We start from the raw sequence: 57,671 nt of genomic DNA on the forward strand, positions 1-57,671 counted from the left end.
AGCGTTTGCCGCTCGCCTCCATCGACAGCACGATGTTCTCTTCGACCGTGAGCGCGGGCAGCAGGTTGAAGCTTTGGAAGATCACGCCGATGTCGTGACTGCGGAAACGGTATCGGTCGGACTTCGCCAAATCGGCGCCGTTGTGCAGGATGCGTCCGCCGGTGGGGGAGGTGAGTCCGGACAGCAGGGAGAGCACGGTGGTTTTGCCCGCGCCCGAAGGGCCGGTGATGGCGGTCACCTCGCCGGCATGGAAGGCGTGGGTGAGGTCGTTCACCACTTTCTTGCCGCCTTTGGTATAGGAGTAGGAAACCTTCTCCATGGCGAGGATTGGCGGCTTGGTGGTGGTTGCGACGGCAGTCTCGCCGGCGGTGGCGGTCACGGTGGTCGCGGCGGTTGTGCCGGTTGTGTCGGTCGTATTGGCGACCGGGGTGTTCGGGGTGGTGGTGTCGGTCATGATGTTGTCTTTCCTTGTATTGGGCCGTCTGTTGATGGTGCGGGTGTCGCCGGTCAGGACCGGTCGGCCAGGATCTGCAACGGTTCGTAACGGATGATGGACACCACCGCGGCCAGCGCGGAGATGATGGTGAGCGCCAGACCGATCAGCACCAGCTGTCCGATGACTTTGAGGTTCACCGTGGCATCGATGTCGCTGACGTAGTCGACGGCCTGCGAGAACCCGCCGAATCCGCCGCCGGGGGCGCTGGGCTGTTCGGAGGTGCCGCTGTCGGAATCGCCGGAGGCTGAATCGCTGGAGGTCGAATCGCTGTCCGTCGTATCCGATTCGGAGGATTCTCCGGAGGGCCCTTGCCCGCCTGGAGCGCCGGGCATGTCGGCGTCGCGGCCGAACTGTGCCTGCTGGCTGGTCGCCTCGGACTCCTGCGCGGAGACCTGCTGGGCGAGCAGCTGGTTCGCCACCGGCACCGACGCCACCGCGCCGCCCGCTACGCCGAGCGCGATGCCGATCATGGTGACGATCAGCAGCTCAAGCACGAACTGGGCCGCGACCTTGGACTTCCGGATGCCGATGGCCGTCAGCACACCCACCTCATACTTGCGTTCGCGCACGTTGAACAGGTTGAGCACGATCAGCACCACCGCGCCCACGGCGAGCACGATCAGCAATAGGGTGAGCGCGAAGCTGGCCAGATTGTCCAACGGCACGAGGCTGGACTCGTATTCCTCCACGTCCGCCGAAGACACGGCGTATTCGTCGGACAGTCCGGCCGCTTTCACATCCGAGGTGAAGGTCTCGTAGTCGTCTTTGCTGGACAGCACGTAGGTGTACGTCAGCTGGGTGGAAGCGGCGGAACCGGTCGATTCGGTCGAGCTCGTGTCGGAGGAGTCCTCATCGGTGGAGGAGTCGCTCGATTCGGTGGACAGTCCCAGTGATTCCAAGGTGGAGACGGAGGTGTAGATCGCATTGTCCGGATCCTGGCTGGTGCCGCCCATCGGACCGTTCGCCCCGGTGTTGGATGTGGTCGAGTTCTTGTAGATGCCCACGATGGTCAGCTCGTAGGTGGTGCCGTCGTCCGAAGTGTCGGCCACGGTGATCGTGTCGCCCACCTCAAGACCGTTGAAATCGGCCAGCGCCTTGGGGATGATCACATCGCCGTCGCTGCTTTCGTCGTAGCCGAACACTTCGCCGTCGGACATGGTGAAGCTGCCGTTGGAGGCGTTCGCCACCGCGGTGTCCGAGGAGAAGCCGGTCAGGGAGAAATCGCCGCTGGACATGCTGCCCATCATGCCGCCCATGTCGCTGCCGGGCATGCTGGGCATGGAGCCGTCGGACGAATCGGAGGACGAATCGGTGGACGAATCATCGGAGGAATCGGAGGAATCGGAGGAGTCCGACGAGTCGGAATCGGCGGAACTGGACGATTCGACCGGCTGGAACGCGTCGGTGCCGTTCACCGACGTGGATTCGGTGTAGTACGTGCTCACCGGCACGCTGGACGCCTCGGCATAGGTGTTGTATTCGTCGAGTGTGAGCGCGTCCTGATTAAGCGCCGAACGTAAGGAGTCGAAGTCGGGCTGGCCTCCCTCCTCCATTTCGCTGGGGTCGAAGTCCTCGGCGGCTTGGCTGATCACCTGCTCGCGGTCCATGCCGATCGTGGCGGTGACGGTGGTGGAGCTCAGGCCATCCTCACGGGCCGTCTCGGCCGCATTGCGGATCGCCAGGCCGATGGTCGCCGCGGCGGCGATGATCGCGACGATGATGACGATAAGCACGTTGCGCCCCTTGTTGCGGGTCACCGATCGCCATGCGTTCTTCAAGATAAACATGGGTGTTCCTTTGCGGGAAGTCAGGGTTTACCTCTCTAGATTGGAACGCGGCGGTTGGCGGGCGCTCCATGCAAGCTGACTATGAAAGGACGAAACGGTGAACGTCCCCGCCAAACTTCCTGAACACTTGCTGGATGTGTATATTGCGGTCACCATCGGACCCTAGCGATGAAAGAACCCCCAGGTTTGAGCACTGCGAGTAGGCTTAGGGGGCTGCTGTTGCCGTTCATTATTGCATCACCTAAGGAATTTGCAATTGCCTGCGGACCCTGATGGTCTGTCTGACGAAGAGATTCTGGCGCAGGAACGGATGAAACGGTTCTTGTGATTCCTGCTGGGAGTCCGTCTATCCCACCAATCGGACGCGGATGGGCGTTTCGGGGTGTGCGGTTACATCGTGGCGCTACCATGGGGAGCTATGAGCGAGAACATCATGCGAATCATCGACCTTCGTGGTAAGAACCTGACCCGTGCCGAACTGCTGGACGCGATGCCCCGCGCCGAGATGGGCACTTCCGAGGCCACCGATCTGGTGCGCCCGATCCTCGACGACGTCAAGGCCCGCGGTGCCGCCGCGCTGCGCGACTTCGGCGAGAAGTTCGACGGCGTGCGCGTCGAGAACCTGCGCGTGCCGGTAGAGGCGATGCGTCAGACCCTCGAAGAGCTCGACCCCGAAGTGCGCTCCGCCATCGAGGAATCGGTGAAGCGCTCCCGCGCCGTGGCCGCCAGCCAGGTGCCGCATGACTTCCACACCGATCTGGCCCCCGGCGCACGCGTCGCCGAACGTTGGATCCCGGTGCAGCGCGTCGGCCTGTACGTGCCCGGCGGCAAGGCCGTGTACCCCTCGTCCGTGATCATGAACGCCGTGCCCGCCCAGGCCGCCGGCGTCGAATCCCTCGCCATCGCCACCCCGCCGTCCAAGGACGATCCGCAGGGCCTGCCCAACAAGACCATCCTCGCCACCTGCGCCATCCTCGGCGTGGATGAGGTGTACGCGGTCGGCGGCGCCCAGGCCATCGCCATGTTCGCCTACGGTGCCAAGGGCTCCGAACCGCAGGACGGCGACGTGCTGTGCGATCCGGTCGACAAGATCACCGGCCCCGGCAACATCTTCGTGGCCACCGCCAAGTCGCTCGTCTCCGCCTTCGTGGGCATCGACGCGGTCGCCGGCCCCACCGAAATCGGCATCATCGCCGACGCCCAGGCCAACCCTAAGTTCCTCGCCGCCGATCTGATCGGCCAGGCCGAGCACGACGAACTCGCCGGCTCCGTGCTGTTCACCGACTCAACCGACGTCGCCGACGCCGTGCAGGCCGAACTGCTCGAGCGCGTGCCGCGCACCAAGCACGCCGAGCGCGTGCGCACGTCGTTGTCCGGCCGCCAGTCCGCCATCGTGCTCACCGACGGACTCGACCAGTCCATCGACGCGGCCAACGCCTACGCCGCCGAACACCTGGAGATCCAGACCGCCGACGCGGACGCCGTCGTCAAGCGCGTCAAGAACGCCGGCGCCATCTTCCGCGGCCCCTATTCGCCGGTGCCGCTGGGCGACTACATGTCCGGCTCCAACCACGTGCTGCCCACCGGCGGCACCGCCCGCTTCGCCGCCGGCCTCGGCGTGCACACCTTCATGAAGCCGGTCGAGGTCATCGAATACGACGAGCAGGGCCTGAAGGAGCTCGCCGCCCGCGTCAACGCCTTCGCCGTCTCCGAGGATCTGCCGGGGCACGGGGAATGCGTGCTCACCCGCTTCGTCGACGACCCGTACGACAAGGCCACGCTGAACGATCAGGAAACCAAGGCGGGTCTCAAGTGAGCGACACCACCAGCAACGCCATCCCGGCGAATCTGCCGCTGCGCAACGATCTGATCGGGGAGGAGCCGTACGGCGCGCCCCAGCTCGACGTGCCGGTGTGCCTGAACGTCAACGAGAACCCGTATGCGCCCGATCCGGCCGTGTGCGAAACCATCGCCGAGCGCGTCAAGGCCATCGCCCCCACGCTCAACCGTTACCCGGACCGCGAGCACATCGAACTGCGTCAGGCGTTCTCCGACTACCTCGCCAGGGAGTCGGGCGCGCGTCTCGACGTGGACGAACTGTGGGGCGCGAACGGCTCCAACGAGATCATGCTCCAGCTGTTCCAAGCCTTCGGAGGCCCGGGACGCACCGTGATCGGCGCCGACCCCACGTATTCCATGTATCCCGAATACGCGCGCGACACGTTCACCGGCTGGCAGTACGCGCACCGCAACGCCGACTTCACGTTGAACGTGGACCGTCTCATCGAACAGATCGAGGCCGTCAAGCCGTCCATGGTGCTGCTCACCAGCCCGAACAATCCCACCGGCACTCCGTTGCCGCATGAGGATATCGAGCGTGTGCTCGCCGTATGCGAGACGGCCGAGGTCGCGGGTGCGCGCGAAGACGTGCATCCGATCGTCGTCATCGACGAGGCTTATATCGAATTCCGCGATCCGGGCGTGCCCAGCGCCGTCGAACTCATCAAGGCGCACTCGAACCTCGCCGTCAGCCGTACCATGAGCAAGGCCTTCGCCTTCGCCGGTGCGCGCGTCGGCTATCTCGCCGCCAGCAAGGGCATCATCGACTGCGTGCGCATCGTGCGCATGCCCTACCATCTGAGCGCCGTCACCCAGGCCGCCGCCCTCGCCGCGTTCGAACATACCGACGAACAGTTGAGCCGCGTGAACCATCTGCGCGAGACCCGCAATGCCACAGCCGCATGGCTCAAGCAGCAGACCTACAAGGGCCAGCCGCTTGAAGTGGCCGATTCGCAGTCGAACTTCCTGCTCTTCGGCGGGCATTTCGACAACCGCGAGGCGATTTTCGAAGGACTGCTCCAGCGAGGCGTGCTCATCCGCGTCGTCGGCCCTGAAGGCTGGCTGCGCGTATGCATGGGTACCGACGAGGAGATGGCGACGTTCCGCACCGCATTGGCGGAGGTCCTTAAGGAAATGGACAAGGAGTAGCAATGGCACGCACCGCGCATATCGTTCGCGAGACCAGCGAATCACGCATCGAACTGACGCTGGATCTCGACGGCACCGGCAAAACCGACATTGACACGTCCGTGCCGTTCTACAACCATATGATGACGGCCCTCGGCAAGCATTCGCTGATCGACCTGACCATCAAGGCGCACGGCGACACCGACATCGACGTGCATCACACCGTGGAGGACACCGCCATCGTGTTCGGCGAGGCGTTGAAGCAGGCGTTGGGTGACAAGCGCGGCATCCGCCGTTTCGCCGATGCCACCGTGCCGCTGGACGAGGCGTTGGCCAAAGCCGTGGTCGACATCTCCGGCCGCCCCTACGTGGTGTGCACCGGTGAGCCCGAGGGTTATGAATACTGCATGATGGGCGGGCACTTCACCGGCTCCCTCGTGCGCCACGTGATGGAATCCATCGCACTGCACGCCGGCATCTGCCTGCATCTGCAGGTGCTCGCCGGGCGTGACCCGCACCATATCGCGGAAGCCGAGTTCAAGGCGTTCGCGCGTGCGCTGCGCTTCGCCGTCGAACCCGACCCGCGCGTGGACGGCATCCCCAGCACGAAAGGCGCGCTGTGATGGCCGACGATCAGGAACCGCATTTCTCCGACGAGGAACTCGAGGCAGCACTAGCCGGATTCGAGCGCGAGTTCGCACAGGAATCCAAGGACGAACAGTCCAAGGACAATGCCGCGAACACGCAGGATTCCGCAGCTGCGAAGCAGAACTCGGGTGAATCTCAGCAGAACGACGCTGCGGCAGCTCACGCATCCGATGCAGCCGAATCCGAATTGGACCCCGCCTCCATCGACATCCCCGACGATGCCGCGGAACTCGACCCCTCCGTGGGATTCGACGCGGAACTCGAAGGGTTGCTCGGCAACCGCGCGAAAACCGCCGTGGTGATCACCCGCATCGCCGACGCCGATCTGCTCGCCTCGTTCTGCCAGCTCACCGACATCTCCGCCGACTGCATCGGATCCAATCAGGGTGCCGTGGCCGTGCTGCGCAACCTGGACGGCGATTCGCCCGAAGCGGCCGCGCGCGATCTGACCACCGTGGTGGCCGGCATGACCGTGGTGCTCGCCGTCAACCGCGCCGACAAGCTCGAAGTCACGCTGTATGTGCAGGGTAAGGCCGCGCAGACCTTCGCGCCGCCTATGCTGTTCGCATCCACCTCGCGCTTCGTGGAGGATCTGCTGCTCGGCATCACCACCGTCAGCACCTTGGAATCGCAAGGATTCGAAGTGCAGCATTCCGCCGACTTCGACCATCAGCGCGCCATGGCCGTGATCGCCAAGCACACCAAATTCGGCCGTGGAGGCTCCACCAAGGGTTCCAGCATCAAATAACGCCGAATTCGGTGTACGTACGTCCGCAACATCCGCAACACAAGCAGAGGAACAGCAACGATGAGTACAGCAGTCGTCTTCGACTATGGCTTCGGCAACGTGCGCTCCATGGTGCGCGCGCTCGCCAATCTGGGGGTCGACACCACACTCACCTCCGATTATCGTCAGGCGCTTGAGGCCGACGGCCTCGTCGTGCCCGGCGTCGGCGCGTTCGCCGCCTGCATGGACGGATTGAAACATGTCGATGGTGATCGTGTGATCACCGACCGCATCCGCGCCGGCCGACCGGTGCTTGGCGTGTGCGTCGGCGAACAGATCATGTTCGAGCACGGTCTCGAACACGGCATCCGCACCGAAGGCATCGGCCTGATCGGCGGCACCGTGGATCTTCTCGACGCGGACGTGGTGCCGCATATGGGATGGGATACCGTCGAGGCTGCTGAAGGATCGCGGCTTCTGCATGGCGTGGAAGGGGAACGGTTCTACTTCGTGCACTCCTACGCCGCCGCATCCGCCGTCGATGCCGACACCTCGCGATACGACATTGACTTCGGCGATGCCCCATCGCAGATGACTTGGTGCGAATACGGCCGCAGCCGTTTCGTCGCCGCCTACGAGCGTGGTCCGCTCGCCGTCACCCAGTTCCATCCCGAGAAGTCCGGAGATGCCGGCGCCCAGCTTCTGAAGAACTGGATCGCGACCTTCTGAACTGTTTATCCCAAGGAAAGGAACCCTCATGTCCCTCACGTTGCTGCCCGCAGTCGATGTCCGCGACGGCAAGGCCGTGCGTCTGCGCCAAGGTGAATCCGGATCGGAAACCGACTACGGCTCGCCGCTCGAGGCCGCCCGCACCTGGGTGGATGCCGGTGCGGAATGGATCCACCTGGTCGACCTCGACGCCGCCTTCGGCACCGGTGACAATCGTGCCCAGCTGCGTGAGATCGTGCACGAGCTCGGCGACAAAGTCAACATCGAGATGAGCGGCGGCGTACGCGACGACGCTTCGCTCGAAGCGGCTCTCGAAGCCGGAGCCGCGCGCGTGAACATCGGCACCGCCGCATTGGAGAACCCCGAATGGACCAAGCAGGTCATCGCCAAGTACGGCGACAAGGTCGCGGTCGGACTCGACGTGCGCGGCCATACGCTGGCGGCCCGCGGCTGGACCCGCGAAGGCGGCGACCTGTTCGAAACGATGGCGATGCTCGACGATGCCGGCTGCACACGCTACGTCGTCACCGACGTGGCCAAGGACGGCATGATGAGCGGTCCGAACATCACCCTGCTCAAAGAGGTCGCCGAACGCACCAACGCCAAGGTGACCGCATCGGGCGGCATCGCCAAGCTCGACGATCTCAAAGCGATCAAAGAGTTGGCCGAAATCGGCGTGGACTCCGCCATCCTCGGCAAATCCCTGTATGCGCGCGCCTTCACCCTCGAAGAAGCTCTGGAAATCGCCCGCTAAGCGTGAGTGACCTCACAATCGCTCAGTATTGCGACAACAAAGAAATCCCGCCTGATCACCGGTGCCGTTTATGGCCGATATGATCAGGCGGGATTTCGCCATATTGTGGCGGACTCAGGCGCAGGGAAGCTCGCCGGATTTGATGAGCTTCTTGAACACGGCGTAATCCTCGTCGTTCTGCTCGGCATAGGAGACCGCGAACGAGGCGATCGCCTGATCGAACTCGTCCGAACCGCCCAGATAATTCGCGATGGCGATCGAATCGCCGGTGCGCGCGTGCGCGTGCGCCAAACACCATGCGCACATGCGGCTCAGATCGCTCAAGCCAAGATCGTTGAGATGGTCGATGTCGATCGAGCCCTTGCCGTTCCACAACTGCCGCACATAATAATCGCGCGGGCGGCCGTCCTCCGCACGGAAGCTCGACCAGCCGAGCAGCACGTCGGCCGTGGACTGGATCAGCTTCTGCCCCTGCACCACACGCTCGCCGTGCGTGGCGTACGGGGAGGCTCCGCAGTAATGCTCCAGCACCGAATAGGTGGCCTCCTTCATCTGCAGCATCAGTGGGTCGTCGATGTCGCGCCCCACCAGAATCGAGGCCCAGGCGCGCTGACCCACCGAACCGACACCCACCACCTTGCGGGCCGAATCATGGTACTGATAATGGTCGAGCACATGACGGCGATCCTCGTACAACGAATGACGGTATTGGTTGAACAGGGTGTCGATGCGGGCCTGCAGCGCGTCGAGATCCGCATAATCCTGTAGCTCATTGATCGGCACCAATTCCGGCGGATCGGAACGGAACCGCAGCTTGCCGCCCTCGAAATACGTGAGCTTGGCCGCCGCCGCGTCGGAGTCCTTCACCGCCGCCTTCATCGCGGCTTCGCGCAGCGTGCGATTGCGTTTGCCAGCCTGCGTGCTTTCGAAACGGTCGAGCGTTTCGGTCACGTCCAGATGGTCATACCATGCGTCGAGATAATCCATTTCGGAGAACTGCTTGATGCGCTCGCGATACGTGTGCACGCAGCGCATCACCGCCGCGCGCCGCGCCTTCTCCTTGATGCCGTTCGCACGTCCGCAGACCTCCACCGACACGGCCAGACGTTTGAGATCCCACTCCCATGGACCCACCGCGGTCTCGTCGAAATCGTTGATGTCGAACACCAGACGCGCCGAGGGGGAGCGGAACATGCCGAAATTGCCGATATGCGCGTCGCCCACGCACTGCACCGGAATGCCCGTCACCGGTGTGGTCGCCAGATCGTTGGTCATGATCAGCACGGTGCCGCGGTAGAACGTGAACGGACTGGCGCTCATACGCTTGTACCGCAAAGGAATCAGATCGGGTACGCGAATGGCGGACTGCTCCTCAAGTAGGGATATCGCCTCGCGTCGTCCCTCACGCACCTGCCAGATCGCATGGCTGTTCAACGGCGTCGCGGATCGTGCTGCGATGCCGGCGCGTGCGCGCTCGCGTGGGGTGGCGGCCTGTTGCCAGCGTGTCATATCGATGGGCGGATTCGCGGATGGTGTCAGATGGTCTTCTTCGCTCATACGCACCACAATAGTGGCCAACATCGCATGGGTAGGTTGTATGGGCCGGCGTGTGGCCCAGCGTGTGACGTGGACGTGCGCATGGCATGCTCTTCCCGCGCCATTGGCGAGACAAAATCGGAAGACAATCGCGCTTGCGATCCGTCGTACGATACGCGAGCGGTGGGAATCGCGCGTGTTAACGAGGGTCGTAACACGGGTGTGGAACGATAGGCGACTATGGATAAACAGCAGGAGTTTGCACTGCGCACGGTCGAGGAACGCGACGTGCGTTTTATTCGCTTGTGGTTCACGGATGTGTTGGGGACCTTGAAGTCCGTGGCCATCGCGCCGGCCGAGTTGGAGGCCGCGTTCGAGGAGGGGCTTGGCTTCGACGGTTCCGCGATCGAAGGCATGACTCGTATTTCGGAGGACGATATGATCGTCCAGCCCGATCCCTCCACCTTCCAGATCCTGCCGTGGCGTGGCGGCCCTCAGGGTACGGCCCGCATGTTCTGCGACGTGCTCACCCCCGAAGGCGAGCCCAGTCTGGGCGACCCGCGTCACGTGCTTAAGCGCGCGTTGGCCAAGGCCAAGGAGAAGGGCTTCACCTTCTACGTGCATCCGGAGATCGAGTTCTATCTGTTCGAAAGCCAGGACGACTGGTCCAAGGCTCCCACCCCGATCGACGAGGGAGGCTACTTCGACCACGTGCCGCGCAGCCCCGGCATGGACTTCCGCCGCGCCACCGTGAACATGCTCGAACAGATGGGCATCTCGGTGGAGTACTCGCACCACGAGGCGGGCCCCGGTCAGAACGAGATCGACCTGCGGTACGCGGATGCCCTCACCACGGCCGACAACATCATGACCTTCCGCACCGTGGTCAAGGAGATCTCCCTCGAACGCGGCATCCATGCGAGTTTCATGCCCAAACCGATCGCCGATGCGCCCGGCTCCGGCATGCACACGCATCTGAGCCTGTTCGAAGGCGACTCCAATGCGTTCTATGAGGCCGGTCAGGAGTTCAACATGTCCCTGACCGCCCGCCAGTTCGCCGCCGGCATTCTGGCCCACGCGGCGGAGATCTGCGCCGTCACCGACCAGTACGTCAACTCGTATAAGCGCCTGTGGGGCGGCAACGAGGCTCCGAGCTATATCTGCTGGGGCCACAACAACCGTTCCGCGCTGCTGCGCATCCCGCAGTACAAGCCCGGCAAGGGCAATTCCGCGCGCATGGAGTTCCGTGGTCTCGACCCGGTGGCCAACCCGTATCTCGCTTACTCTGTGCTGCTGGCCGCAGGCCTCGACGGCATCGAGAAACAGATGACGCTGGGCGAGCCGACCAGCGACGACGTGTGGGAGCTCACCGATGCCGAACGTCAGGCGATGGGCATCGAACCGCTGCCCACCTCGTTGGGTGCCGCGTTGCGCGTGATGGAGAAGTCCGATTTCGTGGCCGATGTGCTCGGCGAGCATGTGTTCGAGTATTTCCTGCGCAACAAGCGTCACGAGTGGGAGGAATACAACCGTCAGGTCACTCCGTTCGAGTTGAAAAAGTACCTGCCCAAGCTGTAAGCGAGCAATTACGCTGTGAACAACAACGCAACGCAATCCGATCGGGCGACATCCTCGCCCGATCGTTTTTTCACGCTGCCGGTGACGATGCTGATCGCCGCGAGCTTCATGCTTGGCATGAGCGAATTCGTCGTCGTGGGTATCCTGCCGGACATCGCACGCGGACTGGGCGTCACCGAGGTGACCGTCGGCAATCTGGTGTCGGTGTTCGCGTTCTTCTACGCGCCCTGCACGCCGCTCGGTTCCGCCATCACCGCGCGGTTCCCGCGATTCGTCACACATATGACGTTGATGACGGTGTTCCTCGCCGGCAATGTCTTATGTGCGTTCGCGCCGAACTATCCGGTGCTGCTGGTCGCCCGACTGCTGATTGCCGCCGTCTCCGGCACGTTGGTCGCGATGGCCATGACCTACGCGCCCGACGTGACGCAGGAGCGGTTCCGCACGCAGTTCATCGCATGGGTGTTCTCCGGCTTCTCCATCGCCTCCGTAGTGGGTGTGCCGGTGGGCACCTGGATCGCCGATTCGTTCGGCTGGCGATGGACCTTCCATCTGATCTCCGTGCTCACCGCCGCGTTGATGGCGGCGATGGTGATGGTGCTGCCGCGTAACTCGCATCCGGTGAAGATCGGGTTCCTGAGGCAATTCCGTCTGTTCTTCGATCGCCGCATCCAGTTGGGCGTGCTGGACGTGATGTTTGGTGCCGCGGCCAGCTACGTGTTCTATACGTATCTGACGCCGATTATGCGCGACGAAATCGGCGTGCCGACTCGATACCTGAGTCTCGGGTTGGTGATTTACGGCGTGGCCTGCCTATGGAGCAACCTGTATGGCGGCAAACTCGCCGACCGAGGTAGGGGAGTGGAGCCGCTCACCCATATCCGACCGATCTACTGCGTGCAGGCCGTATGTCTATGCCTGCTGGCGTTCGCCTCGTGGATGCCCGGTGCGGGCGCGCTGCTGCTCGTGGCGCTCGGCATGCTCATGTATCTGCAGAACGCCGCCTCGCAGGTGTTGTATATGGACGTGGCCGCGCAGTCGCATCCCGGATCGCTGAACCTCGCCGCGTCGCTCAACTCCATGAGCTTCAACATCGGCATCGCCCTCGGTTCGGCAGTGGGCGGTGTGGTCAACGATACGGTCGGTCTTGCATGGCTCGGCCCGGCCGGTGCCGTCTTCGCACTGCTCGCCGCCGGCACAGCCACGATGCTACGCCCGTTCATCGAGCGTCGATAGAAGCGAGAAACACAGGGAGGTCGACCATGACGCCGGATTACCGTCCCGGGCATTACAGACCCCGCGACACACGTTGCACGGCAATCCTTCATACTGGATGTAAGACCCACGTTGTGTCACTTAACCCGGAATCGCAATCTCATACGAGACTCGATTCATCAATGCGACCCGTATGAGATTGCGTATTCCAATGTGCTGGATCAGCTACCGGTGCATCAGCACGTCTTCGCCCACCGACCATTCATAAGTGCCATGACCCACCGTCGGAACGTTGCCATCGCGAATGGCATCAGCACCCGCATCGGCACCATTCGCGTCGACGCTGCTTAAGAATGGGACCTCGGCGGTTACGCCAACCGGAATTGCCGCGCGAACGGTGATAGTCCCGTTGTCCGCACGTGTCCACTCAACTGCGATACGCCCGTATGGACTGTTATGGGTGAACGAAGCGTGCGTGAGGTCTCCCAGAGGTTTCGGTGCGATACGAATAAGACGGTAAGCCGGTTCAAGCGCGGTTAACCCAGCAATCGTGCGATGCATCCAATCGGCCACCGCTCCGAGCGAATAATGGTTGAAGGATGTCATCTCTCCGGGGTTGATGCTGCCATCGGGCAGCATGGAATCCCACCGTTCCCAAATCGTCGTCGCTCCCATGCTCACGGGATACAACCATGACGGGCATGTGGTCTCGGTGAGCATGCGCATGGCCACATCGACGTGTCCGGTATCGGTAAGGGCATCGCAAATCAGCGGTGTTCCGACGAAACCGGTGGCGACATGGTATCCATTGGAACGGGCCAGCGCGGCAAGACGTTCGCCCGCATACCGACGTTGCGCGTCATTATCGAGCAGATCCCATTCCACCGCCATGGCATATGCGGTTTGCGAATCGCAATCGATATGTCCTTCTGCTGTGACGTATGCCCGACGGAAGTCGGCGCGTACACGCCTGGCGATGTTATGGTAATGCCTTGCTGCGTCGGCCTCGCCAATCGTATCAGCGGCTTGTGCGACTATTGACGTACAGTGGGCATGGCATGCCGTGGCGACGAGTGCCGCCGGGGTGCGTGCGGCCGCCGGGTTGTCCGGCGGTGCCGCGGGATCGAGCCAGTCGCCGAATTGGAATCCGGTGTCCCATAGGCCGTTCGGACTGAGCAGGGATTCCACTTTATCCACCCACGCCCGCATGCTCGGGAACTGCACGGCGAGCACGTCTTGGTCGCCGGTCGCCCAATGGATGTTCCACGGCACGGTGACGGCGGCATCGCCCCAAGCGGCCGCCGGCGGATTGTCCTCATATGAGGTTTTGAGCGTCGGAACCACATGCGGGACTCCGCCGTCGGGGAATTGCTCCGCTGCGAGATCACGCAGCCAGGATCGTAGCAGACCGGATACGTCGAACAATGAGAGCGCGGTGGGGGAGAATATGTTGATATCTCCGGTCCAGCCGAGGCGTTCGTCTCGTTGGGGGCAATCGGTGGGCAGATCGACGAAATTCCCGCGTTCGCTCCATACGACGTTGTCGTGCAAACGATTGAGCCGTGCATCCGAACAGTCGAACCAGCCGGTGCGCGTGAGTTCGCTGCCCACGATGACCATGGTAATGTCTTGAGGATCCGGTTGCGGCATACCTTCGACTTGGATGTAACGGAAGCCGTGCAGTGTGAACATCGGTTCTAGTGTGATGTCGGTGTCGTCTCCGAGCAGGTATGTGTCGGTGGCCTTGGCCTTGCGCAATGGGCGGATTCCCAATTCTCCGTGTTCGATGACTTCGGCATGTTTGATCGTCACCGTTGATCCGGGAGCGGCAGTATGCGCATTGACTCGGACCCAGCCGACTGCGTTTTGTCCAAAATCGACGAGAATTTTCCCAGTGGGCGAAGTCCAGATGCGTTCGGCGGATCTGGTTTCGATTGGTCGGATGGATGGGCCCTGCGGAGCGACCAGCGACACGTTGTCCATCGGCAGTTCCTCGACGGGATAACGGGTGGAATCCGCAGGATGGGAACAATCGATCGTGGCGCCGTCATAGAGGTCGTTGGCGATGATGACACTGTTGTGCGCCGTCCATGTGCGGTCGGTGGCGATGATGGCTGTTGTGTCGTCGTCATAAGTGATTTCCAATTGCGCAAGGAAAGCGAGCCGATCACCATAAATCGCCCGTTTGCCTTCCCACCCAAGATGACCGCGATACCAGCCGTTGCCCAGCAGAGCCTCGATGGTGTTCTCGCCATGAGCAAGAAGGGAAGTCACGTCATATGCCTGATAGCGCAGACGTTCCGGATATGATGTCCAGCCTGGCGCCAAAACGGTGTCGTCCAGTCTCCTGCCATTGATGGTGACCTGATATATGCCATGTGCCGTGGCATACAGACGTGCTTGTTTCACCGGCTGGTCGAGCGCAAAGGTGGAAGTCAGCGCGGGTGCCGGAGCGTCAAGTCCGCCGATGCCAACGGGGGAGATGAACGTTCCTCGCCAGTCGCCGTTGTCCATCAGGCCGGTTTCAAACGCGAATGGTTCGCTCCATGAGGACCATGCCGAGCCGTCGCTGACCCGAATGCTCAGGGAAATGGTTTGCCGTTCATGCAGATCCTCGAAGGGCCAGGGCACCATCACCTGTTGTGGGGAATGGATAATGACATTGTGCGCAACGCCGCCGATGTGCGTTTCTATTTCGTAGGCATGCTGGACGAAATCCGTTGCGGTGTCGCTGCCATATCGCCAAGATAACCGTGGTGTCGGGGTCCCGATCGTGAATATCGGGGATTGAGATGAGAAATGTTCAAGTGCTATGTGTTGGGGAGAAGGGACCATGGATAAATCCTCCGTTGGATCTTTGCCGATGATGATATTGTCATCCACGATGATCAGCATCTTATGGAAAACGTTCTACACAATTCATAGTATGCTTGTGTCTGCAATATTGCAAATTCCAAGGTGAGGTTCCGGATGCGTCAGCAGACCAACTGCTCTTGTTGGACTGTCAACTTGAGTCGTTGGTTGGACTGGGTCGTTGGTTGTCCCGAGTCGTTGCTGGGGTCGAGCTTATCGGTATGCGTAAGCGACTGATGCCCGTGAACGATGCTCTGACTCGATAGGGCTACCGCCGAGGTTCGCCGCTCGAACTGCGAATGATAAGTTCGGGTGTTTCGATGCGGCAAATTGGCTCGGTGCGCCCCTCCATACGTGTGAGAAGCAGATGCGCGGCTTGGGATCCAACGCTTTCGGCCTTCTGGTCAAGCGTGGTGAGGCCGACGCCGTGCAGACCCGATGCGAACACATTGTCATAGCCGACGACGGTAAGGTCGTTGGGAATGGAGATGCCGTGTTCATTGGCGGCGCGCATCACTCCGAAGGCGGCGATATCCGCGCCCGCAAAGACCGCAGTGGGAAGTTTGTCCTCCGCCATCAGCGTTTCCATGGCCTCGTATCCGCCCTGTTCGGAGTAATACGAAGCGATGACATGGGGTTTGAGGCCATGCATGGTCATACCGCGCTCGTACCCCTCCTGGCGTGACGCGGTTGATAATACATATGGCGGTTTGAGATCGGAACTGGGCATGCCGATATAGGCGATTTCACGGTGTCCAAGCTCGATCAGGTAATCCACCATGCGCAGTGTGCCTTCGAATGCATTGTCGGTTACTGAATCGTAGTGGGCGCCGATGCCGTTGCGGGCCACCAATACCGTGGGCAACGTTTCGGCGAGGTTCTCGATCCATTCGATATCCATGAACGGCGATATGATGATGAGCCCGTCGACCTGCCTGTCGGTAAGTGATCGAATCAATTTCTTTTGGGCTTCGGCGGCGGATCCGCAGTCCGAAGGACTGGACGCCAACAATGGCTGGTAGCCCGTCTTCTCGAAGGAATCGACGATGCTTTGCGCCACCTGGACTGGAAACAGTGATGACAACTCCGGTATTACGATGCCGACGGAGTACGACTTTCCGCGCATGGAACGTGCCGCCGCCCGAGGCCGATAGCCGAGCTGCTCAATGGCCGCCGTGACCTTGGCTTTCATGTTGTCGCTGACGCCGTAGGCATCTCGAAGCACTTTTGAGACCGCGGATACCGAAACGCCCGCTGCTTTGGCGACGTCCTTGATGGTGACTCCGTTGGTGAACGATACGTCATTGTTCTTTTCGGAGCTGTGCTCCTCGTTGTGAGTCCTATCCATGGTTGAATCATAAAACAGATGTGGTGATTGTCATAATTCATGACGTAGTATGCTATAGTTTCATATAACGTTCTACACAATGTTGTGTGCGACATGCACAGTGATCAACCGAAAGGCATAAATGATGTATCAAAGCTTTCAACCTGGACGTCCATGGTGTGATACCACGGGCAATCTCATCCAGGCTCACGGAGGATCCATATTCTACGAGCAGGGCACGTACTACTGGTACGGCGAAAACAAGGAGAAGACGGATGGCATCAACGGCATAGCGCATTGGGGCATGCGCTGTTATTCGTCGACCGACCTCTATAACTGGACCGATCGAGGCGTCATCATCCAGCCCGAACCGGATGATCCCCTATCGCCGCTTAACCCTCGGCTGCCTGCTGACCGACCCCATATCATCTTCAACAGAAGCACGGGATTATATGTGTGCTGGATCAAGTGCATGTACGACGACGGCAGACAGATGTCCGTCGTGTACACGGCCCCGCACATTCTCGGCCCATACACACGGGTGCGGCAGAACCTGCGGCCGTTAGGCATGGATGCCGGCGATTTCGATCTGGCCGTCGCTCCGGACGGTAAGGCCTATTACTATTTCGAACGCGTCCATTCGGAAACGATCTGTGCCGATCTGACTGACGACTATACCGATGTGACCGGCTATTACAGCACGCATTTCCCGCAACCAGGGCCGCCCTATGTGCGTGAGGCGACCGCGCATTTCACAAGGGATAACCGGCATTACCTCATCACTTCGGGGACGACGGGATATTATCCCAATCCCTCGCAAGTGGCCGTGGCGGATACCTGGCATGGTCCATACACCGTTATCGGCGATCCCCATCCTACGGATCCCACGCATACGTCGTTCCATTCACAGATTTCCTCGGTGTTCAAAGTGCCTGGCAAGAAGGATCTGTATATTGCTTGCGCCGACCGCTGGATTCCGGAAGCCGCCGAGAGAAATGTGCGTTACGAGGATTACGCCCAGTCGGTTGCGGATGCCTTTGCTCCCGGCGTCGATCCGTCGAAGCGATTGGACATCGCTCCGGTGCTCGAGTTCTATGGCCAGAACACCTCGCAGGCGACGTATGTATGGCTTCCTCTTATCTTCCATGAGGATGGCCAGGTGACTATCGAATGGAAGGACGAATGGAGGATCGAGGACTATGACTGAAACCACCCGATGGAAAGACACCACGCTGACGCCGGCCCAGCGGGCCGCTGATCTTCTCAAGGAATTGAGCCTTGACGAGAAAATGGCACAGGTCGTCGGCTTCATGCCAAACGAGTTCAACGATGACGCATTGCGCACGATGCGCGAACGGTATCCTCATGGTGTGGGGTCGATCAGCTGCTTGGCGATGAGAGGCATGAACACCCTTGAAGAGGCCGCCCTATGGCAACGTCGTGTGCAGGAAAGCGCAATGGCGTTGAGCGAACATCGTATTCCAGCGATTTTCCATATGGAGGGTTTGTGCGGTGCGTATATCCCCACGGCTACGAGTTTCCCGACAGGCATCGCCCGCGGCTCGACTTGGGATCCGCAAGTGGAGGAGGAAGTCGCCGATGTCGTCTCGAGGCAGGAGCGTGCGATCGGCGTTACGCACACGTTTGCCCCGGTGCTCGACGTGTCGCGTGATGCCCGCTTGGGACGTATGGGCGAAACCTACGGAGAGGATTCGACGCTGGCCGCCGCGATGGGCGCCGCCTATGTGAAGGGCATCCAGCGAGCGGATCCGGATGGCCGTGCAAGCGATGCGGTGGCCAAACACTTCTGCGCATTCCATGACTCGCTGGCCGGTATCCACGGCGCGAATATCGAAATCAGCGATATCGAATTAATGGAGACCTACGCCAAGCCGTTCCAATGCGCAATCACCGAAGCCGATCTCAAAGGCGTGATGCCATGCTACGGGTCCATACACAACCGTCCGGCATCGGTGAACCGCTGGCTGCTGACCACGTTATTACGCGAGCATATGGGTTTTGACGGGACTATCGTGGCCGACTACAGCGCCATCACCAACGTGCATACCGCACAGCGGCTGGGAGAAAGCCTTGCCGATGCCGGTGAAATGGCGTTGCGGGCGGGCATGGATCAGGAATTGCCCAATCGCGAATGCTTCAATGATGAGGTGGAGGAACGTCTGCGTGACGGCGACATCGATATGGCGTTGCTTGATCGGGCCGTCCTCAACGTGCTCGAAGCCAAATTCCGCATGGGGTTGTTCGAGCATCCATTCGCGCTCGAAGGTCGGATTCTCGAAGATCGGTTCCATCATGCGACGGATGAGTCGGTCACCGAGCGTGCCGCCCAGGAATCGATGGTGCTGATTGCGAACGATGGCACGTTGCCCATCGCGAACAAGCCCATGACCATCGCGGTGATCGGCCCGCATGCGGTGAATTCGCGGTATCTTTATGGCGGGTACACGCATTTGAGCATGGAGGAGGGCATGGTCGCCGTGGCCACATCGATGGCGGGCGTCGGCGGCGATCGCACATTGCATGGCCGGCACTACACGGCGATTCCCGGTACGCAGATTCAAGCCGATGACGATCCGGCGCTTGATGCCGTGTTGCGCAAACATCGTCCGGATGACCGCACAATGCTTGACGAATTGAAGACGCTGCTTCCGCAGGCGACGTTCATCTACGCGCAAGGCTACGACCATTCCGGTACGGATACGTCGCGCTTCGAAGAGGCTCTGCAGGCCGTGGGGCAGGCCGATGTGGTGATCGCTACGGTCGGAGGCAAATATAGCACGGCTTCACTGGCTTCAATGGGCGAAGGGGTCGATGCGACGGATATCAATCTCTCGCCTGCCCAGGAGTCCTTTATCGAGGAGGTCGGGCATACCGGCAAACCATTGGTGCTTGTTCATCTTGATGGTCGAGCCATTTCCAGCGATGCCGCAGACCAGTACGCCAATGCGATTCTCGAGGCATGGAATCCTGCGCAGACCGGTGGCCGAGTGATCGCGCAGACGCTTGCCGGACTGAATAATCCCGGCGGCAAGCTGCCGACAAGCGTGGCGTATTCCGCCGGACAGGAACCGGTGTTCTACGACCATCTCAATGGCTCGTCGACGCATCAAAGCGAAAGCGTTGGATTCCCCGATTATGTGGATATGCCGCATCATCCGCGGTATGCCTTCGGCCACGGCCTGTCATATACCACGTTTGAATTCTCGGATCTCGTTATGGAGGATGCCGAGGTCGATCCTCTCGCCACGGTGGGGATCGACGCCACGGTGACGAATACCGGTGCGATGGCCGGCGACGAAGTGGTGCAGCTTTATGTGCGTGACCGATATGCCAGTATGACGCGGCCGTGTATGGAGTTGGCGGGTTTCAAGCGTGTTCATTTGGAGGCTGGTCAGTCCGCCACGGTGCATTTCGTGATGCGGGCCAGTCAGATGGCATTGCTTGACGTCGATCGTCGGTGGAAAGTCGAATCCGGTGATTTCGATGTATATGTCGGCGCATCCTCCGATGATCTTCCGTTGCAAGGCGAGTATCGCGTGAACAGCGACGCATATGTTGATGGTCGGTGCCGTGGCTTCCATGCCGATGTCATGGTGAGCATCGAGCAATGATGAATGTTCGCTGAACCAAACGGCGTCCGCATCCTTTTGTTGAAGATGCGGACGCCGTTTGCTATTTGATTATTCCGATCAGTGAACGCGCATCGGTGGGCTTATGCGTGTTGCGTGACTTGCATGGTGGTGCCGTGGGTGATTCCGGAGCGGTTGAACGCGTCGACGCGCACGAATACATCCTGTCCGGCGACAAGCGCGCCGACGTGGCACGTGTCGGAACCGAACACCATGGAGCTATGGTAGAGCTTGTCGGGCCTATACCCCCACAGCACATTGTGCCCGACGGCTTGGGGGTCGTGCAGCCAGGAAACGGTCATGTCGAGGCCGTTGTTGCGTACCGCCTCCACTCTGGAAGGCGATGAAGGCGCCGAGCCCCGCGCAACGCCGAATACTCGGATGCCCGACACGCATGCCGGTTGACGGAAAGGCATTTCGGCGATCGTCAGCCGTAGATAGCGCAGCTCCACGCCCTGTTCATGCACGAGACAGGGATGCGGTCTGTCTTGAACCGTCCGATCGGGATCGAGCCGATCGTCGAGGACGTCCCATGTCTGTGCGTCAAGAGAATACTCCAACAGCCATCGTGTGGCGTGGCGCTTCATATCGATTGCCCGGTTGCCTGTTTTCGCGTTGATCGAGGGCGCATCCGCCGGCCGCTTGGCGACGATGCCCTCGTCCGCGAAATTCAATTGCACCGCGCGTACGTCGTAGGGCGCGCCGAGGTCGACCATGGCCCATTGACCGGAATCGGCCGTATCCGCGCGCCACCATGTGCGTGCATGCTCGTCGGTGAGATATGCCGCACGGTCGGTTCCGGATGATACGGTCGTCGCCGCCCCGTAGGAGAGCAGCATCCAATCCGGTTCGCTCCATGCCGGCGCTTGCGGGTCGATGGGCCAATCGCCGTACCGCTGGTCGCAGAACAGTTCTCCGTCGTCGTCGAATCCGGCCTTCCACAAAGCCAGCCGCCGTTCCATGTCGTAGTTCACCGAGATCACCATGGTGGCGATATGCCACCACCGACCGTCTTCGTCGCACATCGTGGAGCCATGTCCGCCGCCGTTCATGAAGCCGCCTGGCTTGTATGAATAAGGATTGTTGGAAGCCAAGGTGAACGGGCCAAGCGGCGTGTCCGCGACGAACACCCCATCGCCGTAGACGTTGTATTGTGTGCCGGGCGTGGCGTATTGCAAATAATATTTGCCTTGGTGCTTGGTCATCCAGGCGCCCTCGATATAGGGGTCATTGCCGAGGAAGGACCGTGCCGCCGCTCGTAGTTTGTCTTCGTCATCCATGCCCATCGTCTGACGTTGCTCAAGTGGCATGGCCATCATGCGTTGGACCATCGCGTCGATTTCGGCTTCGATCTGGGCATTGCTTTTCGGTGCTTGGTGGTCGTCGCCGATGCGGTCGAAGCCACGATGCGTGACGTCCCCCGAGATGAGCGCGACCGGTTCTCCCTTTTTCAGCATGGTGTCCGGATCGAGTTCTACGCCCCAAATCGGAGTCGTGTTGGAACACCCCCAATACAGGTATAGGCGGCCGTCATCGTCGCGGAACAAGTCCGGGTCCCAGAAATCGAAACTTCCGTCGATGCGTTCGAACGGCTGATGTATAGGATCCTTGGAACGATAGAACGGGCAGTTCTCGCCCATCTTGGATGCGCAGAAGTACAGCCAGTCGCCGACGACGCACACGTCGGGGGCATAATCGACAACCGGTATCGCGTCCGGTCCGCCGACAAACTCATGGAATTGCCAATTGACGAGGTCATCGGAGACGAAGAATCCGGCGGTCATCGATGGGAAGACCCAATACCGTCCTTGGAACGATACCATCGAGGGGTCGGCGGCTTCACGGTAGATCCGGTCCGGCGCGTCGGTGGAGATCTGTGGGTTTGGCTGAACGTACTGATATCGGTAATCGAGATCGAGCGGGTTGCAGTAATGGCTCATGGGCATTCCTTCTCTTGTTTCCGTTCTGCGGGAGGGATCGTCCACGGAACGGTGTTGTTGATTGTCTCGCATGCTTGTTCGGCTTTGGCTATTTTTCGGGCATCGGCCCATCGACAAGGCGAAACCCGTTATGCGAGTTGTGCTCTGTCTTGTGTGCTGGCTCTAGGAGTTGAGCGCAGCCAGAATCCGATCGAGATTGTCTCTGGTCAGTGCCCCGTTCGACCAGTCGGCCACTTTGGCGAGTGGCATGTCCATGCTTGTCTCCATGGCGTCAAAAGGCATATCGTCAGTGTCATCGTCCTTTGCGCAGCTGGTGGGCGGTTCCTGAGGGTGCATGCTCCGTGTGGGTGCATCGTCCGGCTTGCCGTTCTCGTCTGGGGTGGGGTGCGCCTGCTTCATCAGACCGGCGAGGATTTGCGCGCCTTTGGGATCGGCGCTGATCTGACGGATGGTGCTTTCCGGAGTGAAGATCGGGCGGGGAGGGTTGGTTTCGGTGAGCGTAACCGTCGCGCTCACCGGCAGGTTGGCGCTTGATCCGCCGACGGCGATGGTGTATGTGCCGTTTTCGGCGCGCCAATCATCGGTGAGTTCGCTCCAATATGCGAAGGCACGTTTGCCTAAGGTGAATGTCACCGTGTGCGTTTCGCCGGGTTGAAGCGATACCTTCTCGAATGCCTTGAGTTCTTTGACGGGGCGTGGCACGGCGGCGTGAGTGGGGAATACGTAGCATTGCACGATTTCCTTGCCTGCGGAACCGCCCGTATTCGTCACGTCGACCGACACCTCGATCGTCTCGTCATCGGTGGGTTCGCTGTTCGACACCTGCATATTGCCGTAGGAGAATGTTGTGTAGCTCAGTCCGTAGCCGAAGGGGAAACGCACATTCATGTTTTTCGTGTCGTAGTAGCGGTATCCTACGAACACTCCTTCGGCATAGCAGTCCGTATCCGGCCGGGGGTAGATGAGCGAGCAGGGGGTGTCGCTGAGTTTGATCGGCCAGGTCTCGGCAAGTTTGCCGCAAGGATTCGCCGTACCGGTGATCAGTGCCGCCGCGGCTTCGCTTTGCCCCTGCCCGCCGCAATACATGGCCAGTAATGCGTCGGGCAGGTCGAGCCAATCGCCGGCAAGCGGTGCTCCGGCGAATAGCAGCATGATGATTGGTTTGCCCGTGGCCTTGAGCGCTTCGAGCAACGCTATTTGATTCGCAGGCAGGTCGAGGTTCTTTCGGTCGAAGCCTTCGGACTCCGCCAGGGCGGGTAGGCCCGCCGCATATACGATGACGTCGGCGTCGCGGGCTGCCATCAATGCCTCGTCCGTCATTGTGTGATCGACGGCGTTTGTTTTGATGCGATATCCGCGTGCGGCGACGACATCGAGGTCGGTCGCAGCAAGTGTTTCGACCAAGGTTTGGGAATGTGTGGGATTGACGTTGCTGGAACCGCCGCCTTGAATGCGCGCCTGCTGTGCAAGCGCTCCGATCAATGCGATTTTGGTGTGAGGCGACAGTGGGAGCGTATGGCGGCGATTGCGGAGTAGAACCGCGGTTTCCATGGATGCGGTGCATGCCAGTGTGTGGTGGGAGTCGTAATCGCATGATGATGAAGATGCGCGACCGGAGACCGCTTGATCGACAAGCGTGAGTATGCGCCGCACGGTTTCGTCGAGTGTGGCCTCATCGAGTGTTCCGCTTTGCACGGCTTGTATGACGGCGTGAATATAGTCGTCGCCGCAATAGGGCATTTGGAGATCGAGTCCGGCCTCAATTGCCTGAACCCTGTCCCATACACCCGACCAGTCGGAGACGGTGACTCCCTTGAATCCCCATTGGCCGCGGAGCACGTCGGTCAGCAGCCATGCGTTTTGACAGCAATGTTCGCCGTTGAGCCGGTTGTATGCCCCCATCACCACCCAGGGGCGTCCTTCGGTGATGGCGATTTCGAAATTGGGCAGATAGATTTCCCTCAACGTGCGTTCGTCGATCTGCGCGTCAACGGTGAATCGGTTCGTCTCCTGGTTGTTGGCAGCGAAATGTTTGACGCAGGCGCCCACTCCTTTGGATTGGACGCCACGTACATAGCCGGCTGCCAATTTGCCCGCGAGTAACGGATCTTCGGCATAGTACTCAAAATTTCGTCCGCATAGTGGGCTGCGTTTGATGTTCACCGACGGCCCAAGCAATACGTCGACTTTCTGGTCGCGGCATTCCTCGCCGATGGCGGCTCCGACTGCATACGTGAGTTCCGTGTCCCATGAATTGGCCAGCGTGGAACCCGAAGGGAAACATGTGGCGGGATTGGAGGCAAACGCTCCGAGCATATCGGCGTTGCCTCCTTGACGACGCACGCCGGCGGGGCCATCGACCAGATTGATCGACGGTACTTTGCCGTGGGCCTCATATGTGCCGTTGAAGCTGATGCCCGAACAGAGCCGTGCTTTTTCCTCAAGCGTGAGTGATTGCAGAGTGGTTTCGATGTCCATGGTTCCTCCCGCATCCGTCATTGGACGCTGCATGCTATGTAATACGTCAACGATTACTATACACGAAAAGTGTATATCAATATACAAAAATGCTCGTCAAAAGGCCTTGGTTGTGCTCGAAGACTGCGATGATGACTTGAAAAATATTGTGTTTCTCAGAAAACTGAGAACATTGTTGACTAAATATGGTGTATAGTTGTGTAGAACGATATCGGCGATATGGCTTAAGCGGTGAATGAGTGGTCTTGAATCGTATCGGCTGTGATATCTATGGTCTCTAGAGCAAAGGAGCTTGGTTCATGCATACAATCACACTCGAGGATGGCTGGAAGCGTCGCGTTCTTGGCGACGATGAATGGCATGTGGCCATGGTTCCGGATGATGCAATGCTCGAGGCGCCGCGAAGCGCGACCAGTCCCAATGGCACGGCCGGGGCGTTTTTCGACGGTCAGGCAATCGAGTATCGACGTATGGTTCACGTTCCGGATGAATGGCGTGGCCATGCGGTCATGCTGGAATTCGAAGGTGTGTACAAAGATGCCACGATCCTGCTCAATGGTCAGCGTGTCGCCTTCCATGCATATGGGTACACGGGTTTCGTCGTCGAACTCACGGATCATCTGGTGTATGGGGCGGACAACGAGTTGACGGTCATAGCCGATAACTCCAAGATGCCGAACTCCCGGTGGTATACGGGCACAGGCATCTATCGACCCGTATTGTTGCATGTGGCTCCTCTCTCGCATATCGCGTTGCATGGTGTACGGATTGCCACAGTGAGCACTCAGCCTGCGCGTGTGCGGGTGGTCACGCAGATCGAAGGCCCCTCCTCGTCGCAGGACGATATCTCGATTGCCATACTTGACGCCAAAGGCGTTGAAGTTGCCCATGGCAATGGCGCGGATGCCACCATCGAAGTGGGAGCGGCGCGGTTGTGGAGTGCCGAGGACCCGTATATGTACACGTGTGTGGTGCGGCTCGAACGGGACGGCGAGATGATCGACGAAACTTGCGAATCCATCGGCATTCGCATGATTGAATGGTCTCGCCGAGGCTTGTTCGTCAACGGCCGGTCGGTCAAATTGCGTGGTGGCTGCGTGCACCACGACAACGGTGTGATCGGCGCCCGAGCCTTGGAGGAAGCGGAATGGCGGCGTGTCCGCATCATGAAGGAACAGGGGTTCAACGCCATACGTTCTGCTCATAACCCTGCGTCGCAGGCGCTCAAACGCGCTTGCGACGCATACGGCATATATCTCATCGACGAGATGTGGGACATGTGGTATGAGCGCAAGAATCGTTACGACAACGGACTGAACTTCGAAGCGAACTGGCGCGAGGATCTCACCGCGATGATCAAGGGGGACTACAACCACCCCAGCATCATCATGTACTCGATCGGCAACGAGAACATGGAACCGTATTGCGAGCGGGGGGTGAGTACGGCACGGGAACTGACCGAGGAGATCCACGGACTTGACAATAGCCGGCCGGTCACTATTGGCTGCAATATCCTGTTGTTGATGATGGCCGCCGCAGGAATCGGTTTGTACCATGAGGACAGCGGTCAGTTCGCCGTTGATCAGAACGACGCCCAGACCGATGGCAGCACGCAATTCAATGAGAGCATGTCATTGTCAAGCGAAAGCGTGCAGGCGCAGGCGGCGAATGAAATGGCCGATGCCCTGTCTTCTCCGGTGCTCGACACGGTGGACGTCGCCGGATACAACTATGGTGCGATTCGTTACGACAAGGAAGGCGAACTGCATCCGGATCGGCTGATCTACGGCAGCGAGACCATGCCGTTCGATATTGCGCGCAACTGGCGGCAAGTGATGTCCCATGACTATATCGTCGGCGACTTCATGTGGACCGCATGGGATTATCTTGGCGAGGTGGGGATCGGATCATGGAGTGATCGCGAAGATGCCGGCAATTTCCAAAAACCCTATCCATGGCTGTTGGGGGAGGCCGGTGTGATCAACATCATCGGCGTTCCCGATGCCTCGGCGGCGTATGCCGGCGTGGTGTGGGGCAAGCGTACGGATCCGTATATCGGCGTGCGTCCCCCGCGTCCGGCGGGCACCAAGTTGCACCGTGGCGGTTGGCGGGGTACCGATGCCATCGATAGTTGGAGCTGGTCGGGCCATGAGGGTGAACCCACCGTTGTGGAGGTATATGCGCACGACGGCGTCGCGGTCGAACTCATGGCAAACGGCAGGAAGCTCGGTATGAAACCGCTTGACGAGTATCGTGCCATGTTCGATGTGGCCTATGAGCCTGGCGTGCTCGAAGCGCGTGTGCTGGATGCCGACGGACATGAGCTTTCCCATACCTCGTTGACGTCCGCGCAGGCGGATCTGCATCTCACGCTCAATCCCGAACCAACATATACCGGCGACGGCTCGGTGGTGTTCGTGGACGTGGCTCTTGTCGATGTGGACGGAGTGGTGGAATCGTCGGATGACCGCACCATACAGGTGCAGGTCGAAGGCGGTGAACTTATCGGTTTCGGCAGTGCCCAACCGGTGACCGAGCAACGATTCGACAGCGGCACCTATGACACCTACCGTGGCCGGGCGTTGGCCGTGGTGCGTATGCGGGACGGTGAAACGACGGTCACCGCGACCGATTTGTCTTCCGGGCGCATCGCTTCGTGTGCGCTCGGCGCCCAACGACATGACGACGGCAAATGAACGTCAAGCCATTCATAAGGAAGAACAATGTCCATTACGTTGATTCCATGCCCACAACACGATGAAAGCCTTACCGGTGTTTGGGCGATGCCCAGGACACCGCATGTGGCCAATGATGGGTTCGCCCCGTACTGCTATGCCGCGTTTCTTGAACGTTGCGGCCTGACCGAAGACGATGTCGTTCCTGCGTCGGATGATGAATCCGCCGACATCGTGCTTCGCCGTGATGCGGCACACCTAGGCGAAGAGGAGTACCGGCTGGCGATTCGATCAGACGGCGTCACCATCACCGCGGCCGATGAACACGGCGTCATCCACGCGCTCACGAGTCTGTATCTGCTTGTCGTGGGCGATGAGCCCGGCTGTGTGGAATGCCGTGTCATCGAGGATATGCCGCGTTATCGTCACCGTGGTCTGAGTTTCGACTGCGTGCGGCACTTTTTCGATGTCGACGAAGTGCTGCGGGTCATCGAAGCGATGTCGCTTAATAAACTCAATGTGCTTCACTGGCATCTGACCGATGACCAAGGTTGGCGCATCGAAAGCAAGCGATATCCGGAACTGGCCGCACAGCCGGGCAATCGGTTCTACACGCAGGGGGAGATTCGTCACGTAGTCGCATACGCGCGCGATCGAGGCGTCGAGGTCATCCCCGAAATCGAAATGCCAGGTCATATGCGAGGATTGCTGGTGTCCCATCCCGAGCTGAGTTGCACGGGGGAGCATGTCGATTATGCGACGCAATACGGCATTCACGATGTTATTCTGTGCCCTGGCAAGGAGGACACATTCACCGTGATGAACGGCATCCTCGATGAGGTGTGTGAGCTGTTCGACTCTCCGTATATTCATATCGGCGGCGATGAGGCCCCCAAGACCAAATGGGCGTCCTGCGCACGTTGCCAAGCGCGCATGACAGCGGAGGGGCTGGTCGGTCTTGAACAGCTGCAAGGATATTTCACGAACCGCATCGCCTCTCATCTGGTGCAGGACGGGCGTGTTCCGATCTGCTGGAACGAATCGCTGGATGCGACGAACCTCGATCCGGGCGTTGTGATCCAATTCTGGACCCCGTCCCACCAGGAACGCATCCGACCGTATATGGATCATGGCGGTCAATTGGTGTTTTCGGATATGTTCGACCTGTATCTCGACTATCCCGCCAGTATGACGCCGATGCGTCGGATATATGAGACCCGCCCCATTATCGAAGACGTCGACTACACGGATTATCCCGGTATGCTCGGTGTGGAGGCGGCCATATGGTGCGAGCATGTCGACAGCGTGCAGGATTTGGAACGCCGTGTTTTTCCTCGATTGATCGCGCTCGCGGAGAATGCATGGTCCGGACCTCGACAAGGTGACGAGAGCTACCGCGACTTCCTACGTCGCCTCGCGGACATGCTGCCGTTGCTTGAACGCATCGGAATCGCACATCTCGACATCGACCGGTGCGATCCACAGGGCGCCGAACGTCAGCGAGAGACCTTTTCCTATATGACGCAGCTGAGCTCGAACCTGGCCGAGGGCACCGCTGAGGCATCGCAACCCAACGAAGCCTTCCAGCATGCTTTTATGACCAAGTTCTTCCGGCCGGAGGATCTTCCGTTGCTGGGCGGCATGGCAGGCAAAGCATAACGGAATGCACCGCAGATGAGAGCAACCCCGACCGTGCGGATCCGTTCCCAAAGGCCGTAGTCGGAACATCGTCTTTCGGAAACGGCATAGCCTCACCCACATGTATCTATATATCGTTAAGTAATCGGAGGAACAACAATGGACACTTCTGCAATTGGATCCCTGCAAGGCATGACGTTCGCGCAGTCATATGATCCCGACCATCGCGAAGGCTTCGTCGATGTCGACGAATGGCGCGAAAACCCTGTGCCGCACCGGTACGTTCATGGCGGATTTACCGATTCCCACACACGATTCTCCATGTATTGCCCTCCGGCAGGGGGCTTCCGTGGGCGTTTCCAGCAGCATGTCACCCCCTTTCCGGTGAGTGAATGCACGGCGCAGGGGGCCACGGGCGCGGAGGATAAAATCGGTTTCGCCATTTCCGCAGGGGCTTTCTTCCTGGAGACCAATGGGGGAGGAGAGGGCAGCGGTGGTCCTGCATCCGATGCGGATCCCACCTATTCCGCTTATCGTGCGAACGCCGCCTGCGCGATGCTCTGCAAGTATTTGGCCACGTTGATCTATCCCGACCATGTCGGGAAGATATACGGCTATCTATACGGCGGATCGGGCGGAGCCTACCGAACGTTCGCCTCCGCTGAACATACGGAAGGCGTCTGGGACGGTTTTGTGCCTTTTGTGCCCGGAAGCCCCATGGCGTTGCCCAATGTGTTCAGCGTGCGCATGTATGCGCAACGAGTTCTGCGCAACAAGTTCGCCGACATCGTGGACGCGTTGGAGCCGGGCGGTTCGGGCGATCCGTATGCCACCCTCAACGAGGAAGAGGCCGGAGTGCTGCGAGAGGCGACACGGATGGGATTCCCGATTCGCTCATGGTTCGGATATCGCACGATGGGCACTCAAGGATTCACCGCCATCTATCCGGGCGTCAAAGCGGTTGATCCGACGTATACCGAGGATTTTTGGACCAAGTCGGGGTATCTCGGCACGGATCCGGCGTCTTCGGTGGGCGATGATCGGTTCCGTGAGACCATTGAGGTCGTTCGCCCGCTGACTCGTCGCGAAGGCATCGATCGGGGAATCGTCGAAGGCGCCCGTGAGGAGGCCGCCGGAGGGGTTGATCACGCGTTCGAGAATCCCGAATTCGCGGATGACGCGGTGATCGGCTTCGTGATGTCGAAATCGTTCACCGACCAGCCGCTGGGTCTGGAGGCGCGCGTGCTCGATGGGGAACATTCCGGCAGGGAGTTTTTGATACTTGAAACGGTCGGCGATGCCGCAGTATTCGGCCATTTTTCGGCGTTTGACCTTGAGTGTGGCACGCATGTGGAACTCAGCAACGATGGTCTGCTTGCGGTGCAGACCTACCATCGGCATCAGGTTCCGCCTGCGGATTCGGATTATCGCGTATGGGACCAGTTCCGCAACCCTGACGGCACGCCGATATATCCGCAGCGTCCATTGCTGGTGGGACCTGTGTTCGCTCGGTCGACCGGTTGCTCGGAGAATGGTTCGTTCCATGGCAAGATGATCGTGCTCGCCAGCGCGTTGGACCGTGATTCCTTCGCATGGCAGGCGGATTGGTTCATGACCCAGGTCGCCCATGCGAATGGCGGCTCGGCGCAATCCGTGGCACGCTTGTGGTACACCGATAACGCGCTTCATGGAGACGACGGATCGCAGTCCGAAGAGGATCCTATTCGTATCGTGAGTTATCTTGGCGTGCTTCAGGAGGCGTTGCTCCAATTGGCCGATTGGGTGGAAAATGATGTACCGCCTTGCGAGACCAGCGGATACCGTATCGATGACGGACAGCTTCTGCTGGAGCCGACCGCTGCAGGCCGTCATGGTGTGCAACCAGTGGCGAAGTTGATGGTTAATGGTGCCGAGGGCCGGTGCGAGGTCGCGGTTGGCGAGCCCGTTACGGTGCGGGTCGAGGCGCGGTCTCCTGAAGGCGCGCCAGGCGTCGATCGTATCGAGTGGGCCGTCGATGGGCGGGAGATGTTTACCTCCAGCGAGGATGTCGATCCGGCAGCGTGTGTGGAACGTTCGCGGACCTGCCGATTCGACCAGCCGGGTGAATACTTCGTTGCCGCTCGTGTCACGTCGCAACGTGCGCAATACGTGGGCACCGAGCTTGGCGCTCTGCTGAACGTGGTTCGTGCGCGTGTAGTGGTGCGGTGACTAGCTCTTAGCGTTTGACTTGCCCTATCGTGTTGCCCCTGTCCGGTTGTTTCGATTGGACAGGGGCAAACGCGTATGTGGCCGCCGATGTTCATCTCGATAATGTTTTGGGGTGATTCCGGTCACCTGACGGAATGTGGTTTGGAATTGCTGTTGGGACGTATACGACAGCTGTTGGGCGATTCGGGCCAGCGTAAGATCCGAGGACTCTAGAAGAAAACAGGCTTCGCGCACTTTCCTCTCGCGTATATATGCGGCCAACGTGGTACCTGTCTCCCGTTTGAATCGCTGCTGGAGATATCCCACGCTGACGCCCAGTCGTGAAGCGATCGTCGAAGAGGAGATTCTTTCGGCTCGGTGGGTCTGAATGAGTTGACACGCGCGTGTGATCATGGCGGAACAGTGTGGCGGCAATTGCACGTCGGCAACGCGACGTGCGAAATCGGCCAACATGGTAACGAGTTCCTCGGTTAGGCGTGCATATTCGTCGATATGCTCAAATCGTTGAATGTAATAATCCACCAGTCCTGAGCATGTATCGGAGTCGAGTCCACCGGCTTTGGCATATGTCGCGGCTTGCGGGGCGGCGGCAATGGCTATGTTCTTCAAAGTGCGTAGATCGGTTGCCGAGGCATGCTGCAATCCGTGTGGGTCTAAATGATCGGCTGGATTCTCCAGAAAAGAGACAAGATCCTGAGGGCGTCCATCGCGAATCATGGCGCCGACTTCCACTATGGGATACGAATCGATAAGCGGCAGAACCGTTGGCGGCGATGGAACGTCGCCGGAAGTCGTGGCAAGGCCTTGATATTGGATTTTTACGCTTTGCGTCTCGTCATGACGAACCATGGCGGCCAGCAGATTGATCATAAGCACGAAATCGGAGGGGGAACGGTGCGGCAGAAGGCGCATGTGTGGCATGGCGCCATCAAGCAGGTCGTGATCGATGCCGAGTTCCATGAACAAGCGTGCCGTCTGCGTTCGCGTCGGGATTGCGGGAGTCGCGGGGCCGATAATGAGATACCTGTTGTCGTCGGGCAGCAATACGCAGCCTGCCATGAACAAATCCGTGGAAAAAACATGGAAGACGGGTTCGGTGCCGAGGCTGTCGCGGAGATGGGGGTTGATAAGCGCATGGGCGAGATTGACGGCATACGTGTGTTTTGGCCAAGCGGCAACGAGGCGATCGTTGCGGAATAGTTGCACATCGGTGTGAAACGCCGCCGCAAAGCGCTCGAGTTGGATGTTGGGCAGCGAATCATTGGCGTCGTCATTGGCGATAGTTGGTAAATCGTTATTCATTAATATGATGCTTCTTTGCGTTTTCTTCTTGTTCAATAGTTATGTTTTTTATAATATCACTATGAAAAACATAAAAATATAGAGAATAATAATTGTTGTTTGCATATGTTTTTGTAAATCGTTCTCTAAGATAACAGGTAATGCACGATACGAGTGCATCCGCAACGAAGGAGTTCGGGAATGAAAACAACAACCAAAGAAAAGAATCCAGACAAAGTCGGATTCGGCACATTGCTGCTATGGACTAGCAGTGGGGCTTCGCAGGCCGTGCAGATGGTGCTGTTCGGTCTGCTTACGATTTATTGCACCAATGCGTTGGGAATGGACGCGGCATTGGTGGGTACGCTGTTGCTGGGTACCAAAATCGTGGATGGCGTTGTGGATCTGTTCTACGGTTATGCCATCGACCGCACGAACACGAAGCTTGGTCGTGGCCGTCCGTACGAACTGATGATCATCGGCCTGTGGGTGACCACATGGCTGCTGTTCTCCGTGCCTGCCTCGGCGACCATCATGGTCAAATCGATATGGGTCGTCGTCTGCTACACGCTGTGCCAGAGCGTGTTCAAGTCCTTCTTGAGCATTTCCGGCACGCCGTATATGGTCAGGGCGTTCAATAACGAGCAAAAGTACATCAAGCTCAACTCGTGGGGTGGTCTGCTGACCACGGCGATCATCATGATCTTCAATATCGTGTCCCCGATGCTGTATGCGCCGATCGTGAACAATGCCGCCGGATGGAGCAGGCTGGTTCTGTTCCTCGCCATTCCGTGCGCCATCATCGGTATGCTGCGCTTCTTCTTCGTGCCGGAGCGGTATCAGGTGGAGGTTACGACGGAGAAGGTGCGTTTGAAGGACGTGATCACCGTCCTTAAGACCAACCACAATATTTATCCGGTCGCCGTCATGACTTTGGTGACGACGATGATGGGTGCGATGCCGGTCACCTCCTACTACTTCCTGTACATCGTCAAGGATCTGGCGATTAGCGGCGTGTTGAGTTTCTTCCAGATCATCGCCATGCTGACGCTGATCTTCTATCCGATGATTCTGAAGAAGCTGTCCGTCAAACGCTTCATCCAGCTCTCCCTGATGCTGTCCGTCGTATACGCGATCGTCGCGTTCCTCGCGGGAAGCAACCTCATCGCTCTAGCCATCGCCGGCATCATCCTCGGCATGTGCACGCTGGCGCCAAGCTATCTCGGCAACCTGCTGGTGATCGAATGTGCCGACTACAACGAATATCGTGGCCAACAGCGTATGGAGGGCACGCTCACTTCCATCACAAGCTTCTTCAACAATTGCGGTTCCGCATTCGGCTCCTTCGTGCTCGGTGTCCTGCTGTCCGCAGCGGGCTTCGACGGAACCAAGCAGGTGCAGCCGGATTCCGCCATCTTCATGATCCGATTCATCTACGCCATCCTGCCCGCGATTTTCATGGTGATCGCCGCGCTTATTCTGCAGGGATACAAGATCGATAAGATGAAGCCGGAGATCACCGCCGCAATCGCCGCAAAACAAGCGAAACTTAATGCGGCAAACGAGTCGGATGCTGCCGACATGGCCACCGCAGCTGCTGATGACAATGGTGGGGCCGATTATCTGAAACCGTTGGAGGAGGCAATCGAGGTCAACGCGAATGCGTTGCCGAATGCAACGATCCAGCCATTGAACGGACAGATGTCGGATCCCATTCCCACATCTGCGATAGATGGGGAGAAACAGGAATAACCATCTATTTGTGAGGTTCTTCGCAGCTCTGCGCGCACGGCTCCGGTTTCGGCCGGGTCCGTGCGCATCGTCCTCCCTGGCAGGGGGCGGAGTATACGAGTTTATGAAAGGAAGGGCATGACTCAGATGCATGTGTCCCTGACGACTGACCGTACAGGACAAGAGACTCCCCAAGCATTTAATCCGTATCTGCCGTTTGACCGGTATATTCCGGATGCGGAACCGCATGTGTTCGACGGACGGGTGTATGTGTATGGTTCGCATGACCAGGAAGGCGGCGATGCCTTTTGCATGCTTGACTATGAGGTATGGAGCGCGTCGGTTCGGGATCTCACCGACTGGCGGTGCGAAGGCACGATATACCGTGCCGAGCAGGATCCGACATATGGCGTGCACGACCGATACATGTACGCCCCCGATGTGGTGCGTGGCAACGACGGAAGATACTACCTGTATTACGCCATGTCCGGCGGAGACCGTTTTACCGGTCCGATTCACGTGGCGGTATGCGATACGCCTGCGGGACAATACGAATATTGGGGCGAGGTCCGTTGGCCGGACGGCCGCACGTTTGACGACGGCATCACATTCGACCCTGGCGTGATCAACGATGATGGAACGATTCGACTGTACTACGGCTGGTCGCTCGGCTTTGACCCGGCGGTGCATCCGGAACAGGCTGCGCATATGGCATCAATGAGCCATGATCAACTGCTCGGCGTGGAAGCCATGCTATTCGGCAAAACACCCCAGCAATTGGCTACTGCGCCGTATGACATCATGGGAGCGAACACGGTGGCTCTCGCCGATGACATGTTGACGGTGGTGGGTGAGCCGAAACGTATCGTGCCGAGCCAATTTGAGGCTGAAGGGACCACATTCGAGGGACATGCGTTTTTTGAGGCCAGCAGCATACGAAAAATCGACGACACTTACTATTTCATATATTCTTCGCAGCTCAGCCATGAACTCTGCTATGCCACAAGCAGCCGGCCCGACGAGGGGTTCCGTTACGGCGGCACCCTGGTGTCGAACGGCGACATCGGATTGCATGGTCGAAAGGCCGGCGATCGACTTGCCACCACAGGCAATAACCATGGCAGCATCGTTGCATTGAACGGGCGATGGTATGTCTTCTATCATCGCCAAACCCATAAGACCTCGTTCAGCCGTCAAGGGTGCGCCGAGCCCATCACGATCGAATCGGATGGTTCCATCGCCCAAGTGGAGATGACGAGCTGCGGTTTGAACGGCGGCCCGTTGATCGCGCAAGGCACGTATTCAGCGGCTTTGTGCTGCAATCTCACCAATGGGCATATGCCGCATCAGGAAACCGAGCCCATAGGCACAGCGTTGCCGCATATCAATCATGACGGTCATGATCATATCGTGAGCGAGGTCGACGATAACACGCTGATGGGCTTCAAATACTTCGTGTTCGATGGGGCGACCACATTGACCCTTGCCGTTCGGGGCACTGGAGCGGGAGTGTTCCATATCTATGCCGACGACGATCTTCTGGCGGATATCGATCTGCGGCCCTCGGTGGAATGGAACGATGTGAGTGCGGCCATTGCCGTACAAGGCACCCATGCACTCAATATCGTCTATCGGGGCACAGGTCTGCTCGATATCAAGGAGCTGCGTTTCGATTCGTGAACATGTGATGCCACCTGATTGTTGCCTGCCCTGCAGGCAGCATCTGTAATCCATACCATCTATCCGAAAGGAATAATAACAATGATTCATGCCTACAGTGTGCGCGACGATAAACGCAAACGCATCATCATCGACACGGACGCGGGATGCGAGGCCGATGATCCGTTCGCCATCGCCCAGGCTCTGCTCACCCCGCAGTTCATCGTCAAAGCCGTGTGCGCGGAGCATTATGCGGCTATCACCGAAGCCGGGTGCTCAGAGCTTCATGCCTCTTCCGACAGTATGGAGCACAGCTACAGGATCGCCAAGAAGGTCGTGAACCTGTCGGGCCTTGACGTACCCGTGTTTCGTGGACAGCCGAGAGCGTTGAACAATGTCGATCCGTTGAACGACGAGGATTTGTCGCCCGCGGCGCGGGCCATCATTGACGAAGCGTTGTCGGATGATCCGCATCCCCTGTTCCTGCTCTGCCTTGGCGCCATCAGCAATGTCGCCGCGGCGCTACTGGCGTGTCCGCAGATCGCGCATCGGATGACGATCATCTGGATCGGTACGCAGACCATCGATCCGCAGGAAACGGCCGGACGCGAATTCAACGCCTCGAACGACGTCGTCGCCGCGAACATCGTTCTGGAGAGCGGTGCCACCGTATGGTTGGTGCCGTCGCAAGTGTACCGAACCATGGGAGTGGGTTTGGCGGAGCTGTGCGTCAAACTTGAGGGCACGGGACCGCTTGGCGAGTTCCTCCTTGCCAACATGCTCGGCTACAATGCCTCCGACCTGGCGTTCTGGACTGCCGGTGAAAGCTGGGCTCTTGGTGATTCCCCTGCTGTCGGCATCGCCATGCGGCCGGAATGCGGCGAGTTCCATTACGCTCCGGCTCCGTTGATTGCGGCGGACAGCACATCGGTGTTTCGTCCGGACCGGCCTCTGGTGCGTATCTATGACAGTATCGATAGTCGGTTTGTTCTTGAGGATTTCTTCGCGAAAATGCGGCTGAACGCCATTACCGGCACCGATGGTCCCACCGTCGCTCGCTGAGCGATGCGGCCTGTACGTTGCATACGCAACGAGCGGGATCTTACAGGTGACTATTCTCGAGGGTTGCCGAACCAGCTTTCGTAGATGATGGAGAAGTTGCGGTTGCCGTAGCTGGAACAGGAGTCGCCCACGCCGTCGCCCGCCGCCAGCGCGGCCTCGTTCGGCTGATAGGGCGTGTAGATGTACAGCAATGCGGTGGCCTTGTTCTGGATATACACGTTCGAGCCGCCGCATGAGGCGTCGGGGTGGTACTGCACGTAATTAAGGTCGCCCTCGCGGTAGCCGTACCGGTCGGCATGCGCCACATAGTATTGATAGCGTTTCGCCGCGCCGTACACCTGCAGGAAGAATCCCGCGTACGCCGGGTCGCAGCTCGCGTCGTCCGGACAGCTCAATCCCATCGCCGATTTGAGTTGGAAATCCGATGGGTCGACGGCCGTGACCAGGTGTTGCTCCTTCTGTAATACGGTGAGCAGCACTTTCTGGCTGACGTTGCATGCCTGCGCCGACTTGGCGATGATCGCCGCCGCCGACTCTCCTTGTTCACCCGCGTAGTCCTCGCACAGGCCTTCGCCCGACTGGTCGGTGGTGTCGAAGGTCATGGAGGCGATCGCTCCGCCCTGCTCGTCGAGGAACGATTGCACCTGCGCCTGGCTCATGGCATTGCCGTTGAAGAACTGCCCGTCCGAGATGATATTGCCCGGATCGAAGCCATACTCCCGCTCCAACACCAGCTGTGCCTGCTCCGCGTCGCGGACCTCGCCGCGCCATTGGACGAACCGCACCAATCCCATGACCAGCGCCATCACACAGATGATCGCCACCATAAGCGTAAGCAGCATCCCGACACGTTGTATGGCTCCCGCTTTCCTCCACATGCGTGCGAGCGACACCGGGCGGCTCTTGCGTGCGGTCGGGCGTTTGCGTGGGGAAGTGTGTTTCGCAATATTCATCGCATGCCATTGTAACGGTGGCGGCTGGGTGCGGGATGCACCGTCATTCGAGGGTGAACGTGTCCTCCATGACATCGTCGAAGGACGAGTAGGCATCGAATGATACGTCGAAGGAACCGTCGATGTCGGAGGGCGTGTAGCAGACGGTGGTGGTCCGTAGCACGCCGGGCATAGCCATCCGGCGCATCGAATCATCGTCGTATTCTTGCATGGAATCGTCGATATAGCTTTTATCCAACGTGTGGTCGTCCTGCGTGAGGTCGAGCGCGCCGAGATCCGCCAACGAATACGGTCTGTCGGTCTCGTTGATCCAGGTGAGCGTGAGCATCACCGTCTTGTTGCCTTCATAATCCCGCGGTCCTTGCCTCATCGAGTCGAAACGCAGGGAGATGCGGGGATTCCCGTCGTAGTCGACCATCGTGGTCATGCCGTCGCGTTCGGATTCTCCGGCCTGTGGAATCTTCACATCGTCGGCATCGATCGGCGTGAGAGAACCCGACTGTTGGCTTTCGGGGAACGTGTACGCGGCGCGAACCGCATCGTTGACTCCGGATGCGTACACCAGAATCGGAGAGGACGTGTCTTGGGGAATGAACGCCGCCGTCACCGTCCGTGTGGAATCGGCTTCGATATCGGTCAGATCGTCGGCATCGCCGAATCCAAGTCGCCGTGCCTCATCCGTATTGTCGAATCCGAATGACCGATCCACCGCGACACCGTTCTGCAGCACATTAACGTTCGCCATGGCGAGGGGCCAGCTCTCGTCGCTGTGGTTGGTCACCGTGAACGAGACGATCAGCTCGGCCACGCCGTCGGGATTCTCGGTCAATCCGTAGGCCGCCTGATCGATGGTGACGTCGTAGGCATTGCCGTCATAGTCGTGTATCGTGCCGGTCTGGTCCGTGGCGGTGAACGTATCGTCTTCCTGATTGCCGTGTTCGGTCGAATTTCCGATGGAGGCGATTGGACTCTTGAATGATGTCGCGCCCGACGGCATGCGGATCGCGACTGTTGCCACCGCCTGCGCGATGAGCACGATGACGGCGATCACTAGCGCGGTGACCGCCATGCCGCGTCCCGGCCTTCGGGAACGAGAGCCGGTTCGGGATATGGCGATGATGGCCAGCGCCACGGCCACGGCGGACAGCACCATGGAAACGGTCTCGCCGAAGTTGACCGCCGCGATGATGGCGATGGTCAGAGCGGAGGTGGCGAATCCGGAGTGTTTGAGCTTCGCGGGTCGGGCGTTGGCGTCGTATGTCTGATCGTGCGACGCAGGCTGTGCTGTGGTGATGGGAGCGGCCTGTTTCTTGGACTGCCGTGGTCTGCGATTCGAGAGTCTGACCGGATTCGTCGTCCGACGGATGGGCGTCGGTATGCCGCGCGTCTCTTCCGTCGGATGGGGGAGAATCGTGTTCGCATCTCGCTGCTGCCGGATTCCGGTGATATGCCCGCGCTGATCGTGGGCTGCGTCAACCTGCTGGTTGATGCGTGACGCTTCGATGTCCGGATTGACGTAGTCCGGGGTGTCGTCGGTGTCGAACGGCGATACGTAATCGTCGTGTCTGTTGAACAATCCCATGCCACAACCTCTTCGTCCGCGGTTGACCACATTCATTCTACAGACATATGGACCGGGCCCATTCCGCTGTCGTGGGCCATGTTGAACCTCGGCGAAGCGGGTCGAACACGACTCAGTTGTTAGTGTGTGCCATAGTACCTTGACACACATAGTAATTTTGGCCATAATAAGTACGGAGGTGATGCGGATGCCGGAACGGAACATCAACAGCGACCTGATTCGCGGCCACATCGACGCCATCATTCTGAAAATATTGAAAGACGGTGATAACTACGGCTACGAAATCATGAAAGCCGTTTCCCTCAAAAGCGGCAATGAGTATGAGCTCAAAGAGCCGTCGCTCTATACAAGTCTGAAACGACTTGAAAAGCAAGGACGCATCACGAGCTATTGGGGAGATGAGTCGCAAGGGGGACGTCGCAAATACTACCGCATCACCGATAGCGGTATCGCGGCTTACGAACAAGCACTTGAGGAATGGCTCCACGCGCAAAGAGTAATCACCAAACTGCTTCAAGGGGGTAATGACGAATGACCGATCTCAAAGCATATGTCGACGAGTTATTTCGACGCCAACGTTTGACACCCGAAGTGCGGGACCTCAAGGAAGAGATCCTCAGCAATATGATCGCCAAAAGAGACGATCTGATCGCGCAGGGCGTCGACGCGGGCATCGCGGCGGAACAGGCAAAGGAGAGTTTGTCCTCGATCGACTCTCTGATAGACGGCAATCAATTGACGGATATCGGCGGGTACCATGTGGAATGCGTCCAAAACGTATTGCTCAGCTGCATCGTCTTTTGGATTCTGTCTTTGCCGCTGCTCTTTACGCACTATGCCTTAGTCAGCTATGCGGGGCTTGTTCTTACGATTTGTTCCGGGATGTGCTATCTCACGCGACGCAAGCAAGCCTCTGATGATGTGGCGATCCTTTCGACCGTCGCGAGCGGCAGACGCACACGAATTGCTTGGATTGTCTGGGGATTGTTTTTCCTGGTGTATGTCGGCACGATGGTGGCGTTGACGTTCGGGAGTGATATCTGGTTCCATAGACCACTCAATATCGACGGCCCATATCAGGCGGCCAATATCGCCGTTCGCTTTTATCTACCGTTGCTTACCGTTCTTATTCCTATCACGGTAGGCAGCTTCACCAAGCTTTTGCTCAAGCACGCGAAGGGACATGGCGATGAATAGGAAAAACACGATAATCATCAGTCTTCTGGCCATTGCCGTAATTCTGTTTTGCATTATTCAATTCGGCATCATTCCCGCCAATCGTGCGCAGCAGGCGGAATACGCCCACAAGCAAACGGACGCTTTGACGCATGATATAGCGAGCATCGAGGAATACAAAAGCCCTTATGTGGGTGATGCGGACAATATACGTAATCTGTTCCATTCGCTGCCTCTCGACAATGTTCCCATGAAGTTTGAGATCGATTCGGAAACCCGTGCCTTGACCGTTGATTACCTCGATACCGTGTGGATATCGGCGAGGACAAGGTGCGGCGCGACGTGATCTACAATTCCGTCGCGGCAATGGCAGCGATCGATAATCTGTCGGAGATAACCTACAACTTCTCCGGCGAAAGCTACTCCTTCAGCAGAACGCAGATTGAGGAGGTTTTCGGCAAGCCCCTATCAAAGCTTCTCCAACAAACCGCATGGAGCGAAGAAGTCCAAGACAAACTGAAATCACCGGACTTCATCAAGCGGTTTTTCGATTGAATATAAAGATGGTTGTTGTGGGGTAGTGCCCGAAGGCTGATGGTTCTTGTCTGTGGCCGGATAGACATGGTCGTGCCCGACCGCGTCTATCCGGCCACAGATGACTGAAGTCAGGGTTTACACAATTACAGTTGCCTCTTGTTGATGATCGGAATGCTCGCGGCAACGCATGCTATGCACAAGAACGCGGCAACAACAATAGCTTGTGTATATGCGTCTATTCCCTCCGCGTCCGTCAAAAGCGAATTGGCATTCATCAGCACGGTGGGTGAATAAGCCTTTAGTTTCGGTATGATGCTCAACACATATGCCATCAGCACCGTTCCGCCGACGCACAGGATGATGCCTGTGTTGTTCTGCAATAGTGATGAAAACAGGATCATAAGGCATATGGCCCATACGCCGAACAACCACCATAAAGCCGCCGAGAAGAATAGATTGTTCGCGATACCGTTATCCCAAAAATAAGCGTTGTATCCATAGGTGATGGCGAAGCATATTCCATAGCCGACTGTCCAAAGCGACAACAGCAACATGGTTTTCGCAAGCACGACCTTGTATCTTGACAGGCCTTTGGTCAATACGAGCAGCAACGTTCCGGATTTGTATTCTTTGGTGAATATATCGCTGAAGATCAGTACGAAAGCAATAAGCGCCATAGGAATGTTTTTGAAAAACTGCATCCAGGAAGTCATGGCATCCACTTGAATATCCGTGACCACCAACCCGCTCTCCGCCATCGTGTTAGACAGCATTTCCATCATCCACGGCGTCAGCTTCGCGATCGCGGGGTTCATAATGCCGAACATCACAAACAAGAGTGCAAGAATAATGATTTTGCCCGTGCGCACAGCCTCAAGCCATTCTTTTGTTATGAAGGCAAGTAAAGGTGTCATGTTGTCACCTCCAAAAACAGTGACTCAAGCGTTGGCTCTATTCGCTCAATTTTCTGTACGGGTATTCGGTTTTCGGTGATATATCGCATGAGGGCAAAGAAGCAATCCTTATCGCCATGAAACATAAGTGCGTTTTGCCCTGTACGTTGGAGATCGCTGAATACTTGCATAAGCGTGTCGGTATCTTCTTTTTGTTCCGTCTCGACGGTGAATCCGTCAGATGCCCGCTTTCTTCGCAGTTCTGCGATAGTCCCTTGCATGGCGATGTTCCCATCATGCAAAAAGGCGGCTTCGGTGCAGATACGTTCCACATCCGAAAGGATATGCGTGGAAAACAGCACCGTGGTCTGTTCCCTTGCCGCAAGAAGTATATCCAAAATCTCCTTGCGACCTACGGGATCAAGTGCCGATGTCGGCTCGTCGCAGATCAGAAGTTTTGGGCGGTTGAGAAGAGCCTGCGCGATTCCCAACCGCTGCTTCATCCCTCTTGAGAAACCTTTGATGCGGTGGCGTTCCCGCCCAAGACCGACCAGCTTCAACAGTTCCTTGCTCCTCGTCTTAATGTCGGCTTCGCCCATCCCGCAGATGTTTCCGCAAAAAGTCAGATACTCATACGGCGTCATATAGGAATAGAACTCCGGCACATCGGGCAGATAGCCGATGTGTCGGTTGGTGGTGGTTTGTCCGAAACGCACCTTTTCGCCCATAACGTGGATCTCGCCGCAATCCACCTTGAGAAGTCCAAGGATTGCTTTCATCGTCGTTGTTTTTCCGGCGCCGTTTTTCCCGATAAAACCGAAGATGCTGTGTTCGGGCACGGACATATCGATTCCGCAAAGCACTTCTTTACCGCCGAAGTTCTTTCTCAGGTTTTGCATCGACAGCACATCCATATCAATCCTCCTTGCCGAGCAGGAAGTAGAGGATCGGACCGATGAACTCCATGCCGACAATGGCGATAACCAGCCACAAAGTACGATTGCCTCTTCTGTAATTGCTATGGGTCAGGATGTGGTAGAGCGTATATCCCAACAGAGCGAACTGAGCGATCGCCAGCGGGATCAAAAACGGAAGAAATTCCATAACGTTATCCATGTTCTTTTCCTTCCTCTCCATAGGTTTCCACGCAAAAGCCGTTATAGCCACAGCTGGTGCATGTCAGTCTTCTGAGCGTGAGCGTGTGCTTCGCGAAAATAGCCTCTTTTCGTCGAGGTTTGAACACCTCATGGCATTGTGGGCAGATGTAGGCGACTCTTTTGAAATAGAATGTTATGACCCAAATCGCATATGGAATGGCCACCAGGACGTAAAGAGCGAAAAGCCACCATATTCCTGAGGCAATCCAGAAAATGATGGATGTCCACTGGATGATGCCGATGGGAATAGCGGTAATCAGTAGGATGGCGTGTAGCCGTCTCATGTTCTTTTTGTTTTCCATCACATACGCTATATCGCCGATAGATTCGATGGAGAAATCATCCACGCTCTTCAGCTCTCGCTTAATCCCATCGAGCATATCGAGCTTTGCTTGCCTTTCGCGCACTTCCTTACGAAGCAGCTGCTCCTGCTGTTCAAGCAAAACGGAAATGACGCTGCCGGGATCATCCTCGGACAGCAATTCTCCTATGCTGTTGATTGAAATATCGGCGTCGCGAAGGAAGCAGATGATTTTCATGCGTTTCACGTCGTCTTCTGAATACAGACGTCTGCCACCCTCCGTGAGTTCGCTGGGCGTGAGAATACCGCGGGTGTCGTAATACTGCACTGTCCTAACGGATACGCCACAGAGCTTCGCGATTTCTCCAGTCGTGTATTTTGACATAGCTTTCACCTCCTTTCACCCTCATTTAACTTCATTACGCAGCGTCATGAGCAACACGTTACGCAGGGGATTTTTGGAAAAATGGGGAAAACGTTCGATCTCATCCGCTCCGCTTCGTTTTGTCGGTCTTCAGTCGCCCTTCAATGGTTTTGATTCTTTTCCTGAAGACGAAAGCAATTCTGAGCTTGCTCAGAACGTGATTACGACTGCGACAGATCCGAAGAATGACGCAATTGATTTCGGTGTCGGAGGATTCAGAGCTTTCCGTTGGACAACGGCTAGCGAACTTCCATCTTTCCTGATGATCAGGCCAGCAGTTTGCGCAGGCGTTGGATGCTGACGGGCTTGGGGGTGCCGAGTTCCTGGGCCCACAGGGAGACGTAGAACTCCTCGAGCATCCAGCGTGCCTCGTCGGTCTGCTTGGTCAACGCTTCATGACGTGGGCCTGCGGGCTCGCGCTGGGCGCGGGCCACGGCTTTGTCCACAAGCTGTTTGGCCTCGTCGGCCTCCCATGCCCAGCGCACGTCGCGGTTCTTGTCGGTTTTCGCCTTGGTCAGGCGCGCGAGATCAGCCCTCAAATACCGTTCGATATGACGCAGCGAATACGGGGGAGCGGCGCCGATGAAACCGGGGAACACCAACGTGGCGATATGCTCGCGGATCGATTGCAGCACCGAGAGCATCGGCAGATCCGCCTTGCCTGACACCGCCTTGTCGACCTCGGCGTAACGGGTCAGGATCGCGATCACATCATGCGCCACCGCGTACACGGTATCCTCATACACCTGCTGCACGTCGAGCACGGCGTTCGCCAACGCCTCATCGTCGGGCAGCTTGTCCACGTCGGGCAGCAGCCGCTTGACCGCGGCCAACTGCAGATCCTCCACCAGCGCCTTGGTGGACTTGTAGGGGGCGGAGGCGAGCATCAGAGCCTCGCCGCCCAACCAACGAGAGGAGACGCGGTCGGCCGGCAGCCGCAGCGCGTCGAGCGCGCCCTTCCACAGCATCGCGGCACGCGACTCGGTGGTCGCGCCCGCCTTGTGCAGCAGATTCGCCTGCTCGACCAACTTGCCCTGATTGGCCGCCTGGTCGGCCTGACGTTGGACCATCTGACGGGCCGATGCCTCGGCCTGCGCGGCGAACCGCCGTTGCAAGGCGACCAGATCCTTGCCCACGCCCATCACCTTCACCGGTCCGCGCGCGCGTCCCCGGCCGCGCTGGTTGCGGCTGGGCGGCAACGTCTGCTCCACCGAGAACGTCATGCGCAGATACGGGGCGAGCTTGCTCCACAATTCGCCGGTCAGCACCTCCGGATGAATCTGCGCGCCGACCACTTGGATGGCGGCTTGGGTGAATACATGGGCGAAATCAGGCCAACGGGCCGCCCCGCCATCGGCCGGCGCTGGCGGCAGATTCGGTTTCTGCTGCGAGCCGGATCCAGGCAGATCGGGGTAATGCTCGTCGATCCAATCGCGAAGCTTGGCTGCCGTGTCCGGCGCGGGCACGAACTGCACGCGCAACTGCTTGGGCAGGGATTTGATCATCGCGAGCAGCAGCTCATCCAACAGACCCGGCACGTTCCATGTGAACTGCTCCGGCGAGATGCGGGAGAGGACTTTGATCGGCACATGCACGGTCACGCCGTCATGCGGATCATGCGGGTCGTACACGTAGCTCAATCGCAGGTCGATGGCGCGTCCGTCGGAGCCCAACGTGTGCCAATGGTCGGGGTAATCGGCGAGGCTCACCGACTCGCTGTCGGCCAGACGCTCCACCTTCGTCGGGTCGAAATCCAGCAATGTCGGGTGCGCGTCATGCTCGGCCTTCCACCATTTCGCCAAGTCGGCCACGCAGGTCACATCTTGGGGGATCACCGCGTTGTAGAAGTCGAACAGATCCTCGTCGGACGCGGTATCCGCGATCTGACGGGTACGGCTCGCATCCTCCGCCGCGTCCTCAAGCACGTCGCGGTTCTTCGCCACGAACTCGTCATAGCCGAACCGCTGCTGGATGTCGCCTTCGACCAGGCCTTGGCGAATCAGAAAATCGCGCGCCTCCAACGGGTTGATACGGCCCCACTGCACGGTGCGGTCCTGCACGATAGGCAGGCCATAGAGCAGTACTTTGGCCGTGGCGACCGCCGAACCGCGCGAACCCGACCAATGCGGGTCCGCGTACGTGGTGCGGGTGAGTGCGCCGGCCAACGGCTCCGCCCACGCGGGATCGATCGCGGCGGAATACCGCGCCCACAGGCGACTCGTCTCCACCAGTTCCGTGCTCATCACCCAAGCCGGCGTGGACTTGGCCACCGCGGAGGCGGGGAACAGGGCGAAATGCGTGCCGCGCGCGCCCTGATAGTCGTTCTTCGACTGCTTTTGCGCGCGCTTCAATGCGCGGGCTCTTGCCGCACCGGACAAACCGGCGAAATCGGAGGCCTTGGGCTCGCGGATCACCTGCATGCCCATCATGGAGAGCAATCCAGCCAACATCGACTTGTGGATGCCCTCGGCATCCCATGCGCAACACAGTGAATGCGCGGCCTGCTGGTTGATCGGCAGCTGGCGGATCTCCAAGCCCGCACGCGAAGAGGGGAGCGGTTCGCCCACCTTGAACCTCATCTCACGGCACATCTCACGTAGCTGCGTGACCAGATCCTTCCACTGGCGCATGCGCAGCCAGCTCAAATACTCGGTTTTGCAGATCCTGCGCAGCGCGTTGTTGCTCGGCTCGCCGTCCGCCTGGAACACGCGGTCCCAGATATTCAATGCGGTGAGGAAATCGCTGGTCGGATCGGCGTAACGGTTATGGATGCGGTCCGCCTCGTCGCGCGCCTCGTCCGGGCGCTCCCGCGGATCCTGCAGGCTCAGAAATGCCACCACCACAAGCATGGCGGCCAATGTGTTCGGCGACGTGGACTTCGCCGCCTCGATCACCATACGCCCCAATCGCACGTCGATCGGGATGCGCGCCAGCTGGCGGCCGATATGCGTGAGCGTCACCTCGCCGCGTTTGCGGCCGATGGCCTTCAATTCGGTCAGTTCGTTGAAACCGTCGGAAACGGCCTTCATATCCGGCGGGTCGATGAAACCGAAATTCGTCACATCCTCCGCCGTGCGGGCCACTCCCACCGACAGCATATGCAGCACCACCGCGCCCAGCGAGGTGCGCAGGATCTCCGGCTCGGTGAAGCGCGGTCGCGTCTCGTAATCCTCACGCGAATACAGGCGGATGGCGATGCCGTCGGCGATACGACCGCATCGGCCGGAGCGTTGGTCGGCGCTCGCCTGGCTGATCGGCTCGATTGGCAGACGCTGCACCTTCGCCGTCTTCGAATAGCGGGAGATGCGCGCGGTGCCGGGATCGACCACATAGCGGATGCCCGGCACGGTCAGCGACGTCTCCGCCACATTCGTGGCGATGACGATGCGCTGATGCGTATGCGCCTCGAACACGCGATGCTGCTCTTTGGAGGAGAGCCTTGCGAACAGGGGCATGATCTCGATCGCATCCGGGCGGCGCATATCCGCCGCGCGCGGACCGTAATGATGGCGCAGCGCGGCCTCGAACTCGTGGATGTCGCGCTCGCCGGAGGCGAACACGAGGATGTCGCGTGCGCCGCGTTCGTGGCTGGAATGGATGACCAGCTCGGCGCAGGCGCGGGCCACGGCCGTGGGCATGTCGGTGATGCCGTCGTCCTCATAGGATGAATTGGAGCGGCCCGAGCCGCGGCCGGTTGTGGAGTCGTCGGCGATGGCGCTCGCCAGTTCGGCGTAGTCGGCGTCACCGGGCCGCGCGCCCACGGCGAATCCGGGCACTTCGCGCATCAAAGCGGGGGCGGTGCCCAGCGGCTCGTACAGCACCTGCACCGGATAGGTGCGGCCGGACACCTCGATCACCGGCACCTTGGTGTTGAGCGCCTTCTCGAAATGCTCTTGGAATTTCACCGAATCGATGGTGGCGGACGTGATCACGAGCTTCAGATCGCGACGCTGGGGGAGCAGGGCAGTCAGATATCCAAGCAGGAAATCGATGTTGAGAGAACGCTCGTGCGCCTCGTCGATCACGATCGTGTCATATTTCATCAGCTTGGGATCGCGCTGGATCTGCGCGAGCAGAATACCATCGGTCACCACGCGAAGCCGCGTGTTCGGCGATCTTTCGTCGGTGAAACGCACCTGATAGCCGATTTCGTCGCCGAGACGCACGCCCATCTCGCTGGCGATACGTTCGGCCACTGTGCGCGCGGCGATACGGCGTGGCTGCGTGTGCACGATCTGACGGCCATGCGTGCCACGGCCGAGTTCGAGCAGGATCTTCGGCAGCTGCGTGGTTTTGCCGGAACCGGTCTGTCCGGAGACGATCACCACCTGGCTGGAACGCACGGCCTCGGCGATCTCGTCGCGCGCGGCCGACACCGGCAGTTCAGATGGATACTCGTATTTCATATGCTCCGTCCTTGCCATCCGCCGGTGCCGACACCGTGAACAATGGCGTTTTCAGGCGGCTGGACTAGTTGTTACGCAAAACCTCTATGATACGGAAGCCCTTGGAACTGGCGTATTTGCCGACCTCATACCCGTCGCCGAGCGCATCGGCCAGCCAAGGGATCAGCGAATCCGCGCCCAGATTGCGCTGCACCACCAGATAGGCCGCGCCGCCCCGCTTGAGCCACGGCAGCCAGGTCATGAGCAGCGTATGCAACGCCTCCTTGCCGATGCGGATCGGCGGATTCGACCAAATCGCGTCGAAGCGCAGGTCGTCGGGCAGCTGCTCGCATGGCAGCACGTCGGATGCGGGCTGGTCGGACAGCGGCACGCCGTCGGCGTCGGTTTGCGCCACATGCACGTTGTCGCAGCCGTTCGCCTTCGCGTTCGCGGCGGTCAACTCCAACGCGCGTTCGTTCACATCGACCGCCCAGACTTCGGTTTCGGGCGCGTCGAACGCCAACGACAGGGCGATCGGCCCCCATCCGCAGCCCAGATCGAGCAGCGCGCCCTCCCGCGGAGGTTTGGGGGCGTGCCTGAGCAGCACCGAGGTGCCGAGGTCCACTCGGGAGCCGGAGAACACGCCGTTCGACACCTGCACCTGCGCCTCGGTTCCACGCAGCGTGACATGCAAAGTGCGGCGCACATCCCTCGACGCGGGTTCGGCGGCGAAATACTGTTCGGCCATGTTTGATGTCTCCTGTTCCGTGGTTCCGCCGCGCGCCGATTACGCTCAGCGCACGTCATGTCTGCTCACACGATGATAATAAAACCCATAGTTCAACCGTGTATGCGACGATCCGACCCAAGTGAAGCGCCAAGAAGAAGAGGTGGCATTGAGCCCGAAGACCCAAGCTGAGCAGCCTGTGGAACAACATGACGTGCTGGGCGAGCAGTCCGAAGTCCTGCTGGACGGTCATGGAGGCCCCTCCGCGTTCAATGAGGCGGGCGAGCAGGAATGGGAGGAGCGCGAGTCGCGCAACGCCCTCAAACATGTGACCGGCATGGGCGAGCTGCAGGACGTCACCGAAGTCGAATACCGCAAGGTGCGACTTGAACGCGTGGTGTTGGTCGGTGTGTGGTCGTCGGCGAACAGCACCGCCGCCAAGGCGGAGGAATCCCTGCGCGAGCTGGCCGCGCTCGCCGAAACCGCGGGCGCGGTGGTGTGCGACGGCCTGCTGCAGCACCGCTATCGTCCGGATGCCGCCACCTATGTGGGCTCCGGCAAGGCCAAGGAGATCGCCGACATCGTGGCGCGCGAGGAGGCCGACACCATCATCGTCGATGACGATCTGCCGCCCTCGCAGCGCCGTGCGTTGGAGGACGCCACCAAAGTGAAGGTGGTGGACCGCACCGCCGTGATCCTCGACATCTTCGCGCAGCACGCCACCAGCCGTGAGGGCAAGGCGCAGGTGGAGCTCGCCCAGCTGCAGTACATGCTGCCGCGACTGCGTGGCTGGGGCGCGTCGCTGTCCCGTCAGGCCGGCGGTCGCGCGGCGGGCGCGGACGGCGGCATCGGCTCGCGCGGCCCCGGCGAGACGAAAATCGAAATGGACCGTCGCGTGATTCGCACACGTATCGCGCGCCTGCGCCAGCAGATTCGTCAGATGGCGCCCGCTCGCGAAGTCAAACGCGGCTCGCGTCGGCGTTTCGGCCTGCCCACCATCGCCGTGGTGGGGTATACGAACGCGGGCAAATCCTCGTTGACCAACAGGCTCACCGGATCGGCGGAACTGGTGGAGAACGCCTTGTTCGCGACTCTTGACACCGCAGTGCGTCGGGCCAAAGCCAAGGACGGGCGGTTGTATGCCTATGTGGACACGGTCGGCTTCGTGCGCCGTCTCCCCACCCAGCTGGTCGAGGCGTTCAAATCGACGTTGGAGGAAGTGGCTCAGGCCGACGTGATCCTGCATGTGGTCGACGGCTCCCATCCCGACCCGTTCTCGCAGATCGATGCGGTGAATGACGTGCTCGCCGACATCGACGGCGCGGCGGATATTCCAAGACTGCTGGTGTTCAACAAAATCGATCTGATCGACGATGCCGCCCGTGAGCGTCTGGCGAATCTCGAGCCGGAAGCCCACCTGGTGTCCGCGTATAGCGGGGAGGGGATCGATTCGCTTCGCGAGGCGGTCGAAGCGATGCTGCCGGTGCCGAACGTGCATGTGAGTGCCCTGCTGCCGTATACGGCGGGCGCGTTGCTCTCCCGTGTGCGCGAATACGGCAATCTCGTGAGCGTCGACTACCGCGACGACGGCGTGATGCTCGAGGCGGATGTCGACAGTCATCTTGCCGCGCAAATCGTGGACCAGGCTATCGACTGAAAGGGCGAGGAGCGGAACGCTGCGCGGTGTGAGCCTTGTCACGTTGGCCCTGAACGGATTGTTAGCGGTAACAGTCAAGTGATTTCAGCCATTATCGGCGTGGCATGACAGGCGATAACGTCATAGAGTGGGCGTAGAGTACAAAGCGTTGTTTGGTTAGAGAAACCCGCCACAACACGGGAAGTAATCAGGAAGAGAAATAACACCATGGCTGAATCACATGTGAAGCCCACAAAGCTTGCCGTAATCGGTGCCGGTGCCGTTGGTTCCACACTGGCTTTCGCCGCCGCCCAGCGCGGCATCGCACGTGAGATCGTGCTCGAGGACATCGCCAAGGAGCGTGTCGAGGCCGAGGTGCTCGACATGCAGCACGGTTCCAGCTTCTACCCGACCGTCTCCATCGACGGTTCCGACGATCCCGAGATCTGCCGCGACGCCGATATGGTGGTGATCACCGCCGGTCCGCGTCAGAAGCCCGGCCAGTCCCGTCTCGAACTCGTGGGCGCCACGATCAACATCCTTAAGGCCATCATGCCCGGTCTGGTCAAGGTCGCTCCGAACGCCGTCTACATGCTCATCACCAACCCGGTCGACATCGCCACCCATGTGGCCCAGAAGATCTCCGGCCTGCCCGAGAACCAGGTCTTCGGCTCCGGCACCAACCTTGACTCCGCCCGTCTGCGCTTCCTGATCGCCGAGCAGACCGGCGTTAACGTCAAGAACGTGCACGCCTACATCGCCGGCGAGCACGGTGATTCCGAGGTCCCGCTGTGGGCCTCCGCCACCATCGGCGGCGTCCCCATGTGCGATTGGACCCCGCTGCCCGGCCATGCTCCTCTGGATGCCGCCATGCGCGAGCAGATCCACCAGGACGTGAAGAACGCCGCCTACAAGATCATCAACGGCAAGGGCGCGACCAACTACGCCATCGGCATGTCCGGCGTCGACATCATCGAAGCCGTGCTCAAGGACTCCAACCGTATCCTGCCCGTGAGCTCCATGCTGAAGGACTTCCACGGCATCTCCGACGTGTGCATGTCCGTGCCGACCCTGATCAACCGTTCCGGCGTCAACACCGCCATCAACACTCCCGTCTCCGACAAGGAGCTTGCGGCCCTCAAGCGTTCCGCGGAAACGCTGAGGGAGACCGCCGCCCAATTCGGCTTCTAGCAAAATCCCGCACCGATGGAGCGCCTTCTGCGTTGCTCGGAACTCGACGTACCTTTGTACGCCTTCGTTCCGTGCGTCTTGAAGTCGCACGCATCGGTGCGGGATTTTGATTCTGATGCCGATGGAGCGCCATAGACGTGTGCTATGGTGAGAGCGGTGATGAGACCCCGGCTTCGGCCGGGGTTTCGTCGTATTTGCGGATAAATGGAAATGGTATTGAGAAGCGGTTTCAACTGGAACCGGTACGAGGAAAGAGGGGATGGGTCATGGCTCATGATCACGGATCGATGAACGGCGGGGGCGACGCGACCTCCCATCAGCGTCGGCTGATGATGACGCTGGCGTTGACCGGCACCGTATTCGTGGCGGAAGTGGTCGGTGCCGTCATCACCGGATCGTTGGCGCTGCTCGTGGACGCAGGACATATGCTCACTGATATGTCGGTGCTGGTCGCTTCGACCATCACGGCGATGCTGATGCGCCGCGCACCCAGCAACAACCGCACCTGGGGATGGGCACGACTCGAAGTCATCACCGCGGCCGGCGGCGCCATCGTACTGCTGGTGGTGGGCGTCTACGCGCTGGTCGAAGCCGGTATGCGGTTGTTCGGCGGTGCGGACGGCGAAATCCACGATGTGCGATTGCTGCTGTTCTTCGGCGTGCTGGGACTCGCCGCCAACGTCGGTTCCATCGCGATCCTCGCCGCGCAGCGCGCCGACAATATGAATATGAAAGCCGCGTTCCTCGAAGTGATGAACGACGCCCTCGGATCGGTGGCCGTCGTGATCTCCGCCGTGGTGATGCTCTCCACGGGCTGGAACGGCTTCGACGCGGTCGCGGGCGGGCTGATCGCGCTTCTGATGATCCCACGCGCCATCACACTGCTGCGCAACGCGGTGCGCGTGCTGTTGGAGGAAACGCCGGAAGGTCTCGACCTCGACGCGGTACGCGAACATCTCGAAGACGTGCCGCATGTGGTCGCCGTGCACGACCTGCACGCCAGCACCGTATCCACCGGCATGCCGATACTCATGGCGCATGTGGTGGTGGAGCGGGGGCTCACCATGGAGCAGGCCGCCGATATTCTCGGCCAATTGCAGGACTGTCTACGCGAACACTTCCCCGTGTCGGTGCCGCACACCACCTTCCAGCTCGAACCGGAAGGATACACCACTCCGTCCGCCGAACAGCTGCATATGTGACGAGCGGGCTGGCGAGTAGGAGAGATCCTTCGACTACGCTGCGCTCCGCTCAGGATGACGGAAGAGCCTATCCGTTTGGGACCTGGGATATTAGAGCTTGCGCAGTACGGTGACGACTTTGCCCATGATCTGGGCGTGGGTGCCGTCGATGGGGGAGTAGGCGGGATTGTGCGGCATCAGCCACACATGGCCGTCCTGCTTGCGGAAGGTTTTCACAGTGGCTTCATCGTCAAGCAAAGCCGCCACGATGTCGCCGTTCACCGCGGTGTTCTGCTCGCGCACCACCACGAAATCGCCGTCGCAGATGGCGGCGTCCACCATGGAATCGCCGTGCACCTCCAGCATGAACAGCGTGCCGGTTCCGGTCAGCCGCTCCGGCAGGCGCATCACATCATCCACATGCTGGTCCGCGGTGATAGGCACGCCGGCCGCGATACGGCCCACCAGCGGCACATCATGCGACTGCATCACCGATTCGCTTTCGGGGAAGGGGATGATGGTCGCCGTCGTGGCGGGAGTCTCGGGCTGCGTGGGCTGGGTCGCGGACGTCGCCTCGTCGCCCTGCAGGGGCGTCACCACCTCGATGGCGCGCCCCTTGTTGGCGTTCATGCGAATGAAGCCTTTGTCTTCCAGGGTCTGTAACTGGTGCTTCACCGACGACGGGCTTTTCAGCCCCGCGTATTCGCCGATTTCGCGAAAGGATGGGGCGAAGCCATGGGAGTCGATATGCGTGCGAATGGCCTCCAGCACCTTGCGCTGGCGGTCGGTCAGCGTGTTGTCGGCTGATGATGGCTGCGGGGTCATGGCGATGATGCTCACGTCGGGGCTCCTTTCGGGCGGCTGTGACCAGTGTATCGTGCAAATCATGTGAAATCAAACATCTGTTCGACTCGACGTGTTGACGTTGTCGAACAGATGTGCCACAATCAGAACAAGTGTTCGATAGAACAGGTGTTCGAAAGGAAGTGGTTGCGATGGCTGGAACTGCTGTGATGATGGGCAAAGGCGTGATGAGGAGTGGTAATACTCGTTCTCATGGAACGATGCGTCTGACCGCACGTGGCAAGCTGGTCGCGGCATTGCTGGCGGCGGCCTTGACCTGGGCTGGGATCAGTGTGCTGTCGCCGGTTCCGGCGCATTCGGAGGCGGGTGCGACCGCGGTGTCCAGCTACACCGTGCGCCCGGGGGATACGCTGTGGTCGTACGCGTCGAGCATCACTCCCGCGGGGCAGGACGTCTCGAATACGGTCGATGAGCTGATCGAACTGAACAATCTGGAATCCGGCGCGCTGCAGGCCGGGCAGCGCATCATCGTGCCGCAACGCTGACGTTGCGAAACTCCGATGTTTGGCGGAAATACGCCACCGCACGGTATTCTTGGCGGCATGCACTGTCCTTTCTGCCAGAACTCCGATACCAAGGTCATCGATACGCGCATCAGCGAGGATGGCTATTCCATCCGTCGCCGGCGGCAATGCCCCAAATGCGACAAGCGGTTCACCACGATGGAAACCAATATGCTGCTGGTCACCAAGCGTGGTGGGAACAGTGAGCCCTTCAATCGCGATAAGGTCGTATCCGGTGTGCGCAAGGCCTGCCAAGGCCGCCCCGTCAAGGAAGAGGATTTGAAGATGCTGGGGCAGAAGGTCGAGGAGGATCTCCGCTCGCGTGGACTCGCCGAAATCACCTCGGACGAGGTCGGCAAGGCGATTTTGAAGCCGCTGCGCGATCTGGACGAGGTCGCGTATCTGCGCTTCGCCAGTGTCTACCAGAATTTCGCCGGACTCGAAGATTTCCAACGCGCTATCGACGATCTGCGGGACGGGCAATAACCGCGCTCGTAGAGGTTGAGGCTTTCCAAAAAGATAAGAAAACGTCAAAGCGCCGGTCTTCTATCGCATCCGTAAGCGATACAGGACCGGCGCTTTGTTGATGAGACTCTGCGTCTATGTCTATTTTGTCGGGTCTTAACTGATTACGCGCATGCGGATCGTGCCTTCGATGTCGCGCAGCGCCTGCAGCGTCGCGTTGCTCGGCGTCTTCGAAACATCGGTGACCACATAGCCCAACTCGCCCTGCGTGCCCAGCGACTGGGAGGAGATGTTGATGTCCTCCTCACCCAATGCGCGGTTGACATGCGCGAGCACGCCGGGCAGATTCGCATGCAGATGGGTGATGCGTGTGATGCCGTTGCCGTCGCCGAGGCTAATCGGCGGCAGATTCACCGACAGCGAGGTGGAACCCTTGAACCAGTAGTCCTCCAGACGTTGGGCGACGAAGTGGCCGATGGCCTCCTGCGCCTCCAGAGTGGAGCCTCCGATATGCGGGGTCAGGATCATATTGTCCTCATTGGCCAGCGAGGTCTCGAACGGATCACCCGACTTCTTCGGCTCGACGGGGAACACGTCGACCGCCGCGCCAGAGACATGGCCCGAAGCCAGATGCTGCTTCAATGCGCCCAAATCGACCACGAAACCGCGCGACAGGTTGATGAAAATCGCGCCGGGCTTCATATGGGAGAACTGCTCCTCTCCGAAGAATCCGGTGTTCGACTTGCGGCCGTCGACATGCAGGGTCACCGCGTCGGCCTGTTCGAGCAGCTCGTTCAGCGAGTCGCACCGCTGCGCGTTGCCCAGGGCGAGCTTCTCCTCGAGATCGTAGAACACGACGCGCATGCCCAGGGCCTCCGCCAGCACGGACAGCTGTGAGCCGATGTTGCCGTAGCCGATGATGCCCAGGGTTTTGCCGCGCACCTCATGCGAGCCGCTGGCGGTTTTGTCCCATAGGCCGTGCTTGAGGTGATGCGTGTGGGCGGGGATGCGGCGCATCAGGCAGATGATGTCGCAGATCACCAGCTCGACCACGGAACGCGTGTTCGAATACGGCGCGTTGAACACGGCGATGCCGCGGCGTCCGGCCTCGTCGAGATCGACTTGGTTGGTGCCGATGCAGAAACAGCCGATGGCGCTCAAATGGGGGCGCGCGGCCATGACGGCGGCGGTGACGTTGGTTTTCGAGCGCACGCCGAGCAGGTCGACGCCTTCCAGCGCGTCGATGAGTTCGTCCTCGCTCAGCGCGCCCTTGAGGGCTTCGACCTCAAAGCCATGGTCGCGCAGCGATTTGACGGCGCAGGGATGGATGTTTTCCAGAAGTAACGCTTTAGGCATGTCTCCACCTTAGAGGGTCAGCGAGGATTCGTCAGCTTGTGTCCGAACTATAACCAAACGCTGCGTCGGGCGGGTCATGGCCACATACAGGTCGGCGGCCGCCACCAGACGCGCGGGGGCGTCGTCCTCGATCTGCCCGGGCTGGGCCACGATGACGGCGTCGTATTCCAATCCCTTGACCTCCTCGGTGCCGCAGACGGCGACCTGACGGTCCCATTCGGGCTGGTCGGCCAGACGCGTGGCCTCGGTCGGGTCAAGCGAGACCTCCAGCTGCCGCGATACCGCCTGGCGCAAGGGGTCGATCATCTCATCGGGGGCGATGACGGCCACGCGGCCGCTGCCGTCGGAGGATACGAAACGCTGCGTCAGCTCGGCCGCCTGCAGGGCCACGGCGTCGGCCAGCGCGGCCTCGTCGGGCACCACCTGGGTGGACACGGAATCGGGCATGCTGCGCACGGCGTTCACCGTGGAGATGTACAGGCCTTCCGCGGAGGCGAAGCGCGACGCCAGATCCGAAACCTCCTTGGGGTTGCGGTAGTTGATCGTCAGCTCGTTGAGATCCCAATGCTCAGGGCCGAACAGACGGTTCATCGTCTTGGGCCACGACCGGGTTCCTCCCAGCGCGGAGGTCTGCGCCACATCGCCCACGATGGTGAACGAACGCGACGGGCAGCGCCGCATCAGCATGCGCCAGTCCATATCGGTCAGTTCCTGCGCCTCGTCGACCACCACATGGCCGTACACCCATTCGCGGTCCGAAGCCGCGCGTTGGGCGGTGAGCTCCGCGTCCATGCCATTGATATGGTCGAGCAGCATCTGGCTGGTCACCAGACCGGTACCGATTCCCGCCTGTGCGAGGGTGTCGCGGGCGAACTGCTCCTCCTGCGCGCGCTGCGCCTCCCGCGCGGCCCGTCGGGCGGTCGCCTTCGGGTCGGGACCCAGCAGTTCCATGGCCTCGTCGAGCAGGGGGATGTCCGAACGGGTCAGCGGCGATCCTTTGGGGCGGGTGAGCGTGCGCACATCGTCGTCGCTCAGCCAGGGAGCCATCGCGCGCAGCTTGTCGGGGCGGGCGAACAGCTGGTCGATCAGCCAAGGCGCGGTCATCGGCAGCCAGCACAGGTTCAGGGTTTTGCGCACCTTGTCGTTCATGCGCAGCAGCGAGGAGACGCGGCTTAATTCGGCGGCGTCGGGCGTGTAGTCGAGCTGTTCGACGTAGCGGTCGCGCATGCTGTGCAGCATCTGCTGGATGAAGGTCTCGCGGGCCTTGTTGTGCGGCGCGCGGGTGCGGCGCGCGTCGGTTTGCGCCTGCTGGATGTCCACCGCGAGCATCGGCACGTTGACGCCGCTGATGTTCACGGTCGGCAGGTCGGCGGGGACGCGCACGCGCGCGGCCACCGCATT

43 protein-coding genes and 2 pseudogenes (2 of these 45 cut by a window edge) are annotated in these 57,671 nt (G+C 59.6%); 26 read left to right on the forward strand and 19 right to left on the reverse strand.

Annotated elements, in window-relative coordinates:
- Together AC1AV0_RS07595 and AC1AV0_RS07600 are read right to left on the reverse strand one after the other, a co-directional pair.
- Positions 1–454 carry the 5' portion of an ABC transporter ATP-binding protein gene (locus AC1AV0_RS07595; RefSeq protein ID WP_476572970.1) on the reverse strand. 410 nt of this gene lie to the left of the window's left edge, so the window shows 454 of its 864 coding nt (coding positions 1–454); it begins with the start codon at positions 452–454; the stop codon falls past the left edge of the window.
- Between the two features lie 357 nt (positions 455–811).
- A pseudogene (locus AC1AV0_RS07600) lies at positions 812–1,752 on the reverse strand (ABC transporter permease); the annotation flags it as partial.
- Between the two features lie 949 nt (positions 1,753–2,701).
- Here AC1AV0_RS07600 and hisD point away from each other — a divergent pair.
- The 6 genes from hisD to priA are packed head-to-tail and all read left to right on the forward strand — an operon-like array spanning position 2,702 to position 8,108.
- Positions 2,702–4,099, forward strand: coding sequence for a histidinol dehydrogenase (gene hisD, locus AC1AV0_RS07605; protein WP_476572694.1), 1,398 nt, complete (start codon positions 2,702–2,704; stop codon positions 4,097–4,099).
- Positions 4,096–5,271, forward strand: coding sequence for a histidinol-phosphate transaminase (locus AC1AV0_RS07610; RefSeq protein ID WP_476572696.1), 1,176 nt, complete (start codon positions 4,096–4,098; stop codon positions 5,269–5,271). Before hisD ends, AC1AV0_RS07610 begins: the two co-directional genes overlap by 4 nt.
- 2 nt (positions 5,272–5,273) lie before the next feature.
- On the forward strand, positions 5,274–5,873 hold the full coding sequence (hisB, locus tag AC1AV0_RS07615; protein ID WP_476572700.1) for an imidazoleglycerol-phosphate dehydratase HisB: 600 nt from the start codon (positions 5,274–5,276) through the stop codon (positions 5,871–5,873).
- Complete coding sequence (locus AC1AV0_RS07620) at positions 5,873–6,646, forward strand: hypothetical protein (RefSeq protein WP_476572702.1); 774 nt, start codon at positions 5,873–5,875, stop codon at positions 6,644–6,646. The genes hisB and AC1AV0_RS07620 overlap by 1 nt, the downstream gene beginning before the upstream one ends.
- Before the next feature lie 60 nt (positions 6,647–6,706).
- Positions 6,707–7,354 carry an imidazole glycerol phosphate synthase subunit HisH gene (hisH, locus tag AC1AV0_RS07625; protein WP_476572704.1) on the forward strand — a complete coding sequence of 216 codons (648 nt, stop codon included), beginning with the start codon at positions 6,707–6,709 and terminating at the stop codon, positions 7,352–7,354.
- A 28-nt stretch (positions 7,355–7,382) separates the two neighbouring features.
- A complete protein-coding gene (priA, locus tag AC1AV0_RS07630; RefSeq protein ID WP_476572706.1) occupies positions 7,383–8,108 on the forward strand; it encodes a bifunctional 1-(5-phosphoribosyl)-5-((5-phosphoribosylamino)methylideneamino)imidazole-4-carboxamide isomerase/phosphoribosylanthranilate isomerase PriA in 726 nt (241 codons plus the stop codon).
- Positions 8,109–8,222: 114 nt separating this feature from the next.
- On the opposite strand, the gene AC1AV0_RS07635 is transcribed toward priA, so the two are convergent.
- On the reverse strand, positions 8,223–9,665 hold the full coding sequence (locus AC1AV0_RS07635) for a DUF2252 domain-containing protein (RefSeq protein ID WP_476572708.1): 1,443 nt from the start codon (positions 9,663–9,665) through the stop codon (positions 8,223–8,225).
- Positions 9,666–9,884: 219 nt separating this feature from the next.
- On the opposite strand from AC1AV0_RS07635, the gene glnA reads away from it, so the two are divergent.
- Together glnA and AC1AV0_RS07645 are read left to right on the forward strand one after the other, a co-directional pair.
- On the forward strand, positions 9,885–11,222 hold the full coding sequence (gene glnA, locus AC1AV0_RS07640; RefSeq protein WP_476572710.1) for a type I glutamate--ammonia ligase: 1,338 nt from the start codon (positions 9,885–9,887) through the stop codon (positions 11,220–11,222).
- A gap of 87 nt (positions 11,223–11,309) precedes the next feature.
- Complete coding sequence (locus AC1AV0_RS07645) at positions 11,310–12,458, forward strand: MFS transporter (RefSeq protein WP_476572972.1); 1,149 nt, start codon at positions 11,310–11,312, stop codon at positions 12,456–12,458.
- Between the two features lie 204 nt (positions 12,459–12,662).
- On the opposite strand, the gene AC1AV0_RS07650 is transcribed toward AC1AV0_RS07645, so the two are convergent.
- Together AC1AV0_RS07650 and AC1AV0_RS07655 are read right to left on the reverse strand one after the other, a co-directional pair.
- Positions 12,663–15,332, reverse strand: coding sequence for a family 78 glycoside hydrolase catalytic domain (locus AC1AV0_RS07650; protein WP_476572712.1), 2,670 nt, complete (start codon positions 15,330–15,332; stop codon positions 12,663–12,665).
- A 226-nt stretch (positions 15,333–15,558) separates the two neighbouring features.
- The gene (locus AC1AV0_RS07655; RefSeq protein WP_476572715.1) at positions 15,559–16,638 is read right to left on the reverse strand and encodes a LacI family DNA-binding transcriptional regulator; all 1,080 of its coding nucleotides are present in this window, start codon (positions 16,636–16,638) and stop codon (positions 15,559–15,561) included.
- A gap of 124 nt (positions 16,639–16,762) precedes the next feature.
- Here AC1AV0_RS07655 and AC1AV0_RS07660 point away from each other — a divergent pair, with 124 nt between their 5' ends.
- Positions 16,763–17,824: a family 43 glycosylhydrolase gene (locus AC1AV0_RS07660; RefSeq protein WP_476572974.1), complete on the forward strand. Its 1,062-nt coding sequence runs from the start codon at positions 16,763–16,765 to the stop codon at positions 17,822–17,824.
- Positions 17,817–20,249, forward strand: a complete 2,433-nt coding sequence (locus AC1AV0_RS07665; protein WP_476572717.1) for a glycoside hydrolase family 3 N-terminal domain-containing protein — start codon at positions 17,817–17,819, stop codon at positions 20,247–20,249. The genes AC1AV0_RS07660 and AC1AV0_RS07665 overlap by 8 nt, the downstream gene beginning before the upstream one ends.
- A gap of 101 nt (positions 20,250–20,350) precedes the next feature.
- Here AC1AV0_RS07665 and AC1AV0_RS07670 read toward each other — a convergent pair whose 3' ends face one another.
- A complete protein-coding gene (locus tag AC1AV0_RS07670) occupies positions 20,351–22,207 on the reverse strand; it encodes a family 43 glycosylhydrolase (RefSeq protein WP_476572719.1) in 1,857 nt (618 codons plus the stop codon).
- Between the two features lie 162 nt (positions 22,208–22,369).
- The gene (locus AC1AV0_RS07675) at positions 22,370–24,685 is read right to left on the reverse strand and encodes a beta-glucosidase (protein ID WP_476572721.1); all 2,316 of its coding nucleotides are present in this window, start codon (positions 24,683–24,685) and stop codon (positions 22,370–22,372) included.
- A gap of 509 nt (positions 24,686–25,194) precedes the next feature.
- On the opposite strand from AC1AV0_RS07675, the pseudogene AC1AV0_RS07680 reads away from it, so the two are divergent.
- From AC1AV0_RS07680 to AC1AV0_RS07695, 4 genes and pseudogenes are all read left to right on the forward strand, one after another.
- Positions 25,195–25,362: pseudogene (locus AC1AV0_RS07680) on the forward strand (hypothetical protein); the annotation flags it as partial.
- Between the two features lie 99 nt (positions 25,363–25,461).
- A complete protein-coding gene (locus AC1AV0_RS07685; RefSeq protein WP_476572976.1) occupies positions 25,462–27,381 on the forward strand; it encodes a glycoside hydrolase family 2 TIM barrel-domain containing protein in 1,920 nt (639 codons plus the stop codon).
- 27 nt (positions 27,382–27,408) lie between these two features.
- A complete protein-coding gene (locus AC1AV0_RS07690; protein WP_476572723.1) occupies positions 27,409–29,019 on the forward strand; it encodes a beta-N-acetylhexosaminidase in 1,611 nt (536 codons plus the stop codon).
- A 138-nt stretch (positions 29,020–29,157) separates the two neighbouring features.
- On the forward strand, positions 29,158–31,206 hold the full coding sequence (locus tag AC1AV0_RS07695; RefSeq protein WP_476572725.1) for a hypothetical protein: 2,049 nt from the start codon (positions 29,158–29,160) through the stop codon (positions 31,204–31,206).
- 24 nt (positions 31,207–31,230) lie between these two features.
- Here AC1AV0_RS07695 and AC1AV0_RS07700 read toward each other — a convergent pair whose 3' ends face one another.
- On the reverse strand, positions 31,231–32,508 hold the full coding sequence (locus AC1AV0_RS07700) for a helix-turn-helix transcriptional regulator (protein ID WP_476572727.1): 1,278 nt from the start codon (positions 32,506–32,508) through the stop codon (positions 31,231–31,233).
- Between the two features lie 180 nt (positions 32,509–32,688).
- Between AC1AV0_RS07700 and AC1AV0_RS07705 the strand changes: the two genes are divergently transcribed.
- From AC1AV0_RS07705 to AC1AV0_RS07715, 3 genes are all read left to right on the forward strand, one after another.
- A complete protein-coding gene (locus tag AC1AV0_RS07705; RefSeq protein WP_476572730.1) occupies positions 32,689–34,239 on the forward strand; it encodes an MFS transporter in 1,551 nt (516 codons plus the stop codon).
- Between the two features lie 126 nt (positions 34,240–34,365).
- Entirely contained in the window at positions 34,366–35,898 is a 1,533-nt protein-coding gene (locus tag AC1AV0_RS07710) for a family 43 glycosylhydrolase (protein ID WP_476572732.1), read from the forward strand.
- An 81-nt stretch (positions 35,899–35,979) separates the two neighbouring features.
- Positions 35,980–36,939, forward strand: coding sequence for a nucleoside hydrolase (locus AC1AV0_RS07715; RefSeq protein ID WP_476572734.1), 960 nt, complete (start codon positions 35,980–35,982; stop codon positions 36,937–36,939).
- Between the two features lie 50 nt (positions 36,940–36,989).
- Here AC1AV0_RS07715 and AC1AV0_RS07720 read toward each other — a convergent pair whose 3' ends face one another.
- Positions 36,990–37,892, reverse strand: coding sequence for a hemagglutinin (locus tag AC1AV0_RS07720; RefSeq protein WP_476572736.1), 903 nt, complete (start codon positions 37,890–37,892; stop codon positions 36,990–36,992).
- Between the two features lie 43 nt (positions 37,893–37,935).
- A complete protein-coding gene (locus AC1AV0_RS07725) occupies positions 37,936–39,474 on the reverse strand; it encodes a DUF4352 domain-containing protein (RefSeq protein WP_476572738.1) in 1,539 nt (512 codons plus the stop codon).
- 187 nt (positions 39,475–39,661) lie between these two features.
- On the opposite strand from AC1AV0_RS07725, the gene AC1AV0_RS07730 reads away from it, so the two are divergent.
- The 4 genes from AC1AV0_RS07730 to AC1AV0_RS07745 are packed head-to-tail and all read left to right on the forward strand — an operon-like array spanning position 39,662 to position 41,205.
- Positions 39,662–40,009, forward strand: coding sequence for a PadR family transcriptional regulator (locus AC1AV0_RS07730; protein WP_476572740.1), 348 nt, complete (start codon positions 39,662–39,664; stop codon positions 40,007–40,009).
- A complete protein-coding gene (locus AC1AV0_RS07735) occupies positions 40,006–40,671 on the forward strand; it encodes a hypothetical protein (RefSeq protein WP_476572742.1) in 666 nt (221 codons plus the stop codon). Before AC1AV0_RS07730 ends, AC1AV0_RS07735 begins: the two co-directional genes overlap by 4 nt.
- Positions 40,664–40,996 (forward strand): hypothetical protein, encoded by a 333-nt coding sequence (locus AC1AV0_RS07740; protein WP_476572744.1) that lies wholly within the window; start codon positions 40,664–40,666, stop codon positions 40,994–40,996. The genes AC1AV0_RS07735 and AC1AV0_RS07740 overlap by 8 nt, the downstream gene beginning before the upstream one ends.
- Positions 40,993–41,205 (forward strand): hypothetical protein, encoded by a 213-nt coding sequence (locus AC1AV0_RS07745; RefSeq protein WP_476572746.1) that lies wholly within the window; start codon positions 40,993–40,995, stop codon positions 41,203–41,205. Before AC1AV0_RS07740 ends, AC1AV0_RS07745 begins: the two co-directional genes overlap by 4 nt.
- A gap of 125 nt (positions 41,206–41,330) precedes the next feature.
- Here the strand turns inward: AC1AV0_RS07745 and AC1AV0_RS07750 are convergent, their stop codons facing one another.
- The 6 genes from AC1AV0_RS07750 to AC1AV0_RS07775 all read right to left on the reverse strand — a co-directional run bounded on the left by AC1AV0_RS07750 (position 41,331) and on the right by AC1AV0_RS07775 (position 49,095).
- A complete protein-coding gene (locus AC1AV0_RS07750) occupies positions 41,331–42,101 on the reverse strand; it encodes an ABC transporter permease subunit (RefSeq protein ID WP_476572748.1) in 771 nt (256 codons plus the stop codon).
- Complete coding sequence (locus tag AC1AV0_RS07755) at positions 42,098–42,994, reverse strand: ABC transporter ATP-binding protein (protein WP_476572750.1); 897 nt, start codon at positions 42,992–42,994, stop codon at positions 42,098–42,100. The genes AC1AV0_RS07750 and AC1AV0_RS07755 overlap by 4 nt, the downstream gene beginning before the upstream one ends.
- A gap of 1 nt (position 42,995) precedes the next feature.
- Positions 42,996–43,196, reverse strand: a complete 201-nt coding sequence (locus tag AC1AV0_RS07760) for a PLDc N-terminal domain-containing protein (RefSeq protein ID WP_476572752.1) — start codon at positions 43,194–43,196, stop codon at positions 42,996–42,998.
- Positions 43,189–43,923, reverse strand: coding sequence for a MerR family transcriptional regulator (locus AC1AV0_RS07765; protein WP_476572754.1), 735 nt, complete (start codon positions 43,921–43,923; stop codon positions 43,189–43,191). Before AC1AV0_RS07765 ends, AC1AV0_RS07760 begins: the two co-directional genes overlap by 8 nt.
- Positions 43,924–44,228: 305 nt before the next feature.
- Positions 44,229–48,368 (reverse strand): DUF3418 domain-containing protein, encoded by a 4,140-nt coding sequence (locus tag AC1AV0_RS07770; protein ID WP_476572756.1) that lies wholly within the window; start codon positions 48,366–48,368, stop codon positions 44,229–44,231.
- Between the two features lie 64 nt (positions 48,369–48,432).
- Complete coding sequence (locus AC1AV0_RS07775; RefSeq protein WP_476572758.1) at positions 48,433–49,095, reverse strand: class I SAM-dependent methyltransferase; 663 nt, start codon at positions 49,093–49,095, stop codon at positions 48,433–48,435.
- Positions 49,096–49,237: 142 nt separating this feature from the next.
- Between AC1AV0_RS07775 and hflX the strand changes: the two genes are divergently transcribed.
- From hflX to AC1AV0_RS07790, 3 genes are all read left to right on the forward strand, one after another.
- Positions 49,238–50,731, forward strand: coding sequence for a GTPase HflX (gene hflX / locus AC1AV0_RS07780; protein ID WP_476572760.1), 1,494 nt, complete (start codon positions 49,238–49,240; stop codon positions 50,729–50,731).
- 207 nt (positions 50,732–50,938) lie between these two features.
- Entirely contained in the window at positions 50,939–51,901 is a 963-nt protein-coding gene (locus tag AC1AV0_RS07785) for an L-lactate dehydrogenase (protein ID WP_476572762.1), read from the forward strand.
- A gap of 266 nt (positions 51,902–52,167) precedes the next feature.
- Complete coding sequence (locus tag AC1AV0_RS07790) at positions 52,168–53,103, forward strand: cation diffusion facilitator family transporter (RefSeq protein ID WP_476572764.1); 936 nt, start codon at positions 52,168–52,170, stop codon at positions 53,101–53,103.
- 90 nt (positions 53,104–53,193) lie between these two features.
- On the opposite strand, the gene lexA is transcribed toward AC1AV0_RS07790, so the two are convergent.
- Positions 53,194–53,907, reverse strand: a complete 714-nt coding sequence (gene lexA / locus AC1AV0_RS07795; RefSeq protein WP_476572978.1) for a transcriptional repressor LexA — start codon at positions 53,905–53,907, stop codon at positions 53,194–53,196.
- Between the two features lie 188 nt (positions 53,908–54,095).
- Between lexA and AC1AV0_RS07800 the strand changes: the two genes are divergently transcribed.
- Complete coding sequence (locus AC1AV0_RS07800) at positions 54,096–54,431, forward strand: LysM peptidoglycan-binding domain-containing protein (RefSeq protein ID WP_476572980.1); 336 nt, start codon at positions 54,096–54,098, stop codon at positions 54,429–54,431.
- 57 nt (positions 54,432–54,488) lie between these two features.
- Positions 54,489–54,935, forward strand: coding sequence for a transcriptional regulator NrdR (nrdR, locus tag AC1AV0_RS07805; RefSeq protein ID WP_476572766.1), 447 nt, complete (start codon positions 54,489–54,491; stop codon positions 54,933–54,935).
- 135 nt (positions 54,936–55,070) lie between these two features.
- On the opposite strand, the gene serA is transcribed toward nrdR, so the two are convergent.
- Both serA and AC1AV0_RS07815 read right to left on the reverse strand, forming a co-directional pair.
- Positions 55,071–56,270: a phosphoglycerate dehydrogenase gene (serA, locus tag AC1AV0_RS07810; RefSeq protein WP_476572768.1), complete on the reverse strand. Its 1,200-nt coding sequence runs from the start codon at positions 56,268–56,270 to the stop codon at positions 55,071–55,073.
- A 9-nt stretch (positions 56,271–56,279) separates the two neighbouring features.
- Positions 56,280–57,671: the 3' portion of a HelD family protein gene (locus AC1AV0_RS07815; RefSeq protein WP_476572770.1), read on the reverse strand. 888 nt of this gene lie beyond the right edge of the window; 1,392 of the gene's 2,280 nt are visible here — the last part of the coding sequence; the start codon falls outside the window, past its right edge; the stop codon is at positions 56,280–56,282.

The organism is Bifidobacterium sp. LH_558, assembly GCF_056356295.1.

Bases quoted from the DNA above. Each gene is read 5' to 3' on its own strand.
- hisD (WP_476572694.1), top strand. From the start codon at position 2,702: ATGAGCGAGAACATCATGCGAATCATCGACCTTCGTGGTAAGAACCTG.
- hisB (WP_476572700.1), top strand. From the start codon at position 5,274: ATGGCACGCACCGCGCATATCGTTCGCGAGACCAGCGAATCACGCATC.
- AC1AV0_RS07620 (WP_476572702.1), top strand. From the start codon at position 5,873: ATGGCCGACGATCAGGAACCGCATTTCTCCGACGAGGAACTCGAGGCA.
- hisH (WP_476572704.1), top strand. From the start codon at position 6,707: ATGAGTACAGCAGTCGTCTTCGACTATGGCTTCGGCAACGTGCGCTCC.
- priA (WP_476572706.1), top strand. From the start codon at position 7,383: ATGTCCCTCACGTTGCTGCCCGCAGTCGATGTCCGCGACGGCAAGGCC.
- AC1AV0_RS07635 (WP_476572708.1), bottom strand. From the start codon at position 9,665: ATGAGCGAAGAAGACCATCTGACACCATCCGCGAATCCGCCCATCGAT.
- glnA (WP_476572710.1), top strand. From the start codon at position 9,885: ATGGATAAACAGCAGGAGTTTGCACTGCGCACGGTCGAGGAACGCGAC.
- AC1AV0_RS07645 (WP_476572972.1), top strand. From the start codon at position 11,310: ATGCTGATCGCCGCGAGCTTCATGCTTGGCATGAGCGAATTCGTCGTC.
- AC1AV0_RS07650 (WP_476572712.1), bottom strand. From the start codon at position 15,332: ATGCTGATCATCGTGGATGACAATATCATCATCGGCAAAGATCCAACG.
- AC1AV0_RS07655 (WP_476572715.1), bottom strand. From the start codon at position 16,638: ATGGATAGGACTCACAACGAGGAGCACAGCTCCGAAAAGAACAATGAC.
- AC1AV0_RS07660 (WP_476572974.1), top strand. From the start codon at position 16,763: ATGTATCAAAGCTTTCAACCTGGACGTCCATGGTGTGATACCACGGGC.
- AC1AV0_RS07665 (WP_476572717.1), top strand. From the start codon at position 17,817: ATGACTGAAACCACCCGATGGAAAGACACCACGCTGACGCCGGCCCAG.
- AC1AV0_RS07670 (WP_476572719.1), bottom strand. From the start codon at position 22,207: ATGAGCCATTACTGCAACCCGCTCGATCTCGATTACCGATATCAGTAC.
- AC1AV0_RS07675 (WP_476572721.1), bottom strand. From the start codon at position 24,685: ATGGACATCGAAACCACTCTGCAATCACTCACGCTTGAGGAAAAAGCA.
- AC1AV0_RS07690 (WP_476572723.1), top strand. From the start codon at position 27,409: ATGTCCATTACGTTGATTCCATGCCCACAACACGATGAAAGCCTTACC.
- AC1AV0_RS07695 (WP_476572725.1), top strand. From the start codon at position 29,158: ATGGACACTTCTGCAATTGGATCCCTGCAAGGCATGACGTTCGCGCAG.
- AC1AV0_RS07700 (WP_476572727.1), bottom strand. From the start codon at position 32,508: ATGAATAACGATTTACCAACTATCGCCAATGACGACGCCAATGATTCG.
- AC1AV0_RS07705 (WP_476572730.1), top strand. From the start codon at position 32,689: ATGAAAACAACAACCAAAGAAAAGAATCCAGACAAAGTCGGATTCGGC.
- AC1AV0_RS07710 (WP_476572732.1), top strand. From the start codon at position 34,366: ATGCATGTGTCCCTGACGACTGACCGTACAGGACAAGAGACTCCCCAA.
- AC1AV0_RS07715 (WP_476572734.1), top strand. From the start codon at position 35,980: ATGATTCATGCCTACAGTGTGCGCGACGATAAACGCAAACGCATCATC.
- AC1AV0_RS07720 (WP_476572736.1), bottom strand. From the start codon at position 37,892: ATGAATATTGCGAAACACACTTCCCCACGCAAACGCCCGACCGCACGC.
- AC1AV0_RS07725 (WP_476572738.1), bottom strand. From the start codon at position 39,474: ATGGGATTGTTCAACAGACACGACGATTACGTATCGCCGTTCGACACC.
- AC1AV0_RS07730 (WP_476572740.1), top strand. From the start codon at position 39,662: ATGCCGGAACGGAACATCAACAGCGACCTGATTCGCGGCCACATCGAC.
- AC1AV0_RS07735 (WP_476572742.1), top strand. From the start codon at position 40,006: ATGACCGATCTCAAAGCATATGTCGACGAGTTATTTCGACGCCAACGT.
- AC1AV0_RS07740 (WP_476572744.1), top strand. From the start codon at position 40,664: ATGAATAGGAAAAACACGATAATCATCAGTCTTCTGGCCATTGCCGTA.
- AC1AV0_RS07750 (WP_476572748.1), bottom strand. From the start codon at position 42,101: ATGACACCTTTACTTGCCTTCATAACAAAAGAATGGCTTGAGGCTGTG.
- AC1AV0_RS07755 (WP_476572750.1), bottom strand. From the start codon at position 42,994: ATGGATGTGCTGTCGATGCAAAACCTGAGAAAGAACTTCGGCGGTAAA.
- AC1AV0_RS07760 (WP_476572752.1), bottom strand. From the start codon at position 43,196: ATGGATAACGTTATGGAATTTCTTCCGTTTTTGATCCCGCTGGCGATC.
- AC1AV0_RS07765 (WP_476572754.1), bottom strand. From the start codon at position 43,923: ATGTCAAAATACACGACTGGAGAAATCGCGAAGCTCTGTGGCGTATCC.
- AC1AV0_RS07770 (WP_476572756.1), bottom strand. From the start codon at position 48,368: ATGAAATACGAGTATCCATCTGAACTGCCGGTGTCGGCCGCGCGCGAC.
- AC1AV0_RS07775 (WP_476572758.1), bottom strand. From the start codon at position 49,095: ATGGCCGAACAGTATTTCGCCGCCGAACCCGCGTCGAGGGATGTGCGC.
- AC1AV0_RS07785 (WP_476572762.1), top strand. From the start codon at position 50,939: ATGGCTGAATCACATGTGAAGCCCACAAAGCTTGCCGTAATCGGTGCC.
- AC1AV0_RS07790 (WP_476572764.1), top strand. From the start codon at position 52,168: ATGGCTCATGATCACGGATCGATGAACGGCGGGGGCGACGCGACCTCC.
- lexA (WP_476572978.1), bottom strand. From the start codon at position 53,907: ATGACCCCGCAGCCATCATCAGCCGACAACACGCTGACCGACCGCCAG.
- AC1AV0_RS07800 (WP_476572980.1), top strand. From the start codon at position 54,096: ATGATGGGCAAAGGCGTGATGAGGAGTGGTAATACTCGTTCTCATGGA.
- nrdR (WP_476572766.1), top strand. From the start codon at position 54,489: ATGCACTGTCCTTTCTGCCAGAACTCCGATACCAAGGTCATCGATACG.
- serA (WP_476572768.1), bottom strand. From the start codon at position 56,270: ATGCCTAAAGCGTTACTTCTGGAAAACATCCATCCCTGCGCCGTCAAA.